The sequence below is a fragment of the Sphingobacterium sp. GW821-FHT03E03 genome, from assembly GCF_059420745.1.
Window position 1 is genome coordinate 288,358 of the sequence record NZ_JBWKUH010000002.1, and the last position, 57,671, is coordinate 346,028.

At 40.0% G+C, this 57,671-nt stretch carries 44 protein-coding genes (1 of these 44 running past the window's edge); 21 read left to right on the forward strand and 23 right to left on the reverse strand.

The features are described from left to right. The 7 genes from AC07UV_RS04535 to AC07UV_RS04565 form a co-directional block, all read right to left on the reverse strand. Positions 1–406 carry the start of a YdcF family protein gene (locus AC07UV_RS04535; protein ID WP_495182874.1) on the reverse strand. It extends 839 nt beyond the left edge of the window, so only the first 406 of its 1,245 coding nucleotides appear in the window; its start codon is at positions 404–406; the stop codon falls past the left edge of the window. Positions 407–417: 11 nt separating this feature from the next. Further along, positions 418–1,938, reverse strand: coding sequence for a RagB/SusD family nutrient uptake outer membrane protein (locus AC07UV_RS04540; RefSeq protein WP_282250427.1), 1,521 nt, complete (start codon positions 1,936–1,938; stop codon positions 418–420). A gap of 75 nt (positions 1,939–2,013) precedes the next feature. Next, the gene (locus AC07UV_RS04545; RefSeq protein ID WP_495182875.1) at positions 2,014–5,268 is read right to left on the reverse strand and encodes a SusC/RagA family TonB-linked outer membrane protein; all 3,255 of its coding nucleotides are present in this window, start codon (positions 5,266–5,268) and stop codon (positions 2,014–2,016) included. A gap of 138 nt (positions 5,269–5,406) precedes the next feature. Then, complete coding sequence (locus AC07UV_RS04550; RefSeq protein ID WP_495182876.1) at positions 5,407–5,724, reverse strand: hypothetical protein; 318 nt, start codon at positions 5,722–5,724, stop codon at positions 5,407–5,409. 69 nt (positions 5,725–5,793) lie between these two features. Beyond that, the gene (locus AC07UV_RS04555; protein ID WP_495182877.1) at positions 5,794–6,465 is read right to left on the reverse strand and encodes a hypothetical protein; all 672 of its coding nucleotides are present in this window, start codon (positions 6,463–6,465) and stop codon (positions 5,794–5,796) included. Positions 6,466–6,484: 19 nt separating this feature from the next. Beyond that, positions 6,485–9,904: a DEAD/DEAH box helicase gene (locus tag AC07UV_RS04560; protein ID WP_495182878.1), complete on the reverse strand. Its 3,420-nt coding sequence runs from the start codon at positions 9,902–9,904 to the stop codon at positions 6,485–6,487. A 79-nt stretch (positions 9,905–9,983) separates the two neighbouring features. Then, positions 9,984–11,720, reverse strand: a complete 1,737-nt coding sequence (locus AC07UV_RS04565) for a hypothetical protein (RefSeq protein ID WP_495182879.1) — start codon at positions 11,718–11,720, stop codon at positions 9,984–9,986. 787 nt (positions 11,721–12,507) lie between these two features. On the opposite strand from AC07UV_RS04565, the gene AC07UV_RS04570 reads away from it, so the two are divergent. Both AC07UV_RS04570 and AC07UV_RS04575 read left to right on the forward strand, forming a co-directional pair. Beyond that, entirely contained in the window at positions 12,508–13,581 is a 1,074-nt protein-coding gene (locus AC07UV_RS04570; RefSeq protein ID WP_495182880.1) for a S41 family peptidase, read from the forward strand. Between the two features lie 38 nt (positions 13,582–13,619). Continuing rightward, the gene (locus AC07UV_RS04575; RefSeq protein WP_495182881.1) at positions 13,620–14,711 is read left to right on the forward strand and encodes a DKNYY domain-containing protein; all 1,092 of its coding nucleotides are present in this window, start codon (positions 13,620–13,622) and stop codon (positions 14,709–14,711) included. A gap of 37 nt (positions 14,712–14,748) precedes the next feature. Here AC07UV_RS04575 and AC07UV_RS04580 read toward each other — a convergent pair whose 3' ends face one another. Then, positions 14,749–14,889 carry a DeoR family transcriptional regulator gene (locus AC07UV_RS04580; RefSeq protein WP_282250435.1) on the reverse strand — a complete coding sequence of 47 codons (141 nt, stop codon included), beginning with the start codon at positions 14,887–14,889 and terminating at the stop codon, positions 14,749–14,751. Positions 14,890–15,160: 271 nt separating this feature from the next. Here AC07UV_RS04580 and AC07UV_RS04585 point away from each other — a divergent pair, with 271 nt between their 5' ends. Further along, a complete protein-coding gene (locus AC07UV_RS04585) occupies positions 15,161–16,624 on the forward strand; it encodes a hypothetical protein (RefSeq protein WP_282250436.1) in 1,464 nt (487 codons plus the stop codon). Between the two features lie 99 nt (positions 16,625–16,723). On the opposite strand, the gene AC07UV_RS04590 is transcribed toward AC07UV_RS04585, so the two are convergent. From AC07UV_RS04590 to AC07UV_RS04600, 3 genes are all read right to left on the reverse strand, one after another. Continuing rightward, complete coding sequence (locus AC07UV_RS04590) at positions 16,724–18,616, reverse strand: alkaline phosphatase (RefSeq protein ID WP_495182882.1); 1,893 nt, start codon at positions 18,614–18,616, stop codon at positions 16,724–16,726. Next, positions 18,610–20,166: a RagB/SusD family nutrient uptake outer membrane protein gene (locus tag AC07UV_RS04595; protein ID WP_495182883.1), complete on the reverse strand. Its 1,557-nt coding sequence runs from the start codon at positions 20,164–20,166 to the stop codon at positions 18,610–18,612. The genes AC07UV_RS04590 and AC07UV_RS04595 overlap by 7 nt, the downstream gene beginning before the upstream one ends. Positions 20,167–20,265: 99 nt before the next feature. Beyond that, entirely contained in the window at positions 20,266–23,352 is a 3,087-nt protein-coding gene (locus AC07UV_RS04600; RefSeq protein WP_495182884.1) for a SusC/RagA family TonB-linked outer membrane protein, read from the reverse strand. A 272-nt stretch (positions 23,353–23,624) separates the two neighbouring features. Between AC07UV_RS04600 and AC07UV_RS04605 the strand changes: the two genes are divergently transcribed. The 3 genes from AC07UV_RS04605 (at position 23,625) to AC07UV_RS04615 (ending at position 28,070) form a co-directional block, all read left to right on the forward strand. Then, positions 23,625–25,418 carry an alpha-L-fucosidase gene (locus AC07UV_RS04605; RefSeq protein ID WP_495182885.1) on the forward strand — a complete coding sequence of 598 codons (1,794 nt, stop codon included), beginning with the start codon at positions 23,625–23,627 and terminating at the stop codon, positions 25,416–25,418. A gap of 370 nt (positions 25,419–25,788) precedes the next feature. Next, on the forward strand, positions 25,789–27,663 hold the full coding sequence (locus tag AC07UV_RS04610; protein ID WP_495182886.1) for a sensor histidine kinase: 1,875 nt from the start codon (positions 25,789–25,791) through the stop codon (positions 27,661–27,663). Beyond that, positions 27,663–28,070 carry a response regulator gene (locus AC07UV_RS04615; protein WP_495182887.1) on the forward strand — a complete coding sequence of 136 codons (408 nt, stop codon included), beginning with the start codon at positions 27,663–27,665 and terminating at the stop codon, positions 28,068–28,070. Before AC07UV_RS04610 ends, AC07UV_RS04615 begins: the two co-directional genes overlap by 1 nt. Before the next feature lie 154 nt (positions 28,071–28,224). On the opposite strand, the gene AC07UV_RS04620 is transcribed toward AC07UV_RS04615, so the two are convergent. Continuing rightward, positions 28,225–30,000 (reverse strand): aminopeptidase P family protein, encoded by a 1,776-nt coding sequence (locus tag AC07UV_RS04620; protein WP_495182888.1) that lies wholly within the window; start codon positions 29,998–30,000, stop codon positions 28,225–28,227. Positions 30,001–30,315: 315 nt separating this feature from the next. Between AC07UV_RS04620 and dacB the strand changes: the two genes are divergently transcribed. From dacB to AC07UV_RS04645, 5 genes are all read left to right on the forward strand, one after another. Next, positions 30,316–31,740, forward strand: a complete 1,425-nt coding sequence (dacB, locus tag AC07UV_RS04625; protein WP_495182889.1) for a D-alanyl-D-alanine carboxypeptidase/D-alanyl-D-alanine endopeptidase — start codon at positions 30,316–30,318, stop codon at positions 31,738–31,740. Between the two features lie 93 nt (positions 31,741–31,833). Next, positions 31,834–34,116, forward strand: coding sequence for an NADP-dependent malic enzyme (locus AC07UV_RS04630; protein WP_282250445.1), 2,283 nt, complete (start codon positions 31,834–31,836; stop codon positions 34,114–34,116). A gap of 33 nt (positions 34,117–34,149) precedes the next feature. Then, entirely contained in the window at positions 34,150–34,731 is a 582-nt protein-coding gene (gene ruvA / locus AC07UV_RS04635) for a Holliday junction branch migration protein RuvA (RefSeq protein ID WP_282250446.1), read from the forward strand. Positions 34,732–35,394: 663 nt separating this feature from the next. After that, positions 35,395–37,251: a beta-N-acetylhexosaminidase gene (locus tag AC07UV_RS04640; protein ID WP_495182890.1), complete on the forward strand. Its 1,857-nt coding sequence runs from the start codon at positions 35,395–35,397 to the stop codon at positions 37,249–37,251. Between the two features lie 108 nt (positions 37,252–37,359). Next, a complete protein-coding gene (locus AC07UV_RS04645) occupies positions 37,360–37,836 on the forward strand; it encodes a GAF domain-containing protein (RefSeq protein WP_282250448.1) in 477 nt (158 codons plus the stop codon). A 169-nt stretch (positions 37,837–38,005) separates the two neighbouring features. On the opposite strand, the gene AC07UV_RS04650 is transcribed toward AC07UV_RS04645, so the two are convergent. The 11 genes from AC07UV_RS04650 to AC07UV_RS04700 all read right to left on the reverse strand — a co-directional run bounded on the left by AC07UV_RS04650 (position 38,006) and on the right by AC07UV_RS04700 (position 47,919). Further along, positions 38,006–38,908, reverse strand: a complete 903-nt coding sequence (locus AC07UV_RS04650) for a WD40 repeat domain-containing protein (RefSeq protein WP_282250449.1) — start codon at positions 38,906–38,908, stop codon at positions 38,006–38,008. A gap of 430 nt (positions 38,909–39,338) precedes the next feature. Next, positions 39,339–39,923: a bifunctional phosphoribosyl-AMP cyclohydrolase/phosphoribosyl-ATP diphosphatase HisIE gene (gene hisIE / locus AC07UV_RS04655; protein ID WP_282250450.1), complete on the reverse strand. Its 585-nt coding sequence runs from the start codon at positions 39,921–39,923 to the stop codon at positions 39,339–39,341. A 122-nt stretch (positions 39,924–40,045) separates the two neighbouring features. Next, positions 40,046–40,798, reverse strand: coding sequence for an imidazole glycerol phosphate synthase subunit HisF (gene hisF / locus AC07UV_RS04660; protein ID WP_495182891.1), 753 nt, complete (start codon positions 40,796–40,798; stop codon positions 40,046–40,048). Between the two features lies 1 nt (position 40,799). Then, positions 40,800–41,552, reverse strand: a complete 753-nt coding sequence (locus AC07UV_RS04665; protein ID WP_223583775.1) for a 1-(5-phosphoribosyl)-5-[(5-phosphoribosylamino)methylideneamino]imidazole-4-carboxamide isomerase — start codon at positions 41,550–41,552, stop codon at positions 40,800–40,802. 12 nt (positions 41,553–41,564) lie between these two features. Next, on the reverse strand, positions 41,565–42,164 hold the full coding sequence (gene hisH, locus AC07UV_RS04670; RefSeq protein WP_495182892.1) for an imidazole glycerol phosphate synthase subunit HisH: 600 nt from the start codon (positions 42,162–42,164) through the stop codon (positions 41,565–41,567). Positions 42,165–42,327: 163 nt separating this feature from the next. Continuing rightward, positions 42,328–43,467, reverse strand: a complete 1,140-nt coding sequence (gene hisB, locus AC07UV_RS04675) for a bifunctional histidinol-phosphatase/imidazoleglycerol-phosphate dehydratase HisB (RefSeq protein WP_282250453.1) — start codon at positions 43,465–43,467, stop codon at positions 42,328–42,330. A gap of 4 nt (positions 43,468–43,471) precedes the next feature. Continuing rightward, positions 43,472–44,530 carry a histidinol-phosphate transaminase gene (gene hisC, locus AC07UV_RS04680; RefSeq protein WP_495182893.1) on the reverse strand — a complete coding sequence of 353 codons (1,059 nt, stop codon included), beginning with the start codon at positions 44,528–44,530 and terminating at the stop codon, positions 43,472–43,474. A gap of 110 nt (positions 44,531–44,640) precedes the next feature. Beyond that, positions 44,641–45,552: a ribonuclease Z gene (locus AC07UV_RS04685; protein ID WP_282250455.1), complete on the reverse strand. Its 912-nt coding sequence runs from the start codon at positions 45,550–45,552 to the stop codon at positions 44,641–44,643. 1 nt (position 45,553) lies between these two features. Beyond that, positions 45,554–45,934 carry an STAS domain-containing protein gene (locus AC07UV_RS04690; RefSeq protein WP_104385068.1) on the reverse strand — a complete coding sequence of 127 codons (381 nt, stop codon included), beginning with the start codon at positions 45,932–45,934 and terminating at the stop codon, positions 45,554–45,556. 33 nt (positions 45,935–45,967) lie between these two features. Then, positions 45,968–46,918: a phosphoribosylaminoimidazolesuccinocarboxamide synthase gene (locus AC07UV_RS04695; RefSeq protein WP_495182894.1), complete on the reverse strand. Its 951-nt coding sequence runs from the start codon at positions 46,916–46,918 to the stop codon at positions 45,968–45,970. A 35-nt stretch (positions 46,919–46,953) separates the two neighbouring features. After that, the gene (locus AC07UV_RS04700; protein ID WP_223583768.1) at positions 46,954–47,919 is read right to left on the reverse strand and encodes a PhoH family protein; all 966 of its coding nucleotides are present in this window, start codon (positions 47,917–47,919) and stop codon (positions 46,954–46,956) included. 422 nt (positions 47,920–48,341) lie between these two features. Here AC07UV_RS04700 and AC07UV_RS04705 point away from each other — a divergent pair, with 422 nt between their 5' ends. The 10 genes from AC07UV_RS04705 to lptC all read left to right on the forward strand — a co-directional run bounded on the left by AC07UV_RS04705 (position 48,342) and on the right by lptC (position 57,500). Beyond that, positions 48,342–49,130: an SAM hydrolase/SAM-dependent halogenase family protein gene (locus AC07UV_RS04705; RefSeq protein ID WP_120261416.1), complete on the forward strand. Its 789-nt coding sequence runs from the start codon at positions 48,342–48,344 to the stop codon at positions 49,128–49,130. 176 nt (positions 49,131–49,306) lie between these two features. Beyond that, positions 49,307–49,858: a hypothetical protein gene (locus tag AC07UV_RS04710; RefSeq protein ID WP_495182895.1), complete on the forward strand. Its 552-nt coding sequence runs from the start codon at positions 49,307–49,309 to the stop codon at positions 49,856–49,858. Positions 49,859–50,030: 172 nt separating this feature from the next. Next, on the forward strand, positions 50,031–51,866 hold the full coding sequence (locus AC07UV_RS04715; protein ID WP_495182896.1) for an ABC transporter ATP-binding protein: 1,836 nt from the start codon (positions 50,031–50,033) through the stop codon (positions 51,864–51,866). Positions 51,867–51,969: 103 nt separating this feature from the next. Next, the gene (locus tag AC07UV_RS04720) at positions 51,970–52,365 is read left to right on the forward strand and encodes a hypothetical protein (RefSeq protein ID WP_282250459.1); all 396 of its coding nucleotides are present in this window, start codon (positions 51,970–51,972) and stop codon (positions 52,363–52,365) included. A gap of 77 nt (positions 52,366–52,442) precedes the next feature. Then, the gene (locus AC07UV_RS04725; RefSeq protein WP_282250460.1) at positions 52,443–53,102 is read left to right on the forward strand and encodes a heme exporter protein CcmB; all 660 of its coding nucleotides are present in this window, start codon (positions 52,443–52,445) and stop codon (positions 53,100–53,102) included. Positions 53,103–53,138: 36 nt separating this feature from the next. Beyond that, positions 53,139–53,801 (forward strand): cytochrome c biogenesis protein CcsA, encoded by a 663-nt coding sequence (gene ccsA / locus AC07UV_RS04730; protein ID WP_495182897.1) that lies wholly within the window; start codon positions 53,139–53,141, stop codon positions 53,799–53,801. A gap of 352 nt (positions 53,802–54,153) precedes the next feature. Further along, positions 54,154–54,363 carry a CcmD family protein gene (locus AC07UV_RS04735; RefSeq protein ID WP_495182898.1) on the forward strand — a complete coding sequence of 70 codons (210 nt, stop codon included), beginning with the start codon at positions 54,154–54,156 and terminating at the stop codon, positions 54,361–54,363. A 77-nt stretch (positions 54,364–54,440) separates the two neighbouring features. Continuing rightward, positions 54,441–55,367 carry a DUF6427 family protein gene (locus AC07UV_RS04740; RefSeq protein ID WP_495182899.1) on the forward strand — a complete coding sequence of 309 codons (927 nt, stop codon included), beginning with the start codon at positions 54,441–54,443 and terminating at the stop codon, positions 55,365–55,367. A gap of 176 nt (positions 55,368–55,543) precedes the next feature. Next, positions 55,544–56,872: a BamG family beta-barrel-assembly machinery protein gene (gene bamG / locus AC07UV_RS04745; RefSeq protein ID WP_282250464.1), complete on the forward strand. Its 1,329-nt coding sequence runs from the start codon at positions 55,544–55,546 to the stop codon at positions 56,870–56,872. A gap of 4 nt (positions 56,873–56,876) precedes the next feature. Then, positions 56,877–57,500 carry an LPS export ABC transporter periplasmic protein LptC gene (lptC, locus tag AC07UV_RS04750; protein ID WP_282250465.1) on the forward strand — a complete coding sequence of 208 codons (624 nt, stop codon included), beginning with the start codon at positions 56,877–56,879 and terminating at the stop codon, positions 57,498–57,500. The last annotated feature ends 171 nt before the right edge of the window (positions 57,501–57,671 follow it).

Genomic DNA, 57,671 nt, shown 5'->3' on the forward strand with positions numbered 1-57,671 from the left:
CGTTTTCACCCCTCGGTATACCATATGTCTTTGATGGCATCAAAGCTGATTCAACCAGTTTCTCCAATTTCCTGTTTCCCTGGGTCTGGCCGGCTATTTGTTCAGCCAAGAGTTCGATCTCCGAATCTTTCCATTTAAAAGCTTCCAAAAAACAGCTGAGATCCGTGCAATGATCACTGCGCTTGAAACGGTCAAATCGCTGGTTCAACAATGCCGAAACAGCCTGGGACGCACAAAGCTGCTGTGTTAAGGCGGAATCCTTTAGCAACAGATAACTCGCGTAATAATTCTTGCGGATTACCCAGTCCTGCGGACCGGCAGGATTGGGTTGGAGCTGGCCTTTGGAAATATGCATTCCACATATTCCCAAAGTCAACAAAATGATCTTTTTAATGATACCTGTCATATCCTACTCTATCAATAACCAGGATTTTGATACATCCGCTGTGGATCCAATTTATATTCATCGAAAGGAATTGGATAGTACCGATCCTTTGTGGATATATTGGAGATTTTAGCATTCCCATAATCCGCCTGGTTTTTAGTTTTAAAGTACGTCACCAATTCCTGCGGATTATAGTTCCGGATTAAGTCAAACCAACGTTGATTTTCGAAAGCCAGCTCCACACGGCGCTCGTGTAAGATCGCCTCCTTTAATGTCGGGTATTTTGTACGGTAGTCATTGTTTAACATTGAGGCTGCATAAGAAGACAGGCCAGCACGTTCGCGCACCTGATCCAATAGCGCAATAGCCTCAGCTTCTTTACCCAGATGGTATTTTGTTTCAGCCAATAATAACATCACATCAGCATAACGGATCAAAATCCAGTCATTTCCGCCCCAGCCTGCACTGCCTGCTTTCACGCTATTATCCCTAAATTTAGTCACAAACCAATCGTTGACTTGAGGGTCTTTTGCAAATTTGACCGAAAAATCCTTTCTTAAATCACCTTCTTCATAGTCTTTGATTAGGTCCAATTTAACAACCTCGCCCCCCCCAGTTGCTTTGTTTTGCGAATTAATAAATTCACCTTTTGCCTGATAATTCCTTGCAATACTCGAACTGTAGTTCTGATCCCCCTGTAGGTACTGAATTTGAAAAACCAATTCTTTACATTGCATTTTCATCCCGACATCAAATACTTGGGTATATGGTATTTCTTTCAATTGACCGAAAGTCCGCATGCCATAGGATGCGCTAAGATATTGCTCAGCCTTTGCAAAGTTTTCAGCACTTCCTGAAGCCTGAGTAGCACCCAAAGTCAAATATACCTGCCCTAAAATAGCATTCACTGCAGCTTTCGATGTCCGCCCCACGGCATATTCCGCCTGTGTATTCGGCAAATCACTGGAAAGGGCGTCGGTAAGATCCTGAATGATCTGCTGATAAATGACCGATTCCTTTTGACGAAATGCGAGTTCATTTGCCTGTTCTTTGCTGGTTACCTGAACGGTTGACATGGGAATATCGCCGAATTTACGTACCATATGGAAAAGCAGTAATGCACGTACAAATTTTGTTTCGGCCATATACCGCTGTTTCAGCGCTTCGCTTGAGAAAGAGACTTCATCGATATGTGTGAGGATTACATTGCAACGACTAATGCCTGCAAACATTGCCGCCCAGTGTGTTTTTAAATAGGTATTGCTTGGCAGCAGTGAAAAGTCATTGAACTGAAAGGGCTCCCCTGCATTGGACTGATTATCATTACGTCCGGTATTATCGGATCGTTCTTCGTTGTATAGTGTACTGCCCTCGCCTATTGTACTCCCTGAGCGTAGGGTTTGATATAAGCCATTGACAGCTAAAAGCACGTCATTCTCCGACTTAAAATAGTCTTCGATCTGGATGGCGTTTGGATCTTTTTGATTTAAGAAATCTTTGCTACATGAAGACAGGGCAAAAAGCACTAGCGGTAATAAATATCTTTTTTTCATTGAAGTATTTTTTAGTCGTGTAGCCGTTCGATATTTTGCGATTGAAAAATCATAACAGCGTTATAAATATGAATATTAGAAAGTTACTTTTACACCGAGATTATAGGATCTGACCAGTGGGTACAGTCCATAATCGACACCCGGAGTCAGGTTTCCCCGTTGGTTATAATCCGGTTCAGGATTATAGCCTTTGTATTTGGAGATCGTAAAAGGATTGTCCACCGTTGCATACACCCGTATTCCGGATAAACTCAATTTTTCAGCGATGTTTTTTGGCATATTATACCCCAGGGCAATATTGGTCATACGTAAAAAGGAACCATCCTGTAGGTAGAAATCTGACAGACGCGTACTGTTACTTTGTGTACCACCGCGGGAAGCACGGTATACCTTGCCGTTACCTGGGTTTTGTGCCGATCGGTAACGTTGTGCAACATCTGCATACTGGTTGCCAGACCCCTCCATGTTATAGAGGTAATAATCATAGCCATCCAGTACTTTATTGCCTTGTGAACCATTGAAAGATGCGCGTAAATCAAATTCTTTGTAGCGCGTACTCAACGCAAAACCGTAGGTAAAATTCGGATGCGGATTACCGATCACCCGTTTGTCGGCGTCGTTGACGATACCGTTTCCATCGACGTCCTCAAAATAAAGGTCACCGGGTTGCAGCGGCGTAGATGAAGCTGCTGATGGCGCTACTGTTTTATAATTGTCCTCCGTTGCCACGCCAAGAACTTTAAAGCCATAGAACATACCGATTGGGCTTCCTTCCTGTGTGATATGGGTCAGATAGGAACGTTCGGCACCATTGGTTAAGATCGTTGACGATCCACCCAAATCCAAGACTTTATTGCGGTTGACGTTAATATTTCCACTGATGCCCAATTCAAATTCACTTTTACGGATCAATGTCGCGTCCACCTGTAAGTCAACGCCTTTGTTTTGCACTTTGGAATTTGGCAAATTGGTCAATATTGTCGTTGATCCGGATACCGCAGAAATCGGTTGGTCAAACAATAAATTAAAAGAACGGCTCAGATAAAAATTCGCCATTACATTCAAATGCCCTTTCAGGAGTCCAAGGTCCAACCCTGCATTATATTGAGAAGTTGTTTCCCAGCTCAAATTAGGATCGTATAGATCACCAGCAGTATATCCTGTATTCACTTTATCCCCCAATATCACACCCGCCGGGGAATTAAACACAGATACAGATCGATACTCTTTTATATTATTGTTACCGCTACGACCCCAGCTTGCCCGCAATTTCAGCGTAGACTGCTGTCCTAACCAATCCGTGTAAAAGTCCTCTTTGGAAATTGTCCAGCCTCCAGAAATGGAAGGGAAAGTTCCCCATTTATTATTCGGGCCAAAGCGCGAAGAACCGTCCGTACGTATGGAAGCTGAAATGAAATATTTAGAATCGAAGCTATAATTTACGCGACTAAAGTACGATTGAAGTGTTGTAACACGTTTGAAAGTATCATCCTTTAATAGCTGAAAATTAGTGGGGTCAGCACCTTTATCGGTGATTTCACCAATAGCATTGCTATTAAATCCATTAGCTCTTACACCTTGATAATCAAAATCAGTCCGTTGTGCAGAGTAACCCAATAATGCAGAAATCTGGTGTTTCTCACCAAAAGTCTTATTATAATTTAATGTCGTTTCCAAGAGCTTATCCACCTCATTTTTGGTTTTGGCATCCGCATAGGCAGCTATGATTGCTTCTGGAGAATAAGGTCTATAATTTCCGTTAGAAATACTTGTTGGCCGGAAATAATCGTATTTTTCGTCATAGGTAGACAATCCACCGTTCACTTTCAGATTCAGTCCATCAATAATCGCAAAATCTGCGAAAGCATTATACAGCCCTTTTTTTCCTCGCCGATTGTTTTTGATCTGAGTCACATAAGCCAATGGGTTTTCGGGATTCTGAATACCATAATTATTTGCTGAAAGATCGGCCATCAGGTATTGTGCATAAGAACCATCCTCGTTATATACGGGCAATGTAGGCAGATAGATTAAGGCTGCCATCGAAGGACTGCGGTCATACCGACCAGTTGTCACTTCGTTGTTGTCATTGTAAGTAAAGGAAACATTGGCCCCGACGGTGAGTCTTTTACTGACTTTACTGTCAATATTAGCTCGAAAGTTAAATACTTTTTGATCTGTACCTAACATGATACCTTGTTGGTTTTGATACGAACCACTTAGAAAGTAGCGGTTCTTTTCATTGCCGCCATAAGTGGAGAGATTATGGCGTTGGAAAGGCGCATTCCGGTAAAGGGCATCCTGCCAATCGGTATCGTATTTTGATTTTTTAGCGGTACCCGTTGCAAAATCATAATATTCTTCAGGAATAGTTATCGACCCTGCGTTGCCGGGAGAATTCAATACGCGGGTTTTGTTATCATCAAGACGTCTTGCATCCGACCATGCAATGTTGGTTTTTGCCAGAAGGTCTTTATAAGAATTATTACGGCCATCAATCAAAAGGTCGATAAACTGTTCGGCATTCAAAACATCAATTTTCTTAGAGAGCTGACCAAAACCACCCAGCACTTCATAATCGACATTGTTTTTACCCTCTTTACCGCGTTTGGTGGTAATCAGCACAACGCCGCCAGCTGCCCGCGATCCATAGATGGCAGCGGATGCCGCATCCTTGAGGATATCAATGGATTCGATATCATTGGGATTAATATTTAAATTATTTCCGGCGGGGTATCCATCGATAACATAGAGAGGGTCCGAACCAGCGTTGATAGACCCCATACCACGCACACGGATTTTTGTTCCATCATAAGGAGCGCCACTAGTTTGCATTACCTGTACGCCGGCTACTTTACCAACTAAAGCCTGGGATAGTTTTGGTGCACTGAGGTTTAGTTCTTCTGCTTTGACGCTAGCGATAGCCCCGGTAACATCGGATTTCCTGATTTTCTGATAACCGATAGAAATCGTTACTTCTTCAAGCGTGTTTTCATTGGTCTGTAGGACAAAGAGCTGCCCATTGGATTGTGCAATAGGTTGGACAAGATTGCTAAATCCGACATAGGAGATACCAAGTCTATCACCGATCTCCGCATCGATCTGAAAATTTCCTTTTTCATCGGATTGAACAGACTTTTTACTCTTCAGATTTTGGATCGTCGCCCCCGAAACTGCGTTGCCCTGCGCATCGACCACACGGCCTCTAACAGGATTTTGTACCAGTAGAAATTGCGAATTGGTGAGTGTGAGAGGTCTGGCTTGAACAGCTGGTGAGCTTGCTGCAATGGCACATAACAACCAAAAGACATTGTTGGCTTTAATTTTCATAAGTAGTGCATTTGATTTATGGGTACAAGGTTACAAATGCAATATGAAGGTAGTATCAATAAAAGGTTAATAGTTTTTAACTAAACCGAGTTAGCAAACAATATTGGCTTAACAAAAGGATAACAATAATGAAAGCACTTAGCTCCTCTTCTTAGCAAAGCGCGCGCGAAGCAACAACCGCAACAGCATATACACAACGACAGCAAAAAGGATATTACCGATCAGTTTGAGTGGTTCAAAATTTTCGAAACTGGCATATTCATCGCTTTCGACATTGTAGCCTGTCCCGCTTGAATAAAATTCCCAAGGAAATCCTATTGTTAATTTGCCATCCACAGGTAGATCATTCTGATAAGAAATGACAGTCAAAACGACAAAAATAAAAATCGTACCAGCCCCCCCTTTTAGGATGGCTGGTAATATTAATCTTCTATTGCCAGGAATCATTGTATACATTGGGATAAATATAATGATTGTTTTTTTTACTAAACGCCAGCCATTTAATAAATACTGCTTGTGGCTAGCTTACTGAAAATCAACCAAGAAGAAAGAATAGCTATTTTCGATATTTCTGACAACGAGTTTGTTTTGTTGAATAAAGCTATACAGGACATTTTTGAGATGTCGAGGGAAAATCTGTAAATGAACAAGACCAGTACGCTCGACCTGCCGAAATATCTGCAACGCTGTGGCACCATTTTCAAAGTAATTATTCTCCAGTAATGCTTCCAGTTTTTGTCGGACATGGAGCATGGCATCCGATTCAAGTTGAAGATCTTTCTCAGCTTTCCATTCTTCAAATTGTAATTCTGGCGCAGGAGGCTTTTTTTTACCCGTTAAAAAGGTCCAAGGCACTTCAATGGAATAACTCCATTTCACCTCATCCTCTTCGATTTTAATACGTACCAGACGCTCTTGAGAAACTTCATATTCTTCTCGATGGAATTCCATCCCTTCGATCCATAAGCTTGCATATATCCGATCAAGAAGGGGCGATTCTTGTGTTAAAAAATTTCGGACCTGAAACATTTTCTCAAAATCGAGATAGGCATGATCGGGCTTGCCCAGTAAGAATGAAAGCTCTTCGGGTCGCCACTCTTTTTCTATCCGCCGCTTGAGATAGGTATACCAAAGTTGGAAATCATGTGAATACATCATTCCGGAGCAGGAAGTTTTTATTGTAGATTCGGTATTCATAAATTAAGTTTATAATTGGTTACTCAAATAATTTAAGCAGTTCTTCTTTGCTAATAGACTTCATTAGGTTGGCTTCATCCAAAATCACTCCTTCAGCCACTCGTTTTTTACTTTCTTGAAGTTCCAAAATCCCTTCTTCGACAGAATCCCGGCAAACAATCTTATAAGCCATCACATGTTTATCTTGACCAATGCGATAACAACGATCTATTGCCTGAGCTTCAGCCGCTGGATTCCACCAAGGATCCAAAATGTAAACGTAGTCCGCAGCAGTAAGATTTAAACCCGTTCCACCAGCTTTTAGGCTGATCAGAAAAACACGGCATGCATCTTCATTTTGAAATGTTTCAACCGCTGATTGCCGTTGCTCCTGGTTCATCCTACCATCGAGATAGGTGTACCCTATATTGTACTTTTCGATCCGTTGACCGACGAGTTTGAGCATAGAAGTATAGGATGAAAAAAGAAGAATCTTATGATTGGGAGCTACTTCTTCCATGATTTCATCAATAAAATCCAATTTGATAGATTCATTGGCTAAACCGTCATCTTTCATTAATACGGGTGAATTACACAGCTGTCTTAATTTCTGTAATGCCTCTATGGCCAAGAATTTGGATTTTGAAGAGTCTTCTCGGTTTAAATTCTCTTCAATTTCCTCTCGATATTTTTTACGATAGTTATCATAGATTCTCCGTTGTCCGTCTTGCATATCCAAATACAGAATAGTCTCCGTTTTATCTGGTAAATCTATTGCGACCTGCTTTTTGGTTCTCCTCAGAATAAATGGAGCAATCATCTTTTGCAAATTCATGAGTGGCGTATCGACTTCCTCCCCCTCTCCCATAGACTTAAACATTTTATTAAAATTTCTGTAATTCCCAAAAAAGCCGGGATTAACCATAGTCATTTGTGCATAGATGTCCTGAATACCATTTTCAATTGGCGTGCCCGTCATCGCAATTCGAAATAACGCTTTAATGGAGAAAAGGTATTCGAACCGTTTAGAATTTCGATTTTTTACCATCTGAGATTCATCCAAAATCATATAACTGAATGATTGAGATTGAAGAAAGGAAAAGTCTGTCATCGCTGTCCCATAGGTTGTCAGCACAATTGATGCTTTTGCTAATGTCTCTTGGTCCTTTCTTTTCATACCATGATAAACATAATAACTTCGTTCCGGAGCAAATTTTTCAATTTCATTTTGCCAATTGAATAGCAATGAATTAGGAACAATAACAATGGAAGGGTCTGCGTCTGGATTATTTTGATAATAGTATTCCAATAAAGTAATTACTTGTAATGTTTTTCCAAGTCCCATATCATCCGCCAGAATACCACCCCATTGAAATTCTTGGAGGAATCCCATCCAACTAAAACCAACCCTCTGATAGGGTCGCAACGTTGCTTTGACAGTATCCGGAACATCTAATAAAGGAATTTCGGTCATATTGGCTAATTTATCTCGCCGTTCTCTTGTACTATCATTAATAATCTTGGGATCTATTTTTTCTAATTGTGTTTGAAAAGAGATCAATTGAGCTGAAGTCAAAATAATGTATGGATCTTCTACACGTGCCTGAGCAAATAAGGGGATAAAAAGGGATTTCAAAGAATCGCTGATATAGATATGGTCTCCATTATTGATCTTGAACCAATTTTTCCTTTCAAATAAATACTGCTCAAACTGACTCGGTTCTAATACTAATTTCCCCAGTTTAAATTTTATGTTGATATATAATAAATTTGATTGAGACTTCAGTTCCACCACTTCCCATTTTAAAGAGAAAGGATAGTAACTAGATCCTTTAACTAATCCCGTAAGTTTAAGCGTTATCTGATGATCTTGACATGCCTTTCGAAGATTATTTATCCAATTTGTTCGGGAAATTAGGGATGTTCGCAGCTCCCAAGTATGAGCGGAAACCTGTTCTTCAAAAGATTCGTGTTGATTTTTGATAAAATTGCTAAAGATGAGTTCCTCTTCTACATTTCGCTCTTGAACGCAAATTTCATTATCATCATAAGTTAAAATAGTTGTGCTTGGCATCTCAACAATGGGCAGGCTAACTGTCCCAAAATCTATGGATGCTTTCAAGAGCAGTAGATCATCCTGAAGCGATACCTCTAATATTTTCGTCTCCTCAATTGTCTTTTTAATTGCGGCATGATCTTTAAGCGTTTCATTTTTATAAGCTATCGGGAGGTGCTGAGCTATTGGACACAATAGCTCTTCGTAAAATTTAGGAATGTCTTGGCGCAACACAAAAATTTTGAATGCGGAATGTCTAAATTGATTCAGCAATTTTCCGACTTGCATATCGTCAATAAAAAGTACATTTTTGGAACCTAATTCCACAAAGAAACTATGCACATCGCTCAAAAACTTGATTTTCTTTAACAAATTACCTTTATAATAGGCCAGTAGCTCCATCAATAAACCTTTTTGATTCTCCACTACTTGAATCTTAAGCTTAAAGTCGCCATTCGCAATTTTCAATTTATATGATTGATTGAAAGCAGAGCTATATCGGAATTGGTAGTGTTTTAGACCGAAATTATTCGTATGGGAATAGAAAAAGGTCACTTCATCATGACACAATTGATTTGAAATGAGATCCCTCCATAAATCCATTATTTGATAATCCCGTTCATTTTGTTCAACGCTTGAAAGTTCATTTGGTCTGATCATGTTAAATGCAGAAGCTCCTAGCTGCAACAACTTCTTTGCGACTGCATCAAGCATCATTTCATGGCATGTAAGACGTCCGGGATGCGGCATGTCATCTTTTAATAGATAGCTTTCTTTAAAAACATCTTTTTTCTTTTCTCCACTTAAAAATGGAAGAAAAAAAGGTAGTTGATCAATCGTATTATTAATCGGAATTGCAACAATAAATTTGCCTTCCGATTTACAAATTGAAGGCTCGATTGAAGATATTTTATTACTAGCCGCGTGACATAATTCCGATGGCGCATGAAAACCATAAATGCTCCCATATTCGGCTGCCGCTTTGATTTCAATTTTCGTTATTCTCTTATGTTCATCCTTAATAGATAGACCAAATAGTTCTCGTTGGTCAGGATGGGGTAAAAACCATTTTGGATCGTATAAATGAGAAAAATAATATTTATTCCCACCTAATTTTTCACGCAATAAACCATAGACATGTTCACATAATGTCGCGTCCATTTTCCCACATGAACAATTTATTTTCAAATGATCGGCGGTCAACGTGATCAGGACACGAATATTTCCCTTACACAAACTCTCGAACACATACCTATTATTAAACACACTCTCTTCTAGAATTATCTTAAAATCCCAAGTTAATCTTGCAGATTTTTCGTTAAAAAATCTTTTCAGATAGACGATAGACAGAGATTTTTCTTGTTTATTTTGCCATGGTATCGTTACATCTATTTCATTTTTCATTGGTTTATGTTTAGTTATAATGGTTTAATTTTATAAGTCTACCATACCTAGATGAGCATCTAGCCTTTTATTGTGAGCTTCAATTTATTTTAATTCCCGATTTCATTTCCATATACCTTAAGCTCTGCTCGCACAGATCAGCAAAAAAGGCTATAATCCGACTAGCGTTGGATTTAAAGTACTCCATTTCCAGCTGGTCCAATTCAGGAGGCAGCTCATATACCCGCCCTTTCATATCTTTTAATAGCTCCTGGTACAATAGGGCTTCAGAAGGTTCATTTGAGGTAAAAAAATCGCTTACTTTTTTATCACAGATACAGCTCCATTCCACCAACTCCTCCAACGTTGCATTCATTGGCGTGTAACCGATCCGTAGGTAGAGGTAGCTATGTATTCCGATCAGGATCAACTGATTTAACAACAGCACCGCCAATTGCTTGCTCGAAGGGCGAGCATCAGAAAATATGGCCAGCATATCGTGCATGAGCTTTGCATTACGTATCCAGACATTTGTCGTTTTAAATAGGGTGTCGGGCCAATTTACAGGAGTTAGCGAATAGGTTGGCTTATAGCCCGGATTGCGGTAAAGGACAACAGAGTCATTCCAGATCGTTTGCGAAAAGCGACTTCCTATATTTAATTTCGCTGCGATAAAGCTGCTGCTTAAAAATGAAATAACTGCTGTCGCCCGACCAAAAGAAACTTTACGGAAGTAACATTGTCCAACCCATTTTTTTATAACAACCAAGTAAATGCTGACGCTTCCAACATCTTTTAGGGGATAGTCGAATAACCCCTTTCCATGAGTTTTACTCACATAATAATTGAGCAACATCATCTGTTCAGCCTGATTGTCCCTGCGAATCTGATAGAGAAGCTGCTGTATATCCGACTGATACTGTTCAGGCCAGGGGAATGCGTGAAAAGTAGATGCAGCGACCAGCGTTTCCTGTTGTGTTATTTTAACTTTTTCTTCTTTCGCCAGTTTAGTCTTTGCTAGCTCAGCTTGGATGGCAGCTTCAGTCGCTATATTCTTTTCGTATTCGGCCTGCAATTCCTGCATAAAGTAACGGAAGAGTTTTTCTATCGCCGTTTGCATAACTGCACAATGATCGTATAACTGTGAGGCTGCTATGGCAGAAATCTCCAGATCTTTATTTTGATTGACAGCATTAAAGGAAGTATCCAATAAGCGGAAGCGCTCTTTCTCTTCATCGCCTTCACCCATAAATACTTTTTTAAACATCGAGAAGTGCGTGTCAAGGCTTCTTATTCTACTGTCCAGACTGTGTACATTATTTCCTTTGGCTTCCACCATCACTTGCAGCAATCTTAAATGGCTTTCCATACTCTGATGAACCATATATAATGCACGGAGATAGTTTGCCGTATCGGCAAATGTCTGTGCCGCCTGTAAAAATTCCGCGGAAGCAGCCTGCACTTTTTGGTAATGCTTATCAGAGAGATCCAGTATACCCCTTATCTCTTTCGGTTTACTCATTGCGGTATTGTTCTCACCAGAACTAAAAATCTCATGCTTGGCTAAAGCCGCATAACAATAGAATAAACTTCCCATCTTGATCTTGTTTTTCAGTTCAGGGGTAAAAATCAATTCAAATGAAATACGTTCCTGATCCAACAGACATAATTCCACAATAGGTTTTAATATCTTATGCGAAAGTCCACTCACGGGTTTAAGCGTTAAAACTAAGTGCTGATATTCTTGATCCAAAAACTGATATTTAACGAGATAAACCCGATCGAGATCCATACGTTGAGCTAAACGGTCTATGATCAATTGATTATTAATTTCCATAATAATGACTTAATGAATATAAAATTCTACAACATATAGCCTACTGAACAACAAATGGTTAAAACCTATTATTGTAAAAAAAACAATAGCTATATTGGAAAAAAAACAGAAGTGACTACCAAGGTGATTAAATAGAAAATCAACAGGTAAAATGCATTCGCGTTTACACCTTGGTTTATTTTAGGAAAGGTCGGCAATCAACATAAAAAATCGTATCGAAATTTCAAATGTACTTGTGAAATATAGCTAATCTGTTTGCCGACAAAGAGACAGATAAGATACTGGTGCATCATGTTATTCAAGAAAACACCATTACAATACAAATATATAGATTATATATACAAATGTAATAATTAAAAATATCTTATACAAATGTTTTTTAGAATAACATAGTTTCTCTATGAATAGCATACGTCTCTTTCACTATAGGTTCCTATCGCTCCTTTAGGGCGTATTTAGCCCCGCTCAAAATATGGTATCATCCCTAATGAGATACTTGATCTTTACTTAGCCAGTACAACAGGGCTGCTTTATCCGATTTTGTTGTTCCCTTTTTTTCTATTCCTGCGAATAGGATAATATTTATTAAATTATTGTTATGTTTAAGGGTAGATTGCGAGAACGGGAATTGAAGATCATCAGGTTTTGCAATTTATCATAAACGAATCATAAATAGCCATAAGCGAATCGTAAACCTCTATCGAATGCGATGTTAATGTATCATATTTTTATAGCAAATTAAAATAGTACCATTATATAAGAAGTATAGCGTCTAACAAACCGACAAATGACCTTAAAACAAATACTTTTATTCTTTTGTATTTCATTTCTGATCTATCCGATATTCGGTCAGACCAACTGCAACTGTTCACAGGCACTCAAACAATTAATCAGTAAAATCGAAACAGAATATCCGGGCTTTCCGGAAAAGGTAAAACGTCACAACGATTTATACCAAGCCAAAAAGAGTATTCTGAATAAAAAAAGTCTCAACGCAAAAAACGAAGCATGCACAGCTCTTTTGCAGGAGTATCTCGATTTTTTTCAGGATGAGCACATTGTTTTAAGATCATTGACTGCAACACAGAAAAAAGTCCCCGAACCTACGGTGAATCCGGCTGAGCTTGAAGAAGAAGTGATGGCCAAGGCAATTAATCCTGAGGTTTTCTATATTAAGATCGGCAGTTTTGCTTATGAAAATATCGCTCCGGTAAAGGATTTAATAGCAAAACATAAGGAACAGATTGAGCATAGTAAGGGACTGATTATCGATATCCGAAATAATGGTGGTGGAACGGATGATGTATACCAACCCATTTTACCTTATGTCCTGACAAATCCGATACGGATTATGAGTGTTGAATTTTTTGCTACCCATACCCTAGTCAATGGCCTCCGTGATTATGCCCTTAAGAATATAAAACAGGGGCTGGACTCCATTGCGGAAGCGAAAAAGATCGAGAACGATCTAAAAGAATACAAAGATAATATCGGAAAATTTGCACTCTATGGTGATAAAAAAGTACTTATCGATACGATAGCACTCAATAAGAAAAGCCCGACCCAAGTTATTATTCTAGCCAACAGAAATGTGGCCAGTTCAGGTGAAAATTTCTTATTCAGCTGTCGTCAAAGCAAAAAAGTAAAGATTATGGGCACGCCTAGTATGGGTGCACTGGATTATGGATCCATACGGGAGTTTAAATTTGGCTGCGATAATTATCAACTGTTTTTGCCAACCTACAGGTCGGCACGACTACCGCAATACCCCATTGACAATATTGGCGTACAGCCAGATATCTATTTGGATGAATCCGTCCCTGATTGGATTGATTTTGCTGTCCATTATATCCAGGAGTAGGAATACATCATCAGGGAGCAAATCATAGAAAGGAGAGTATGAAAAATATTTTTAAAATGGGAATTATCAGCACATGCATTGGCTTGTTCTTCTCCTGCAAAGAGCAGGTCAGCCCTTTGTCTGAAGACTATTATAAAAAAAGTGGAGCGATCTATTTTATCCCCGGAGGTAATGGTTTTGAACGCGGTTCAAGAAAGACGGAAGCAGATGTAAATAGTTTTTCTGTGATCAAAGGCGTCTATGCACGTGATAAATACAATATCTATTTTATGGGTTGTCCACAACAATTCGTTGATGCAAATACCTTTCGATTGAAAGGAAAGATTCCCATCGATCAGTCTCACGTATTCGATTTCAATGGCTCTCCATCAGCTACAGGAGCATGTAGCAAACAACAGCTTACCGTCGTGACAGGTGCGGATCCCGAAACGTATATTACCTTATATGATACAATCCCATCCCTATCTAAAGATAAATCACATTATTTCTACAATGCCCAACCATTAGCTGTTGACTACGCTTCATTTAAAATTTTAAATGAAAATTTTGTAAAAGACCAAAATAGGCTTTATGTGGTCACTCAGAAAAGTATCAATCCGCTCAATTACACAACGGATAAGATTGATGTACTTAACAATGAATACATCATTTTGGATGGTAAAAAATTACTTTATTACCAGCCATATCAGGGTATCGGTGTACTTGAAACGACTTTGCCTTCGACCAATAAAATTAAATTACTTGATAGAAAAACGGTAATCATTGATCAATTAGTGCTCATTGAAGGAAAGAAATTTGAATTCGCTGATGTTGATGCCGACAGTTTTAAAATATTGGAAGGAATTGGTGGAAACTCTTTTTGGTCCAGAGACAAAAATCATATTTATTATAATGAACAGCTCCTGACAGAGGCAGACCCAAAAACTTTTGAAGTTCTTAGGCGCGCTGTCGCCAAAGATGCCAGACATATTTTCGTCGGTGATAAAATCTTTGAAGGCCCCGATGTCAAAAGTTTCAGAAGTGTAGATAAAGCAGAAGTAAACCACGATTTTGAAGATGATCTGGGCAACAAGTACTGGTACCGACCCAAGGAGGGAGATGCAGAACTTGTTCCGGTAAAGAAGAAATAATGATATAGTTTAAATCTATTATTTTAGAACCGGTCGTCTAACTAAGTATAAGTTTATAATGTACTGATCTTCCAAACCCAATTTGTTCTAATATACCTTGCTCCTGCAGGTATTGTAGATCCCTTGTTGCAGTAGCTTTTGAGGTCCTCGCAATAGACATATACTTTTTTGCGGTCACACGCTTATGCCAATTTCAAATTCTAATCGGCTCATCGAAAAAATAACACACAGTCAAAAGGCCCCAACTTCCTAATATTACAATTGATCAAGTCGCTTCATAATCACTGAATTCGGCTATTTTTCCAAAGGCTATTTTCGTCTACTTTAGCCTCAGGATCACAGCATTTTGCATGAATCCTATCATAAAGCGTTGCATTGGCACAATGAGCATATACGAAACTTTTTGTTGCTCCTTTAACAGTGAACGCTTTCAATTAAAAAGAAAAAAGATGATCAAATCAGTATTAGTAGGTTTAATAACTATTCTTTGTATGACAGCCTGTGCACAAGAGTCCACCATAAATCCATCCTTGGAATCTATCCATTGGATTCCGATGCAGACCAAGGACAAACAATTCGTCTATGTGGACAGTTCGCTCCAGCAGCAGCTGACACAAAAATTCTACGGGGCCGAACCCTTTACCCCAACTGGTTACGCTATCGTCTCCAATGAGAAGAACCAGCAGGCTTTAATTAATTCAAAGGGAGATTTTATAGAACATTATTCTGATACCGATCTTGGGCTACAACCACTAGGTCAGGTGACGCTACTCATGAAACGTCGGGAGCATGAGAAAAAACTGCCTTTCTGGAACTGGAACTGGAATATCATGGGTGGTGGTGTAAAAAAAACAGCACCCTATGTTAAGGTAGAAATCCGTGTGCTTGAAACCGATCAGATCCTGTTGGACAAAGATATTCCCTATGACGAAAACGAATACAATTCGGATGCATACCATTTGGATGATAAACATTTTGTCCTAAATGGGAACCTTTATGAACTAAAAAATCAGTATCTAAAAAAGCTTAGTACAAAAATTGATATGATTTTGGAAAATGGCCGATATATTCCTCCTGCTGAAAATCGTTTTGAAATCTACGATATTCAACATAAGCAGCCTATTTTTTCCAATCTAGTCGGTGTGGATAAAATAGATTTGCTCTGGAACGGCCAGCCCTTACAATTGGATTCCATCAATCAGGATCGCTATAAACCAACAGTGCCCAAATTGTTAAAAGACAACAACACAGGTGCCATCTATGTTTTCCCGCAATATGAGAAAGCTTTGCCAAAACAAATCAAACAGGCTACCACCGAACAGATCGCTTTTCTGAAAGAAGTTTCTCTCGTATATTCTGTCAACAATTCGCCTTACTTTATTCTGGGAAGATTTAATTATGACCACGAGGTATGGGCTTATGACTGGCTGTATCTTGACAAGGATGGTAATTTATTGGATGAGATCAACGTCAAGGATTTCTTTATTTTGGATCAGGTAGGTTATCTGGTCTGGCCGGATAAGCATATGTTATTTACAAAGAACGCCCTTGAAAAAGATTGGAAAACGGGAAAAATAAATTATGTTTATCAAACAGAAGCATTATATCTTATCAACGTCAAAAAAGGTGAACAGGATCCAACGATGGGCCTCTGGAATGCTAAGACCAAAACATGGGATCTAGCGCCAAATTTTCAGCATATTGATATCTTGAATGGCCGACGACAGATCTTTGCCTTACAGATGCAAAAAGACGGTCCTTTTACCTTGTACAATAATAAAACAAAACAGCAGATCGGTACAAAAAACTACGATACGATCAACCCAAGTGGTCTGGTGCGGGTAAAAGGCAAAGGAAATGAAGATAATTATTATCACATAGACATCTATACCGGAAAAGAGTACAAGGAGTAATCTCATGTGCATGAGCAGAAGTACTTAAGGTATCAAAAAAAAGCCCCGTTGTGATTTGACACACAAACGGGGTGAAAAGTGTAAAGGAAATTAAAACTTTTACTTCACAGCTTCCAGTAGTTTATGGAAAATAGCTGTATTATCGTATACCCCCCGAAATAAGAACGAGCGGGCTCCATAAGCAAATACTGGAACGAACGCATTCGTATGATCGTTGCTGCTAAAATTAACCATCACACGTCCTGATTTACGGTCAGAATCCAGCAATGTAAGTCCGCCGGTTTCATGATCTGCAGTTACAACAACCAGCATCTCTGGATCCTGATCGGCCAACTTTAGGGCTTCTTCGACAGTTTTGTCAAGATCCAATGTTTCCATGACCGAATATTTGAGGTCATTCGCATGGCCAGCATAGTCAATCTGCGCAGACTCTGCCATCAGAAAGAATGGTTTATCATCGCGGGACAGAAACTTTATGCCATCCAGCATGGATTGTTTTAAAATCGTTGATCGACCATCTTTCACAGGCTTAAGAAGTTCGTCCGACAGGAAGACAATCTGCTTACCACTGGATTGATCGATCTGATCTTTTACAATCGAAACACCAGCGTATCCTTTCCAGTCACTTCTCTTCTGCAACCAGCCGGGTTTTCCGCCCAAAATAAAATCCACTGTGGAATGTTGGAACTGTCCTAAAATGGATTCGCTCTCATTCCGCTCCTGCTGATGGGCATAGAATACTGCGGGAGTGGCGTCTGTCACATCACCGATGCTGATCACTCCTGTTTTCCATCCCTGATCGGCCAGCACTGCAGCTACGCTGGGCAATGGCTTACCGTTTGAATCGACAGCAATTGCGCGGTTATTTACTTTCCGCCCTACAGCGATGGCTGAACCTCCGGCAGCGGAGTCGGTATTGTCCGAATTCAATGCCTCGGTCTGTGAAAGTCCGACTGTTTTGATCTGTGTCATATTGAGCGCGCCACCATTGGCCAATGTCGCTGCTTTTACAGCGGCCAGCCCCATTCCGTCCCCAATCAAAAGCAGAATCCGCTTCACCTTACGGTCCTGACCGTCATATTGAAAACTCGGTGTATAGATCGCCTGTGGTTTTGCCGATTGGAAAGATGACCGTTCACGCTGATCAAGAAATAATTCTAAGGTCTTGGGATGATCGGTATTGATCCAGTACACGCCGAGATTAATAAGCTGCTGCCAGGCATTGGGACTGTCGTGTGTTCCGTAAAAACGAAAACGGAGTCCCAGTGAATCTGCCTTGGCGACCGCCTTTTTGATGGCCGGAATATTTTCGGGTAATCCCTTACCGTTCCAGTCCGTATAATCCTTTAGATCCGCACTGATCAATCCGGTCTGCGCCAGGCTTGCTGCATCGTAGCCCCAATTGACTTCACCATCAAAAAACAGCCATTTGGGATAATCCTTAAATCCATCTGGCTTAGGTCTCCCGCCTGTTACGATTACTTTAACCCCATTGGTATTTTTAAGCGGATTGAACAGATCTCCATATTGTTCAAGCGCTTTGACAAGAATTGGCAATACCTGTTTATAGTTTTCTTTGACGTCGATAAGCAACTGTAGCTTTTTTGCTTTGTCAGCAAAGGCTGTTCCGCCATTTTTGCGGTATAGCTTAGCCACAGGATCCAGATAAAGTGCATTGAGCGTATTCTCCGTTTTGATTTCCTTTGCATCATGCGCAACCATCAATTTACCATTGCGCAGAAAAATATCCGCTTCAATGGATTGCATTCCCGCATAATAAGCTGTGTAGAAAGGCTGACTCTGCCAATAATCGTTATGACTATGTCCAGCATAGTTGATCACCCCCGCCTGTCCTTTTTCACGGTTGAACATCAGCTGCTCAAATTTCTCATTGAGTGTTTGTGCGGAAGACCCTAAAGGTCCTCCACACAAGCCAGCGATTAGCAATAAGCCTCCCAGTTTATTTCGGGAGACTTTTAGAACTTTTACCATCCTTGATTCTGTTTAATCAGACCTGCACTATTATCCACTTCCCTACGTGGCACCGCCCACACGTGGTGAGTTTTTGGATCAAATTTACGACCCGCAAACTCAACCGGCATGCCTGAACCATTCTTCATCGCATAGGTATGAAGCGGCTTGGCATAAGTTGCCTCAGCATCGCCCCAGCGCACTAAATCTCGGTGACGGTCTGAAAACTCACCAGCTAATTCATTACGGCGTTCGCGTTTCAGATCAGTCAATGTCATCCCTGTCTTTTCGAGAAGGTTGGCACGTTTACGGATCATATTAAGCTCTTTATCTCCAGCACCGCTACCATTAAGCATAATCGAAGCTTCCGCTTTAATTAACAATATCTCTGCAAAACGGATCAAAGGCACATTTAGATCTGTAGCCATATGATTTCCATTGGGACTCACATGCCCAGTTTTTACTGGATCAGTGTGCGAGAAAGGCTCCATATATTTGTTGAACTGCATGTCACAGGTTGCTGAACTTGCCGGTTCGAATATCCGCTCCTTGCCAAAGAAAACAAATTTATCGCCCGGTTTTAGAATAGTTACTTCACGACGTTCATCACCCGCTTCATAAGAATCATAAAGTTCCTTTGTCGGCATATAATACCCCCAGCCATTGTAAAATCCCCAGGCACCATTGGTCAGCATAACACCGGGTAAAATCGATCCCCAACCATCCGTTCCTGCAGCTGTACTTGTGACAGACCAGATATATTCAGGGCCCCAGTTATTTGCCGCTTTAAAGACATCTTTAAAAGTAGGTGCAAGCCCGCGTTTACCTTGATTGATCACCATATCGGCATAAAGGATCGCATTTTTATAATCCTTCTTATACAAGTACATTTTGGAAAGCACAGCCCATGCCGCTACCTTATGCGCACGGCCATAATCCGCTTCTTCCAATTCATTGAAAAAAGGCAGCTGATCAGCAGCCTCTTTCAGCAACTTTTCAATATGACGATAATTTTCTTCGATATTGGCCGCTCTTGGTGTAGCCTTTTCGTTGTCCATATTTTCAACGGTAACAATAGGCACACCAGCCCGTTCATCCGCATAATTCGCAGCCAACTGAAAGTACATATAGCCCGCATTAAAATTAGCTTCACCCAGGATACGTTTCTTTAACGCTTCATCCATAGCGATCGAAGGAACATAACGCAAGATATCATTGGCCTGTTTGATAATGGCGTAGCGCATTTGCCATTGTGATTCTGTATAGCCGCCACCGATGTAATTGCCGTTAAACGTACGGATATTCTCTGCCTGCGCATTGTTCCTCCCGGTGACCATATCGTCACTGGCATTTAGGAACCAAGCAAATCCACGTCCATAGAAATCTTCTTCATCATAGAGGTAATAGAGCCCATTGGCCCCTTTTATGGCATCTTCTTTTGTTTTCCAAAAACTTGCCTTTGAAGGAGCTCCCTCTGGCAGGATATCCAATTTGTTGGTACAAGATTGAAAAGACATTCCCACGCTTCCTAAAAGCAGGGCAAAACATATATTTCGAGTTATTTTTTTCATTGGAGTATTTTTTAAATATTCACAGGACAATCAAGTTTAGTCATTCGGTTCACCGATTTGAAAAACCTATATCATCCTTCATTTTATCCAAATTTGAGATTAAAAAGTGACAGCTGCTCCCAACATAAATGTACGCGACTGCGGATAACGGCCCGCATCCACACCATAATTGTTCATTCCTACCTCAGGATCCATTCCTGTGTATTTCGTTACCGTGAACAGATTGGTTGCCGAAGCAAAGAATCGTAATTTCTGCAACTTATATTTTTGAGTCAGCTCCTTTGGCAGCGTATACCCTACAACAAGGTTTTTTAAACGTAGATACGATCCATTTTCCACATAGAAATCCGATACATTGGAGAAGTTACCATTCGGATCTTTTACGGATACACGCGGTATATTTGAATTTGGATTGCTCTCTGAATACGCATTCTTAATTTCTTCAAACATATTGTAAGGTTGTCCAGAAGCCGCATTTAAACCTGTATATTTCAAGGTATTGAACAACTTATTCCCTTGTACACCCTGGAAAAAGATATTGACATCAAAGTTCTTGTAACTACCATTGAAGGTTACACCGTAGTTAAAATCCGGATAGGCACTTCCTAAAAACACACGGTCTTTGTCATCGATTTTACCATCACCATTTTGGTCGACAAATTTCATATCCCCAGCTTGGGCGTTAGGTTGTATTTTTGTTCCAGTACTGCCTTTATACTGCTCAGCCTCCTGATTGGATCTAAATAGACCCGCAGTTTCCAATCCATAATACGAATACAGTGGCTGCCCCGGCTCCGTCAACAAAGGTTTCAGTATGCCGCGATAGTCAACCTGCGAGGTTATTTTTGGAAATTCGTCAATTAAATAATCTACATTATTGGAGATCTTATTGACTGAAGCTGAAATATCATATTGAAAAGCTGCATCTGATTTACTGCTATAGGTCACAGCAAGTTCAATTCCTTTGTCCGTAACACGTCCACCATTGACAGTTTTGGTTTGCAAACCAGTTGTCCCTGCCAATGCGATGTCCATCAACATCCGATCTGTCCGCTTAACGAAATAATCCGCATTCAGAGTCAAACGATTATTTAATACACCAATATCTAAACCAATATTCGTCTGCTTCGACTGCGCCCATGTCAATATAGGATTGCCCATGATTTTTTCAACGTATCCAGGCATTAACGTTGGTATTTTACCAACCCAATTGTCTACACGCTGTAATAAAGGACTTACAGCCGTAGAAGTCAACGAACCCAGATTACCTAAAATACCATAACTTCCTCTTAATTTCAAGGTATTAATTACTTCGGAATCCGAAAGAAATGCCTCACGATGGATTGCCCAAGCTCCAGAAATAGAACCGTAATTTTGGAACCTGTTATCTTTTGCCACCAATGAAGTACCATCGCGACGACCAATCAAGGTCAACATATAACGATTGTCGTAGTTGTAGTTTGCACGTAAGAGGTAAGAAATTAAAGCTTGCTCAAGCTTACCATCTTCGATAGGTTTAATTCGTCCAGCATTGACTAAGTAACGGTAGTTTTTGGCTTCATCATCGAAATTTTCACCCACCACATTACTATAGTTTTCCGTAGTCTTTTGATACATATATCCTGCTAGGGCGTCGAAATGGTGTAGACCACAATCTTTTTCGTAGGTCAATGTCTGCTCAGTCAAGATATCTGTCAGACGATTGGTATTAACGGCGAGGGAATTGGACATATTGGGTTTTCCAATTTCCGGAATACGTGCCGTAAATTCCTTGAAATCGGTGAATTGCTTCGTATAAGCAAAATTTGATTTAAATTTCAATCCAGGAAGCAATTTAAGCTCAATATAGGGATTAATCAATAGGTTATGTACGGGGTTATTGACATCCAATCGACTTAGGTAAGCTACCGGATTAATTACATCACCATAGGTACCCGGGCCATGATCCGACGGTAGTCCTGAAAACTTACCTACGGCATCATATACGGATATATTTCTTGGGTAGTGAATGGCAGATAATACAGCCCCCGTATAGCCGGAACTTGTATTGGCGCCCTGCCCGTTGGTAAAGGAGTAGGAAATATTCTCGCCCAATTTCAACCAAGGCGTCACCTGTGTCTGTGAATTTACACGGAAATTGTACCGTTTAGAATACGTATTGATCAATATACCTTCGGCATTTCGGTAGTTGAAGCCTGTGTAGAAAGAAGACTTCTCATTACCTGCACTTGCTGATAGATTATAATCCTGTACACGCGCCGTACGGAAAATTTCGTCTATCCAATCGGTACGGGTGATCTGCCCATCCGGATATTTGCTTGCATCAAAAGCTGGGTCACGTGCGACACCCGCATTGTCCGCCGCCTGATTGGAGATCATAGCACGGTCTGCTGCATTCAGCGCTTTGATCAAGTTGTGCGCCTTCTGTACTCCATATTTAGCTTCAAAATCAATTTTCAATTCACCACTCTTGCCACCTTTTGTTGTGATCAAGATAACACCACCGGAAGCACGCGCTCCATAGACGGCGGCTGCGGCATCTTTCAGCACACTGATATCTTGAATATCATTTGGATTGAGCTCTGGGGCTCTTGCCTGGAGTACACCATCAACAACGTATAAAGGCTGCTCACCATTGATACCGCCCATACCGCGGATATTGATACTCGGTTTAGACGTCGGATCCCCGCCCTCAGCTGTTACTGTAACACCCGGTGTCTTTCCTTGAAGCACTTCCCCTATCCCTGCCATTGAACGGCTGTTTGTACCTTTCAAATCTGTTGTAGCAACAGCACCAGAGACTGTACTCTTTCGTTGCGTACCATAACCAACCACCACTACTTCCTCCAGTTGACTGGCATCTTCGGTCAGGGTAACTGACAGGCTATTACCTGTCACCTGTTGATCCAATGGCTTGTACCCTACAAAACTAAAGCGAAAGGTTTCGCCTTGTTTGGCGGACAATTGAAATTGCCCCCTTGCATCAGTTACTGTTGTTTTTCCTGATTGAACGTTTTTAACGGTTACTCCTGCAACAGGCACGCCATTGGTCGCGACAACTGTCCCTTTAATTTGGTCCTGAAAGACACTGCTTCCGATGATGGAAGAAAAAGGCTTTTTTACGGGGAATGCTTGTCCCTGATAGGCAATCCCAAGCGCCAGTGGTAGAATTAGAAATTTATTCATATGATTGATAATGTGTGGCGAAAGTAGAAATTACGGGTTATCATAATTTTAATATCGTGTTAACAAAATGTAAACCCGCCTCCAGTTTATTTAATCGGTATATTTTTTTTGGTTTTCATAAAAATATAAATTTTTTTTATGTCTTCAAATGTATGTACATAATAAAAATTCGATTTAGCAGGTTATTTTTCAAACCTTGCCCTATTCCAAAAGAATTGGATAGAGCATTCTGTTTTTTTACTTATCTTGTAATCCAAACAACAACAACCTTTATGATACCACAACTCAAAAGAATCGCGATTCTATGTTTATTACTGGTCAGCGCTTCCATACGACTTTTTGCTCAGGACAATGGAAAGGCGTATTGGTTTAAAGATGCTCGTTTTGGCATGTTTATCCACTGGGGCTTATATAGCGCTGCTGAAGGTATGTGGAAAGGTGAACCTCTACGGTATATGAATAATTATGCGGAATGGTTACGCTACCGCAACCGTGTATCGAAAGAAGAATATGGCAGTTTGGCCAAACGCTTTGACTGGAACAAGATAGATCCGGAAAAATGGGTGCTCCTCGCAAAAGAGGCCGGAATGAAATATATGATCATCACGACCAAACATCATGATGGTGTGGCACTATGGGATACCAAAGTCGGAACCTATAGCTTACCTAAACTGAGTGGCTCAAACCGCGATGTGATCAAAGAAATCGCAGCTGCCTGTAAAAAACATGGCATGAAACTCGGCTTCTACTACTCACACTGGATTGATTGGGAACATCCTTATGGCTGGAATCATCAGCAAGAGCTGTCCGGACATGTAACTGATGCCCAATACAACCAGTATTGGCAAGAGAAAGTAATACCGCAGCTTCGTGAACTTATGAGCAACTACGGCGATATTTCATTGATATGGTTTGATATGTGGATCCCTTATCAAAAATCCATCATCAAAAAAGAACAGTTACTTCAGGTCGTAAAATTGATCCGCGAGCTACAACCGAACTGCCTGATCAATTCACGCCTAGGTCTTCCGACAGATGCCGAAAATGTAGATTTCGAAACCCTTGGTGACAATCAATTTGGCAGCAACTATATTGCCCACCCTTGGGAGACACCAGGTACCATTGCCCACTCTTGGGGATATAATGGTCAGGAAAACGAGTGGAAATCAACAAGCCAGATCTTTCAATCATTGATTTCAAACGTCAGCCTCAATGGCGGATTTACCCTAAATATTGGTCCTAGGGCCGATGGAACCGTTCCTTACGAAAGTGTAAGCCGCTTACATGATGTAGGATCCTGGTTAAATACCTATGGCAAAAGCATCTATGGTGCCACTGGTCTTTCTTTAAAAAACAACCATTTTGACTGGGGTTACCTGACCACAAAAACCGAACAAAACAAAACGGTTGTCTATGCGCATGTATTTAACTGGCCTTTGGATCACAAACTTCGTATTACAGGTATCAAATCCAAACCGTCCAATATAGCAATGATGAAAGGTAGCAGTTTGACTCCCCTGAACTATGAGCAGAAACTTAGCTCGATCCATATTGACCTACCTGTAGATCAACCGGATCATTATGTTTCGGAAGTAAAATTGACCTTTGATGGTCCCTTGGAACTGAACAAAAATACTGTCCCTGAATCCACTTTTGGTGGTTTTTCTCTAAAATCGACCAACAGCCTCAACAATGAACTGAAAATCGTACGTTATAATGGGAAGAATCCGACCCATGCTGTCATTACAGGAAATACGAAGATCGACTGGGAAGTAACGGTTACAGAGGCCGGAACATATACGATAGATTTCTCTGCTCACAATCCCAATAAAGAAAATATCCCCTTCGAAATTGGCATTGCTAGCCAACAACTGAACGGAAGTTTTGAACCGACTAACAAAATGGTTGTCGAACCAAATGAAAACAACTACACCGAAGAATTTATAGAAAAACGTATCGGAACATTAAAATTTGATAAACCTGGTAAATATATCCTAACGTACAAAAGTCAACAGCAGCTTCCACTCTGGTTTAATTGGCTGTGGCTGGAAAAAACAAAAAATTGAGCTGTTTAGATTAAATAACTATTTAAAAAAGGGCTTATGATGTATTTATTGCCTTCATAAGTCCTTTTTCACTAATTGAAAACTGTGTTATATTCTTTTTCAATGAAGCCTCAATCAACAGTTTAAATCCATATTTTCAAATCATTTTTGATTGGATTAATTTTACAAAGGACTTATTTAAAATCCTCCAAAACCTTTTGTTCTTTTCCGCGTTACACATAATATCCTACCCAGCAACTCGTTATGCAAAAATTACCTATTTTAATATTTTTTTATTATTTTATGGTAAAAGTTACCAATTTTGTAAATCGAGACCAGACTAGTCTCATATCTTATAAATGAGTAAATTAATCCTAAACATTGTTGGATAATGCATCTGCAACGGGACTCTTTATCTACACCTTCCGCTCAAACGCAACGTTCGGAGTTAGAAGGATTGATTACAACTTCGGAAGATGGAACCATTTTACATCTTAACTCACGCGCATGTGAACTTTTAGCCTTAGACGATAATGAGTCCAAGGGCAAAAAGCTCCATGAATTAATCACATTCTATTCATCCGAGGATGCATCCGCTCTCAGCGCGGAACACTCCCCCTTCCAAATCGCTCTTAACAACAATCAAGTCCATCAGGAAACAATCTTGGGAATCGCAATAGAAGACTCCTTTAGGTGGTTTGTATTTCATATTATTCCATTCACCGAAGAAAATAAGAGCCGCCTGCTGCTATCTTTCATAGATGTCTCCAAGCTTGTCAATCAGAATCAGGCATTAAAAGATAAACAACATCAGCTTCAACTACTGGTTGCCTCACTCAATGATATTGTTTTTGAAGTCTCCGATATGGGGGTATTTAAAAACTATTGGACAAACGATCCGAGCCTGCTATTTTATCCACCAGAGGAATTTCTGAATAAAAGTCTGATCGAACTTTTCCCGGCAGACTTAGCCATACCGACAATCCAACTGATCCAAAACTCATTAAAGCTTGACCGTGAGTTTAAAATGGAGTTCCAGTCTCCCTCCGAACAGCATAAAGACAGGTGGTATAGTTTACAGATAAAGCCCATTCACCGAACGCAAAACCGGGTCGCCTTGGTAGTTTCAGATATTACTAAACAGATTGAATCAACAGAAAAAATAAGATTTAACGAACATAAATTCAATCAGGCATTCCATTTCTCGGGTTTGGGTATTGCATTGACAAACCTCGATGGCTATTGTATTGAATCTAATCATACATTGACAAAAATACTTGGCTATACGCAGGAAGAAATGTCAACGATAAAATTCTCTTACAACACACACCCAGATGATGTTGAACGTGATATTGAACTCCATAGGAAGCTTATTCAGGGTGAAATTGAGAGCTTCACCATACAGAGGCGCTACCGGCATAAACTAGGGCATTTTGTATGGTGTTCAGTCACCATTGCAGCAGTTTTTGACAATGCCAATATGCCATTGTTTCTGATTGTTCAGGTCCAAGATATTTCCGAATCGAAGAAAAATATCGAGATATTAAAGCGACAGAAAATAGAATCTGATTTAGTTAAAATTGATCTTGAAACCAAAGTCAGACAATTGGAGGAATTTGCAAATATCCTTGCTCATAATCTAAAGGGGCCCCTGAGCAATATGCCAATGCTCATCGATGAACTCAAAATTTCGAAAGATGAAAAGGTGAAGGCTGATTTTTTAGATCTTTTAAAAATTAGCAGTGAACAACTCACCGAGACTTTACACGACTTGGGCGAGATCCTTGAATTGCGCTCAAATAAATCGCTTGTATTCGAAAATTGCTATTTCAACGATGTATATCTGAAAGTAAAACAACAGTATATTGAAGAAATACAATTGAAGAATGCAACGATTTCAGTAGAATTCAATGTAAAACATATTCATTACCCCAAAATCTATCTGGAGAGCATTCTAAGCAATCTCATCAGCAATTCCCTCCGGTTTACAGCCCCTGACAAAGCTCCACATATTGAAATTAGTACTTCCATGGTGGAGGATGGCACATTGCTAACTGTCAGGGACAATGGACTGGGCATCAATCTACCAAAATACAAATCTCAGCTTTTCATGTTCAAGAAAGTTTTCCATCGTGGTTTTGAAAGTAAGGGTATCGGATTATTTCTCACACGCTATCAGGTGGAGTCACTGGGGGGTAAAATAGATGTACAAAGTCAACCGAACGAAGGCAGTGTCTTTTCAGTCAAATTTTTAGAAAGAACGTAATGAATCAGGAAAACAAAAGAAAAATCATCCTCATAGACGACAACGCGATATTACGCACTATTTTTGGCTATATGCTTCAGGGATTTTCGGATTACCCTATTGAATTTTACCTATTTAAAAATGCATTGGATGCATTGGATTTTTTGGACACACATGATATCAGTGCATCTTTGGGGCAACCGATATTATTTGTTGATATCAATATGCCTTTTATGACAGGTTGGGAGCTAATGGACGTTTTAGAAGATAAAAGCGATTTTATTAATCAAACCAAGATTTTCATTATCAGCTCTTCCACGAGTAAAAGTGATCAGGAACAACTGGAAAATTATCCTTTTATAAGTGACTTTATCTTGAAACCTTTTGGTAAGGAGTTGTTATATGAAATTTTGAGACAGAGCTGTTAAAAGATTATCAGAAGCATTGGATTCCAAGCGTTTAACACAGAACATTATTAACTTGCCCGAATATACTATCAAACCCTTAATATGAGCAACTCATCTTCGTTGAATCAAAAAATAGGAACCTGTATCTTGTAGGTTCCTATTTTTATTTACATTATTAGATCGCCTTACATTTTTCGGCAAGCCAATTCTTTTCTTCACTTGAAAGATGCGTTGATAACCGATCAAATACCCATTGATTATAGTTATTCAACCATAAAAGATGTCTTTTTTCCAACAGGGATTTTTCAATCAAGTCTGTCGCAATATAACATATTGTCAATGTCTCAAAATCCAAGAAATCACCGAATTCCGACGAACCCGCTTTTCGAGTCAACACCAAATTCTCGATACGAATACCGTGCTTGCCAACACGATATAGACCAGGTTCAATGGAGGTAATCATACCCGGTTCAACAGCAACATCTATCGCCGCAGCATTAAATGTCTGCGGTCCTTCATGTACATTTAAGAAAAATCCAACGCCATGACCTGTGCCATGACCATAATTGCGCAAGGTCTCCCACAATGGGCGGCGGGTAATAGCATCGATTTGATATCCACGGGTGCCTACAGGAAAAATTGCCTGCGACCCCTCTATTGTGCCTTTCAGCACCAAGGTATAATCTTCTTTTTCCTCTTGGGTAAGTCCACCAAGAGAAACAACGCGTGTAATATCTGTTGTTCCTGTTTTGTATTGACCACCAGAGTCCACCAACAACAAGCCCTTTGGGCGTAATGTATAATTGGATTTCTCATTCGCTGAATAATGTGGCAATGCACCATGATCTAGGTAGCCTGCAATTGTCGTGAAAGAAACATCAACAAATCCCTCTTGACTCTCACGAAATCCACGTAATTTATCTGCAATGGAAAGTTCAGACAGCTCTTCGCTGGTAACGTTCTCTTCCAACCATTTAAAAAAACGGGTAAGCGCCACACCGTCTTTTACAAAAGTATGCCTGTTATTTTCAACTTCTATCGTATTCTTAATTGCTTTTAAAGTCGTAGAAGGGTTTATCTTTTCTACTATTTTAACGTTTTCAGGAACGCTATCAAACATTGCAAAGCAGGTACGCTTTGGGTCGATTAAGATAGCTTTTGCCTGCAATGTCTCGATCGTCTGATAGATATCGTCATATGCAGCGATTTCAACGCCATAGCTTGCTAATTCAGCAACTGTTTCGGCGTTCAACTTTGACGGTTCAATGTAGAGTGTCGCGGTATCAGTTGTGATCAATACAAACCCCAAAACAACCGGATTGCAAGGCACATCCTGGCCACGGATATTAAGTAGCCAAGCAAGATCATCTAAAGAAGATATTAAATGTGCATCGGTCCGATTTTTCTTCATTTCAGTCCGTACAGCTTCAATCTTCGCTATGGTAGATTGTCCTGTTGTACTTTCAGGCAACAAGTAGGCCTGCGCTTTTGGCAACTCTGGTCTACCTGCCCATAAATCAGCTAGTAAATCTACATGACCATCCACCTGAATATCCAGGGGCTCCAACACGCCTTTGACAGATTGAGCTACCAAAAGCGACGCCAGATTTCCATCAAAAGCAACTTTCGCTCCTGCATGCAATTTCTCTCCTAACCAATCCGCATACTCCGCCGCTGCCTGGACTTTCAGTTTAACCAATTCAAAACCGGTTCCTTCCAATTGCTCCACTGCCTGGACAAAATAACGGGAATCTGTCCAAAGACCCGCAAAATCTTGTGTGATAGCCAAGGTACCTGCAGATCCTGTAAACCCTGATGCCCAAGCAATACATTTGTAACGTTCTGGTAAATATTCACTGATATGAGGATCTGATGATGGGATAATATATCCATCGATTCCTTGAATCTTCATAGCCTCACGAATAGCAGCTAATTTTTCGATATGCTTCATGTCGTCTATACAATTTTATGCAAGTTAGGATTTTTTAGGGTCGAATGCCTAACTTTAAGCCAAATAAAACAAACGAATCAACGCGTACGTGCATACATTAAAGTTATATGCACATCGCACTAAATATAGAATATCAAATAACAGGACAGCATAAGGTCCGACGAAATTACATGTTAATGAAACCATCATGATTTATTCAAACCGAGTGAAACGAGTTCATGAATGCAATTAAAAAACAAATTATGAATGAATAATCACATAGGGGAATGAGTAAATCTGATAGCTTCATCGCAAATGAAAAACAAATTTAAACGGATGAAAAAATTTGCACTATATTCCATTGCACTATCGACCTATGCACTTACCGGCATGACGAGTTCTTTAGTTGCACAGGATATCCGAGCCAAAATCCAAGATGCATTCAATCAATTTCAAAATCAGGAAAACGTAAAAAACGGCATTAGTTCTTTAACGGTATTTGACGGAAAGACAGGACAGTCTATCTATGCTGTCAATGAAAATATCGGGCTAGCTACAGCTTCCACCATGAAAGTGATTACTGCGGCTACAGCATTGGATTTTCTGGGTAAGAATTATCAATTTAAAACAACCTTATACTATACTGGTACCATAGATGAAACCGGTGTCCTAAATGGCAACATCGTTGTAACAGGGACGGGTGACCCTACCTTGGGCAGCGACCGCTACCCGGAAACCAAAGCAGCTATCGTGCTGAATAAATGGATCGCAGCTATTCAAAACGCTGGGATACGAAGTATCAATGGAGCAGTTATTGCCGATGATCGCCTCTATAACGGCAATCAACTCCCTGGGGGATGGATCTGGACAGATATGGGTAATTATTATGGCGCAGGCATTTCATCACTCAACTGGCATGAAAATGCTTTTGGAATTGATTTTAGTCCGGCGGCAAAAGTTGGGGCAAAAGCTGAAATCGTCAATTACACGGTTCAGGTTCCCTATCTGCAGATTATCAATGAAACCACAACAGGCAGAGCAGGCAGTGGGGACAATGTCTATGCCTATGCAGCGCCTTATTCTACCAAGATATTTGTCCGCGGTACTTATGCTCAGGATTTAAAGAAAACCATCGAGCTCGCTTCTCCCGACCCTGCATATGATTTGGCTTTTCAACTGAATGAAGGTCTCAACAAACAGGGCATCCTTGCAATCCAACCTCCCGCAACAGGTGCGAAGATGGATTCAATAGACGTATCCCAGAAACAAACACTGGATGTGCACCTGTCCCCTACCATGGATAAAATTGTCTATTGGTTTAACCAAAAAAGCATCAACCTCTATGGGGAAGCCCTATTAAAAGCTATTGCCTATACCACTGCTGGAAAAACGGGAACGGATGATGGGGCCAATTACATACAGAAGTATTGGAACGCCAAATTAGGGATCAAGCCAAGCGAACTCAAAAGTATGGACGGCTCGGGGCTCTCACCACAAAATAGAGTCACCACGCTCGCCATGAACAAAATCATGCAATATGCACAAAAGCAAAATTGGTATCCTGTATTCTACGAAAGTCTACCGACCTACAATGACATGAAGATGAAGAGTGGAACAATCGGCGGCGTACTGGGGTATACGGGCGTTCATACCAATAAAAATGGACAATCCTTTACCTATACACTATTGGTCAATAATTATTCGGGATCGGGGTCCAATATGCGCAAGCAAATGTTTAAATTGCTGGACATTTTAAAATAACATATTATTGTCTATTTATAATAAGATATTGGCAAATATTTCCAAATATCAAAAAGAATGATAGATTTGTAGCCTTAAATTAATAAAATCGTAATGAGTAACACTAATCGTAAACAGGCAGCGTTAAATTACCACTCAATGGGTAGACCTGGAAAAATAGCTGTTGTTCCGACAAAACCAACAAATTCGCAAAGAGACTTATCATTAGCATATTCTCCTGGCGTAGCGGAGCCATGTTTGGCTATTGCCGAGAATAAAGAAGATGCTTATAAATATACCGCAAAAGGGAACCTTGTTGCTGTTATCAGTAACGGTACAGCTGTCTTGGGCCTAGGTGATATCGGCGCTCAAGCAGGTAAACCTGTCATGGAAGGAAAAGGTTTATTGTTCAAAATTTTTGCTGACATCGATGTATTTGACATCGAAGTGGACACCAAAAATGTTGACGAGTTCGTGAAAATAGTAAAAGCATTGGAACCAACTTTCGGAGGTATCAACCTGGAAGATATCAAGGCTCCTGAATGTTTTGAAATTGAGCGTCGCCTGAAAGAGGAAATGACGATTCCCGTTATGCACGATGATCAACACGGTACAGCGATCATTTCAGGTGCAGCCTTGATCAATGCCTGTGAAATTATCGGAAAAGATATCTCCAAAGTAAAAATCGTCGTTAATGGTGCTGGTGCTGCTGCGATGTCCTGTACAGCAATGTATATTTCTGTAGGCGCAAGCAAAGAAAACATTGTGATGCTAGACAGTAAAGGTGTTATCCGTACAGATAGAGAAAATCTGGATAGCATGAAAGCACAATACGCTACTGATCGCGATATCCACACCCTAACAGATGCCGTAAAAGACTCCGATGTATTTATCGGGTTATCAGCTGCGGATGTCATGTCAGCAGAGATGTTGTTATCCATGGCTCCTAATCCTATTGTTTTGGCGATGGCCAACCCAAATCCGGAGATTGCTTACGATTTAGCGATGGCTACCCGTAGTGATATTATCATGGGTACTGGCCGTTCGGATTATCCAAATCAGGTGAACAATGTATTGGGTTTCCCTTACATTTTCCGTGGTGCTTTGGATGTACGCGCAACAGCAATTAATGAGGAAATGAAAATTGCAGCTGTACGCGCTATTGCTGATCTGGCAAAACAACCAGTTCCAGAAGAAGTCAATCAAGCTTACAATACAAGCAACTTAAAATTCTCTGAAGAATATATCATTCCCAAACCTACCGATCCACGTTTGATCACAGAGGTTTCTATGGCTGTGGCAAAAGCAGCAATCGAATCTGGTGTAGCGAAAACAGCAATCGAAGATTGGGATAAATACCGCGATGCATTGCGTAAACGTCTGGGTAAAGATGATGCGATCATGCGCAACTTAACAATGGCAGCTAAAAGAGATCCAAAACGCGTTGTCTTTGCTGAAGCAGATAATTACAAAACATTACGTGCCGCTCAAATCGTAAAAGAAGAAGGTATTGCAATCCCGATCCTATTAGGTAAGAAAGAGAAAATCCAACGTTTGATCCAAGAGTATGCTTTTGAATTGGATGGTGTAGAAATTATTGATCCAGTTGCTGAGGTTGATGGTGAAACAGAGCGTTCAAAAAAATTCATCGAGCACCTTTATAACAAAAGACAACGCAGAGGGATCTCTCGTTACGACGCGCGCAAACTGATGTTTGACCGCAACTATTTTGGTGCTTCTTTAGTTGAGTTTGGTGAGGCAGATACATTGATTTCTGGTATGACCAAAAATTATGCAAACACCATTCGTCCTGCATTGCACGTTATCGGTGCTAAACCGGGCAGCCGTGTAGCAGGTATGTATATGATGTTAACCAAAAAAGGTCCTATTTTCATGGGTGATACCACCGTGAATGAGGATCCTACAGCACAAGAGCTAGCTGATATCACATTGCTTTTGGACAAAGCTGTTAAACGCATGAATATCCAACCGCGCATTGCTTTATTGTCGTACTCTAATTTTGGTTCCAGTGAAGGAAAAACACCTACCAAAGTAAGAGCAGCGGCGCAGATTATTCACGACCAACATCCTGACATTATTGCTGATGGTGATCTACAAGCTAACTTCGCCTTAAATAGCGATATGTTGACTGACAATTTCCCGTTCAGTTGTTTAAACGGGCAATCAGCAAATACACTTGTTTTCCCTAACCTGGAATCAGGTAATATTGCCTATAAATTATTGCAAGAAGTCGGTGAAGCGGAAGCTGTAGGTCCTATTCTTTTGGGTATGAACAAACCTATCCATGTACTACAATTGGATAGCTCTGTACGTGAAATCGTCAACATGGTGACTATTGCTGTAGTTGATGTTCAAGCTCATCTTAAAAATTTATAGAATCGCTTAAAATCTTCCTATATTCGTATTACTATGTACGAATATTTCAATGGAAAATTAGCATATAAAGCCCCCACTCATGTTGTTATCGACGTGAGTGGGATTGGCTACTATGTTCACATCTCTCTTTATACCTTTTCCCAAATCAAGGATCAGGAAAACTGCAAATTATTTATTTCACTGCAAGTCAGGGAGGATTCCCACACACTTTATGGCTTTGCCACAGAAGGCGAAAAGAAGCTGTTCGAGAATCTGATTTCAGTTTCAGGCATCGGCCCCAATACGGGTCGAATGATACTCTCATCCAATACACCTGATGAAATACAGTCTGCCATTGTCAATGGTCAGGTTGCTTTAATCCAGAAAATTAAAGGAATCGGTCCTAAAACAGCACAACGTCTGATCCTAGAACTTCAGGATAAACTGAAAAAACAAGGTGTGGAAACGCTCTCAACATCAATTCAATCGCAATCCATACCAGACGAAGCTTTGTCTGCACTGGTTATGCTAGGTTTCAACAAAGTGGCGGCTGAAAAGGTATTGAATACCATTTTAAAAACAGAAAGCAACCTTTCTGTGGAGGATATGATCAAATTAGCGCTAAAGAGGTTATAAAATGGGTATCATCGCTTGTTGATCCGCTGACGAACATTCGGTTTACAGATACTTCGACTGGACATATACAGAACAAAACATATAGCTCATACAAAAAAAGGAACTTTCAGGTTCCTTTTTTATTTTCTTAATAGCAATCTTAATTCGAATCCCGCAAAGCGATGCTGTGTTTCGAACTGCGAACATGTAGGTAACAATTTATGAATTGAAAGTAGGCTAACAGGGACTTCATAGGGACCTTATCCGGACCTCATTCGGACTTCATTCGGATAGACACGAATAAAGTCCGTTTTATTCCCCGCTAAGATAAGTGTTAAAAGCACTGAAAATATGAAGAAGAATCAAACTTGCCCTCTCCTTAACATGAACCTATTTGCTCCGATAATTAAGTGATCTGTTTATATATAGAATCGTGAGATGATAGCAATTGAAATAAAGTTTATTGGATTACAAATACAGTTATGGGTTTAATAATTATCGTACATCCCTAAGAGATAACACAAACGATTGCTCTAACACAAATAAACACATAATCAATTAGTTACAAAAATACATAAGCACCTCCCCTCACGTTGCTACAGCCTATTTGTTACAATCCGGCTTTGCTAAAACGTATTTATTCCCTTATTTTTAGGGCTTCGTATTTCAGTTATAATCTCACACATGAAAAAACTATTTTCACTTGCGCTCGCTTTAAGTTTAGGAGCAGCAGCATTTGCGCAAGAAAAGAAAGACATCACATTGAATATTGTGCCTTTACCGCAACATGTTCAGATCAAAAACGGGTCATTTAAAGTCAACACAAACACTAAAATTGCATTTGACAGCGATGAGGATAAAAAAGTTGCCACTTTATTCCAGGATTTTCTAAAAAGTAACTATAACCTCAACCTATCTTTAGTCAAGTCACCGGGTAAGAATAGCATCTATTTTTCGTCAAAAAATGCAAAATCCGCAAACACGGAAGCATACGAACTTAACAGCACCTCGGATCAAATTACGGTCAGTGGAAAAGCATCAGGTCTGTTTTATGGCATGCAATCGCTGATTCAGTTACTACCTGTCGACAAAAAAGCAAGCATCGAAATTCCACAGGCATCGATTCAGGATGAGCCCCGTTTTGCTTACCGCGGGCTGCATCTGGATGTTTCCCGTCACTTTTTTCCTGTAGAATTTGTTAAGAAGTACATTGATATTTTGGCTGCTTACAAATTGAATACTTTTCACTGGCACCTGACGGATGATCAAGGATGGCGCATTGAAATTAAATCACACCCGAAACTAACGCAGATCGGGGGCTATCGCAATCAAACGCTTTTAGGTAATTATAAAACCGATGGCGACTATGATAACACGCCTTATGGTGGTTTCTACACCCAGGACCAGATCAAAGAAGTGGTGGCTTACGCCAAAGCCAAGTATGTTACCGTCATCCCTGAAATCGAGATGCCTGGTCATGCTTTGGAAGCACTTTCAGCTTACCCAGAGCTCGGTTGTGGTGATAAACCGGGACCGTACACCGCAGCACAGACCTGGGGGGTATTTGATGATGTATTCTGTGCCGGAAAAGAAGAAACATTTAAGCTATTGGAAGATGTCATCGACGAGGTGATCCCATTATTCCCTAGCGAATATATTCATATCGGTGGCGATGAATGTCCTAAAACAAGATGGAAGACATGTCCGCATTGTCAAAAAAGAATCAAGGATAACAATCTCAAAGATGAGCACGAATTACAAAGCTATTTTATTCAACGTATGGAAAAATACATTAATAGCAAAGGTAAACGTATCATTGGATGGGATGAGATCTTAGAGGGCGGTTTAGCACCAAATGCGACTGTTATGAGCTGGAGAGGTGACCAAGGAGCTATCGATGCTGCAAACCAAGGCCATGACGTCATCATCACGGCAAATAGCTATGGTCTATACTTTGATCACAAACAAGGTGCTGATCAAAATAGGGAGCCCTTGAGTATCGGAGGTCTTTCAACATTGGCTAAGGTATACTCTTCTGATCCTATGCCTAGCAAAATCTCTGAAAACAACAAAAAACATGTCTTGGGTGTTCAAGCAAATATCTGGACGGAATATATCGGCTCTTCCAATAAAGTAGAGTTTACCATCTTACCACGTGTGTTGGCCCTATCTGAGATTGCCTGGACTCAACCGGAAAAGAAAAACTGGAAGAATTTCTCCGAGCAACGTGCGGCACATCAACTGGCAAAGCTAGATCAGACAAATACATTCTACCGCGTACCTGAGGCTTATGGTATCTCTGATACAACGGTATACGCTTCAGAATATACGATCCGTGGTTTGAAACCATCGGTGGAAGGTGCCAAAATCTATTATACCCTAGATAACTACGACCCTTCGGAATTAGATCTAGAGTATACAGGTCCGGTTAAAGTGACTGTTCCAAATAGTAAAGAACGAGTATTCAAAGCGGTCGTTATTACACCCTCTGGAAAAAGAAGCAATTACATCCGGGTAAACATTATCAATACAAAGAAATAAAATAATATACCCCATGCGAAAGCGCTAATATTCTGTTAACTTTGAGCAGATATTAGCGCTTTTTTATTAGCGTGCAGTATCACTTCAAGAATTTAAAAAAGAATTTTTATGGCTGAGGATTTACGAATTGCCAAGGGCAGCAAAGAGGAACAATATCAGAATTTACTTCCGCAGATAGGTGGATTGTTACAGGGAGAAAATAATCAGGTTGCAAATCTTGCCAATATTGCAGCAGCATTAAAGGAGCAGTTTAATTTCTTTTGGGTGGGTTTTTATCTTGTAGACAATGCTGAAGAGCTTGTGCTCGGTCCCTTCCAAGGTCCTGTCGCCTGTACGCGTATAAAAAAAGGACGGGGTGTATGCGGTGGAGCTTGGGCACAGGAAAAAACACTTATTGTACCCGATGTGGAGCTGTTCCCTGGACATATTGCCTGTAGCTCTCTTTCACGCTCTGAAATCGTATTGCCCGTATATCGTCAGGGGGAAATTATAGGTGTTCTCGATGTGGATAGCAGTGAACTGGACAGCTTTGATGAAATTGACGGAAAATACCTTACCCAAATCTTGCAGTTATTGGACAATTAGTGTCTAGATAACGATAAAAATATGTCTATCGTTCAAACATACAACTTCAAAGGTCAGCGTTAGTCCCTGTTAACAAAAAAACAATAATGCGACAAAGTTCTAACGTCCCAAATTGGACACTATTTCCTCATTTTCTATGGGAGCTTCATCAGATTATTTTTCGAATATTTTACTGTTGAAATTCCCATATCTTGACTAATTTATCATCACTAACGCTAAAGAAATAGCGACCATCGTCAGACCAGACACCCGCATTGACAGATAGATGATGACCATCTTGCATTTTGTCACGGCTCATGTTCTTCAACAAAGCAAAATCCGCGTTAGACCAAAATTTCAATGACTTGTCTCTGCTTACCGTGGCGAATAATGGTTCAACTGGATGTGGATAGATTCCATATACAGTAAACAAGTGTGGGACAAATGAAAAGTTATTACTCAACTGACTGACATCCGAAATAATGAGCTGTGCATCACGGCCACCGCTTAATAGTCTATTTTGAAGAAAAGCCAACGAGGTTGTGGGCAGGCTATGGAGCTGCAAACGCTCAATGACATGAAAGTCTTCACTATCCAGTAAATATACCCAGCCATCTTTATCGCCTAATGCAATTCTGTTTGATTTTTCATCGACAGCAATACTCCGAACTGTTGTTTGGGATAGCTGTAGCTCATAAATACCTTTATATGTAGCGAGGTCGATCACATAGAGTCTTCCCTCTTCCCCTACAGCCAGAAGCTCATTTTTTTGCTTGACAAACGCAAGAGCAAAGATGGCTTTTTTACCCAATTGTAAACTCGCGACAAGTTTTTGTTCTTGTACATCCACAAAAAGTAATTTCCCCTCACGTAATGCAATCGCTAAGATAGCCGTTCCTGGGATCAGTTTTAAAGCATATACAGAGGAAGTCACAGCACAGAGGATACGTTTAAAGCTATTTTTTTCGATATCCCATTCAACCACGCCCTTGTCATTACCACCTGTAAAGAATGTATTCGGATCGTATCCTTTTTCTACGCAAAAAATTGGATTTTGATGTCCAGGTAATGTCGCTCTTAATTTAATATCCATAGTTATATCTTCAAGCTCTCCAGATGACATTCGGAGAGGCCATTCTTGCTCCAATCTTTTTCCAACCGGCCATCCGCTTTTTCGTTTACTTGTTTATTACTTCGTTTCACTGACGCACAATAAAAGCGCAGAAAATAATAAAACTTTCATGCTTCCACACAAGCACCAACAGCTGTGAAAACAGCCGGAAAGTTCCTTCTGGCCAACAAACCTAACATAACGAACTCATTGATGTCCTAATAAAAAAAATAAGAATCAATAAAAACAGACACCTTCAGAAAAAAAGAAGTGCAGTATATCCACAAATATACTGCACTTCCAAGACTATTTTGTCATATTACCTTAAAGCCTCGTCCCCATCCCTAGATCCAATCTAATTTATCCAAAAATGTTTGGGATCGATAACAGAAACTTTCTTTGAAAAACAGCGCTATTGATGTCTGCTTTCAAGATTTTTAGCGATTGTTTCCAACGAAAAGCCCTTTTCACGCAACAATACGATCAAATGGAACAATAAATCGGAAGTCTCATTGATAAAGTCAGTCTCGGTTTCCGTTAATGCCGCGATCACGGTTTCTACCGCTTCTTCACCTACCTTTTGGGCGATTTTATTAATTCCTCTGGAGCGCAGACGATTGACATAGGATTCGTCAGAAGGATTTTCGTAGCGATGATTTACAATACGTTCCAGTTCCAAAATAAAATTCTGATTGAAGTCCGTATTGAAACAACTCCGACTTCCTGTATGACAAGTAGGTCCCATAGGATCGGCCTTGATCAATACGGTATCTTTATCGCAGTCTATATGAATACTCTTTACATTTAAAAAGTTACCACTCTCCTCTCCTTTAGTCCAGAGACGATTTTTGCTACGAGAGAAAAAAGTCACGCGCTTTTCCGTCTGTGTCTTTTGCCAAGCCTCTTCGTTCATATAGCCCAGCATCAACACCTCTAGTGTTTGGGCATCCTGCACGATCACTGGAACAAGTCCGTCACTTTTTGCGAAATCTAACATTGTATTAGTATCTAGTATTTAGTATTGAGTAATTAGATTTTACTCACGTAAGCCATCAGCTTACTTAATATTATCCTTACTCCTTTATCCTCACTCTTTATTCCCTGATCCTTGCTCCAAAACTACCTTACGACTATACCATTATGCCGTAAGGTCTGTTTAAGATCTGGAATCAATATTTCCCCATAGTGGAATACGGAAGCAGCTAAGGCAGCATCCACATTGGCCTGTTGGAAGACATCGACAAAATGTTGTTGATTTCCAGCGCCACCCGATGCAATTAACGGTATATGAATGCGATCGTTTACAGCTTTTAAGAATCCGTTATCAAACCCATTCTTCGTACCATCGTGATCCATTGATGTCAGGAGAATTTCCCCAGCACCGCGTTCCTGTGCTTCCAATATCCAATCCAAGGTATTGATCTCCGTCTTGATACGTCCACCACTCAAGTGAACAAAATCTTGACCTTCAATTGACCTTGTATCTACTGCAACCACAACAAACTGGGCACCGAAAGCAGCAGCCATTTGATTGATCAGTTCAGGGTTGCGCACAGCCGCAGAGTTGATGGATATCTTATCTGCCCCAGCATTTAACAGGATATCGGCATCTTTTATTTCATTGATACCACCACCTATCGTAAAAGGAATATTCACCTGACGAGCTACTGCTTTGACAAGATCTATTGTCGTCTTGCGCCCTTCATGTGTAGCCGCGATATCTAAAAAAACAAGCTCATCCGCTCCTTGTTGGGAGTATTCGTAGGCTAATTCAACAGGGTCACCGGCGTCGCGCAAGTCTACAAAATTGACTCCTTTTACTGTACGTCCATCTTTAACATCCAAGCAAGGAATTATCCGTTTTGCCAGCATGTTAAAATCTGATTAATGATTTAAGGTTCCAATCTTTGACTTCATCGATGGAGATTCTATTCTCATAGATTGCTTTTCCTACAACCACTGATTCTACTCCGCCCAGTTCCTGAAGTTTTTGAATATCGTCCATCGAGCTAATACCACCAGAAGCAATCAGCTTAATGATTGGTGAATGGCTCAACAGTTTTTGATATAATTCTACACCTGCACCGCCCAATTTACCATCTTTGCTAATATCGGTACATAGAAACCTAAAGAAACCCAAAACCAAGCATTTATCAATATACTCAATCAATTTAATCGGTGAACTCTCTAACCAACCTGAGTATTTGATCACTTCATCCAATACGTCAATTGCAATCACAATATGATCCGCATATTTCACTTTCCCCTCATTTAAAGTCGCTAGTTCCTCTAAAAAAGAAGGATTCGTAATTGCTTGTGTACCCACAATAACACGGTACACACCAGCATCCACCAATTCCTTTACTTTTTCAATGCTCCTTACCCCACCACCATATTGGATTTTCATATCTGTCTTCTGAATAATATCGAACAAATATGCTTGGTTACTAAAATCACCTTTGGCGCCATTCAGGTCTATGATATGAACCAATTCAGTACCATTCGCACGATAGTTTTCTATCTGCGCCTCCAAACTAATATCATAAGTCGTAACGTCGTTGTAGTTACCCTCTCTTAAACGGACAACTTTTTTGTCCAAAACGTCAATTGCTGGAATGATATACATAATCGAATATTTTTAGTCTATTTGAATAGTTGAAAAATTGAGCAGCAACTGCTCACCTGCTTTCCCCGACTTCTCCGGGTGAAATTGTACACCAAAGAAATTATCTCTGGAAATGGCTGCTGAAAATGGTAACCCATAGTCGCATTTTGCGGCTGTAAACGTCGTATCATATTCAATATAATACGAATGCACAAAATAAAAATAAGTCTGATCTTCAATATTCGCAAATAAAGGATTATTTGCTTGCACTGAAACGCTATTCCAGCCCATATGAGGCACTTTGCCCGCTACTCCGGCATCAAAATGTAACGTCTTCAACGGGAATAACTCCAACATCCCGGCATCACCTTCTTCTGAATATTCAGTCAAAAGCTGCATGCCGACACAGATACCCAAAACAGGTTTACGCAGTTCTTTAATATAGGGTACTAATCCCGACTCGCGCAATTTATTCATGGCTGCTCCGGCATGTCCTACTCCTGGAATAATAATACGATCGTAAAGATCGATCTCATCCGCAGTATTGATCATACCATAGGTCAGCCCTACCCGATCTAGTGCAGCAGTCAGGGAAAAGATATTCCCAGCGCCATAGTTAATAATTCCTATCATTTTTTTAGTATTGAGTATGGAGTATTGAGACTTTAGTTACGTTAGCCGCTGGCTTACCTACTTCATCTTTTTCTTTTTAGCCCAAACTTTTTTATCTTCTTACCCTATAAGGGCAATATCTTAGTTTTATAGCTGCGTCACAAAGACAACTATAAAGTAAAAACTACAAAACACCTTTTGTACTTGGTAGTTGCATATGATCCGCATCTCGTCGTACTGCTTTCTTAATAGATTTAGCAAAAGCTTTAAAGATTGCTTCGATCTTATGGTGCTCGTTATCCCCCTCAGCTTTGATATTTAGATTTGATTTGGAGGCATCAGAAAATGATTTAAAGAAATGGAAGAACATCTCTGTCGGCATGTCACCTATTTTCTCACGTTTAAATTCAGCATCCCATACAATCCAATTACGTCCACCAAAATCCAGTGCGACCTGTGCCAAGCAATCATCCATTGGTAAGGTGTAAGAGTAGCGTTCAATACCACGCTTGTCTCCCAATACCTTCAAGAACACCTCTCCCAAAGCAATCCCTGTATCTTCGATAGTATGGTGCTCATCTATATGAAGATCGCCTTTAGCTTTGATCGTTAAGTCCAATGCACCATGTCGGGCTATTTGATCCAACATATGATCAAAGAAGGGCAATCCTGTTTCGATTTCCGATTTACCGGAGCCATCCAAGTTCAATTGAATAAAAATATCCGTTTCATTCGTCTTACGATGATGTTCGGCAGTGCGCGTTCCCAATTTCAGAAATTCATAAACTGTTTTCCAGTCCATTGTCTCCAAAGCTACGACTGCAGGGTCAATGTCCACATTTTCCAATGCGCCCAATTGATCATTCGCACGCAACCAGATAGCCTTTGCACCAAGATTTTGAGCAAGCTTAACATCATTTACGCGGTCACCAATAACAAACGACTGACTTAAATCATATTTTGAAGCGTCAAAATATTCACCGAGCATGCCAATACCGGGTTTACGTGTATCTGCATTTTCGTGTGGGAAAGTCTTGTCAATATGTTCCTTGGCAAATACTACACCTTCTGCCGCAAACGTATCTAGCACAAAATGATGGACAGGCCAGAAGTTTTCTTCCGGATGGGAAGATGTCCCTAGACCATCTTGGTTGGAAACCAAGATCAATTCAAAATCCAGTTCCTTCGCGATACGTGGCAGGTACTGTAAAGCACCCGGATAGAATTTTAATTTTGCAAAAGAATCAATCTGCTCATCTTCTGGTTCCAAAATTAATGTTCCGTCACGGTCTATAAACAGTACACGTTTTAAGTTATCAGGCATAGTATTATTTATTGATTTGATTAAGTTTTTCTAATAAAGTTCTGTTCTCTGCAGGTGTCCCGACTGTGATCCGCAAGCAGCCTTCGCAAAGCTCCACTTTAGACCGATCTCTGACGATGATCCCATACTGAACTAGATAATCGTAGACTTCTCTCGGCTGTTCCATCTTGACCAAGATAAAATTGGCATCAGAAGGAGTAATATATTGTACATAGTCCAGTTCGAGTAGTTCGCGTACCAGTTTCTCACGTTCCGAAACAGTCTCTTTGATCCAGTCATTGACTTGATCCACATTATTCAAGGCCTCCAGCACGATATCTTGTGTTGCTTGATTAATGTTATAGGGTGGTTTAATTTTATTATAAACTGCTATAATTTCTTTACTTGCAAATGCCATGCCCAACCGCAGCGCCGCAAGCCCCCATGCTTTAGATAAAGTCTGCAATACCACCAAGTTTGGATATTCGGCCAGTTCCTGTGTAAATGACTTCACGGCGGAAAAATTGATATAAGCTTCATCGACAACAACAAGCCCCTGGAAATTATTCAATACCGTTTCTATATCCTGACGACGGATAGAGTTTCCTGTTGGATTATTCGGTGAACAGATAAAAATCAGCTTGGTATGTGCATCTATCGCATTAGCGATACCGTCCAAATCCAATTGATATTCTGCTGTTAGGTTTACTTTCTTGAAGGCAACATCGTTGATATTCGCAGACACTTCATACATACCATAGGTAGGTGGAACTAAAATTACATTGTCCACACCAGGTGTACAAAATGCACGGTATAAAATATCAATAGCTTCATCGCTTCCATTACCCAAAAAGATATTTTCTGCAGGTACTCCTTTTATGTTTGAAAGTTTTGCTTTGACTTGATGTTGGAGAGGGTCTGGGTATCGGTTGTAATCATGGTTTAGTGGGGATCCAAAAGGATTTTCATTAGCATCAATCAATATGGATGCCTCCCCTTTAAATTCATCTCTAGCGGACGAATAAGGTACGAGCTTCTTGATATTTTCCCGTAATAGGTTGTTTAAGTTGAATGGATTATCCATTATAAAAAAATTAGAGCCGTAAACTTAGATAAATTGTTTATCAAAAGCAATATAATAAGCAATTTAAAAAGCATTTGATGGTAGAAATGTGGTATAAAACGCACAAAAAACTAAACTAAAAACCATTTTCCTTCGATAGAAAGTTCGGTATTTGGGAATGCCGTTCGTGCCTCTTCCAATAAAGGGTTCAAATCCCGGTATCGGGCTGAATAATGTCCCAGCAATAATTTCTTTGCATGGGTTTCTTTTGCGATCTCCCCAGCCTCCAATGCTGTTGTATGGAAAGTCTCCTTGGCCCTGTCTACCATATCATGCAGGAATGTAGACTCATGATACATAAGATCAGCATGCTGAACATAGGGCAGATAGTCAGCAGTACGTACCGTGTCCGAACAATATACGTAACTTCTGGATTTAGGCGCGGGTAAGCTCAATTGGTCTGCTGGATAAACATTACCATTTTCATCCACGTAATCCATCCCTTTCTTTATGGTAGGATAATAGACTGTGGGAATATTGAGTGTCTGAACCACATCACCGAGTAGGGTGCGGGCTCTTGGTCCTTCATCGAAGCGAAAACCGGTACAGGCAATACGATGTGTTAAAGGGAATGTGCTTATTTTCATCGTTCGATTTTCAAAAATAACACCGGGCTCGTCGGGTGAAATCGGATGAAAAATAAGATTATAACGTAAGACTGTCTCAGAATGTAGAAATTGTATATCCAAAATCTCTTTTAAGGCAGCAGGGCCATATAGATGAAGATCACTTTTGCGTCCGACAAGGTGCATCGAAGAGAGCAGCCCAACCAAACCTAAGTAGTGATCTCCATGTAAGTGGCTAATAAAAATATGTCCTAAGCGATTGCTTTTAATTCCATATCGGCTGAGTTGCATTTGCGTACCCTCACCACAGTCGATCAAAAACAATTGTTCATTAAAGTTCAACACTTGGCTAGTCGGATGACGATCAAACATCGGTGTCGCGGAACTATTTCCTAATATTAGAACTTCAAACTTCATATTAATCCTCAATTGTCCCCCGATATTCAGATTCCAATTCGTGTGCAAAGATTAAATCTTCAGCGACCTTTAGTGATGGAGCAATCTTTATCGATTTATCCAAGTGCGACACACGAACCATATCCATTAATTTAGGACAAAGATTGACTAAAATAAATACGCCGCCAACAGATTGACATAAACGATGTGCCAGTATCCCCAAACGAATACCCACTTCATCCGTCTTTTGTACGTGAATCATATCCAAAACAATATTGCGTTGACCAATCGTATTGCGCAACAAAAACTCCCCCTTCAATTTAGCTGCATTATCGGCATCTATCACTTCAACATGAGGCTCTATGACAATATAACGATCGTGTTTATCAATAGTGTACTTCATAATTCTATTTCATTAGTTTGAGGATACAATGTACTAATAATTTAGCTCTTTTAAGGCTTTTGCCACATTTCTTTCCACACGTTCAAGTACATTTTCCTGATCAGGATAGACAAATTTTTCTCCAACAATATGTTCGTATAGCTCAATATAGCGTTCGGAAATTGAAGCAATAATATCATCTGTCATCTCGGGAACCACTTGCCCATCCTTACCTTGAAAACCATTATCGATCAACCACTTCCGGACAAACTCTTTTGACAATTGCTTTTGTGCCTCACCATTTTCCTGACGTTCCTGATATCCATCTGCATAGAAATAACGGGAAGAATCCGGCGTATGGATCTCATCAATCAAAACGATTTTGCCATCTTTTTTACCAAATTCATATTTGGTATCCACTAAGATCAATCCTCTTTGTGCTGCAATTTCAGTTCCGCGTTGAAACAATGCTTTGGTATACTTCTCCAATTGCATATAATCCTCTTCACTTACAATACCTTTTTTCAAAATATCTGCGCGAGAAATGTCCTCATCGTGACCTACAGCTGCTTTCGTCGTCGGGGTAATAATTGGCTCTGGTAATTTATCATTCTCTTTTAGTCCTTCAGGAAGAGATTCGCCACAGACTTCACGTTTACCAGCGGCATATTCGCGCCAAGCATGCCCAGATAAATAGCCACGGATTACCATTTCTACTTTAAACGGCTCACACATTTGACCAATAGTCACACTAGGATCTGGTACGGATACAACCCAATTGGGGATAATATCAGCTGTCGCTTTCAAAAATTTAGCTGCAATCTGATTTAACACCTGCCCTTTATAAGGGATAGGGCGAGGAAGTACCACATCAAATGCTGAAATACGGTCAGAAGCCACCATCGCCAAGTAGGTATCGGCAATCGTATACACATCACGTACCTTTCCTCTGTAAAAAGCCGTCTGATTTTCGAAATTGAAATTTGTTTCTTTTATAGCGTTCATGTTCAAAGTAAAATTCTTATGTCAGTAGTTATTGATTAAATATCGCCATATGCTTCCAAAATACGTCGCACCAATTTATGACGAACCACATCGCCGCCACTCAGGTGAATAATATCAATACCTTCAATATTTTCCAGCAAACGGATCGATGTCGAAAGTCCGGATTGATTCTTTTTGGGGAGATCGACCTGCGTCATATCACCTGTAACAATAAATTTTGCGGTGGGTCCCATACGAGTCAAAAACATCTTCAACTGCATATCCGTTGCATTTTGGGCTTCATCTAAAATAACGAAACAGTTATCAAGGGTACGCCCCCGCATAAATGCCAATGGTGCAACCTCGATGGTACGGTTTTCTAAATATCCTTTTAGTTTTTCTGCGGGGATCATATCGTCAAGCGCATCATAAAGTGGCCTCAAATAAGGATCGACCTTTTCTTTCAGGTCCCCGGGTAGAAAACCCAAGTTTTCTCCAGCTTCTACAGCCGGCCTGGTCAAGATGATCCGTTTGATTTCCTTATTGCGAAGCGCTCTTACCGCTAATGCAACAGCCGTATAGGTTTTTCCTGTTCCCGCTGGGCCAATGGCAAATAAGATGTCATTTTTTGAAATACTATCAACCATCCGTCTTTGGTTAGGCGTCCGGGCCCGAACAATCACACCATTAGGTCCGTAAACAATGGGTTCAGAACCAAATGCCGCATTCTTGGCCGCAATCTCCTTTTCCTGCTGCGCGGCTGAGCCTGCGCTCGCCCCTAGGAGATTTTCAAAATCCAACAAGGTAATGTTGTTGAATTTCTCTAGATGCGCCATAACTTCCTTAAACGATTGCTCAAATAGTTCCAATTCCTTCGCATCTCCCAACACTTTCATTTCACTTCCACGAGCTACAATCCGCAGTTTTGGGAATTGTTTCTTCAAATAATCAAAGTGCTCATTGTCTGCTCCCCATAATATGGGTAAATTCAGACCATCTAATGCAATTAGTAATTCGTTCAAATTTTATCCTATTTTAGAAATAATTAGATTGTAGCTACTACGCAATAGCTCTTATACGTAATACTATTCAAAATTAACGTATTCTAATGAGAAAATACGCCATCCCACAGAGATTTTTGCAAAAAGAAAACCAAATTATTTTTTTTGCGTTTCATACATAAGTTTCGCTTTTAAACGTGAATCTTCAAGGTACACAAATCAATTCTTTACAGTAGAAATAGAAGCTATGTTTGTGTATATCAATTGAAAAAAGATATATTCAAAATAAGTTCTTCAATTAGCTTTACAAATCAGCTGATAAATAGTAATTTTGTCCTCTATTTGAATAGATTTTCAGGAACAGAATATGCAAAAGACAGGAGATCTATTTCTATTCATTCAAAAAGGGAATTTGACAGCAATTCGGTCTACTTTAGATTATAATGGCAGTAATTACGTTAACGACAGATCTAGGACATAAAGATTTTTATCAAGCTGCGCTAAAAGGGAGCCTTTTAACGCAGTTGTCTGATGTTAACATTGTCGATATCACCCACGAGATCCCAGCATTCAATATTCCACGCGCAGCTTTTGTACTTGGCAATGCGTATCATTATTTCCCAAAAGGAACGGTACATATCATCGGCATCAACACCCTCTTTCATGAAGAATCCAAATACATCGGCATGAAATACAGGGATCATTATTTTGTTGGTGCAGACAATGGCATTTTCAGCTTACTGTTAAATGGAAATGAACCACAGGAATTGTACGAACTCAATTTGATGCAGGACCTGAGATACCTCCATTTTCCCCTTGCTGATATTCTTTCGAAATCGGCCTGCCATATTGCAAAAGGAGGCAAACTGAAAGATGTCGGCACCCCCATGCATCAACTGATCGAAAAAGTCACGTTACAACCGATCTTTGACAAAGACATGATCCGCGGCAATGTCATTTATGTAGACGCCTTTGGCAATGCCATTACCAATATTTCCAAAGACCTGTTCAATAAAGTCCAAAAGGGACGAAATTTTATCTTGTATTTCAAACGCAACGAAACAATCACCAATCTTTCCTGGCATTATAACGAAGTTGGTGAGGGCGAAAAATTGTGTCTTTTTGGTATTAGTAATTACTTAGAAATTGCCATCAACAAAGGAAATGCAAGCCAACTCTTGGGGCTTCACGACGACGATTCCAACGTCATTCGTATAGAATTTAAAGATTAATTTCATAAATTCATTCCTAGAAATAGTTTATTCATTTCAATCTGTCCCTAAAATGCGTAACGGGCTTTTGGCAGTTTAACACTTGATTTAGCGGAGTTGCCAATCCTGCTTTGCAGTTTGACAAATTGAGGCGATTTCAGCAACGTTAATTTCAGATTGATTGGTCAAATTTAGGTATGAAATCTTTAAAACACACAGTACTATCTTTTCTTCTATTGTTTAGCATTGGCCTTTTAAATGCGCAAGAAAATGCAGATTCCAGCGCTTTTGAGGTACAACGTAAACGTGTCAACAGCCTACTCGATGCTCGGCAACAAAAGTTTGGCGCCTACGACACCAGCCTTACCCAGAAAACAGGCCTTTTTGGCCTATTCAAATCCAAAGGTGATATGCAAAAAAGCATCGATATCCTGAAGGATGTCGTGATCACGGACAACAACATTTTTTTGGAGACGCAGCAGCTGTTAAAAATAAAAGATTTCGAAAAGGACAAATTTCGACAGATGGCGACCGAATATGATAAACAGATCTCCGCTTATATGGGCACGATCAACAAGCTTCAAAATGAGAATGAGCGACTGCGGACAGAATTGGACAAAACAGCGGGAAAGGGTCTGGCCGGTAATTTATGGCTTTACATCGCTTTGCTTGTCATTATTATTCTAGCAGTCTTATTGTATCGTAGCCATACCCAAAAATCGACGCTCAGCGGCAAGAATTCAGGCTAGTCCTTTTGGATCTCCCCCATCAATCGGTGACATGTACCAATAAAACAGGTCAAAATATAACTTTAGTTGATTAAAATAGGTAAAAAGCTAAAAAATTGACCAAAGTATGATAGCAAAATATTTTTAATCTCTTTACATTTGTCCTCGCAACAAAACATTGAAGTAGCGGATTATGGCAAGAGGTTTCAATAGTGGTAATAAACAAGAAGAAGATCTACCAAAACCAAAGTTAAATAAGGAGCTCCTATTACGGGCTTCGAAAATAATGACCTATTTAAGGCCTTATCGGGTTAAGTTTGGAATTGGAATGTTATTTCTGGCATTATCCAGTCTTTCAATGCTGACTTTCCCCGCACTACTGGGTGCCATGATTGATGCTGCTCAAGGAAAGCAAAAATATAGCTGGTTAACTTCTGAAGTTTATTACATTGGCGGGATCGCTTTTGTTATTCTATCGTTCACCTCGGTTGTTTCATTTTTCCGTATCCGTATTTTTGTCGAGATCGCAGAACGTGCTTTGGCGAAAATCCGTAAAGACACCTATCATAAGCTCATCACCTTGCCAATTGAATTTTTCGCCAACCGTCGTGTTGGGGAATTAAACAGCAGATTGTCCGCAGATCTATCCCAGATCCAGGACACCCTGACGACCACATTGGCTGAAATTTTAAGACAATTGATCAGTCTTTGTTTTGGTGTATTTCTGTTGGTCTGGGTATCACCCAAATTGGCCTTGATGAATCTATGCATACTACCTGTTATTGTGGTTGCAGCTATTATTTTCGGGAAATTCATCCGCGAATTATCGAGACAGGCTCAGGATAAGATGGCGGAATCAAATAGTATTGTTCAGGAAACATTATTGGGGATTAGCAATGTAAAAGCTTTTGTGAACGAATACTTTGAATTCAACCGCTATAGTAATCAGATGGATTCTGTTGTCAAATTAGCCGTTAAAGGAGCAACCTTTCGGGGTGCCTTTGCTTCCTTTATCATATTCTGTATTTTCGGAGCTGTTATAGCCGTCATCTGGTATGGTGCAGCATTAGTATCTATCCACGAGATGTCTGTTGGTGATCTAACGACTTATATCCTGTATTCTATGTTTGTCGCCGGATCAATGGGTAGTTTCCCAGAATTATACGCAAACATACAGCGCTCACTAGGAGCCAGCGAAAGGATCCTAGAAATTCTTGATGAACCACAGGAAGATATCAAGGTTGAACCGAGCTGTAAAGATATCCGTAAAAAGATGAGTGGAGATCTCCGCTTCAATCATGTGGCATTTGCCTATCCTAGCCGACCGGATAACGAAATTCTCAAAGACATTAACTTTACAGCCAATGCCGGCGATAAAATTGCCATAGTAGGCCCTAGTGGAACCGGAAAATCAACCATTGCATCTTTAATATTGCAATTTTATACAAACAATAAAGGTGAGGTACTGTATGATGGCAAGCCCGCCTCAGACTTTGACCTCTGTGATATACGGAACCAGGTAGCCATTGTACCACAGGACGTTTTATTATTTGGCGGAACTATCCGCGAGAATATCGCTTATGGTAAATTAGATGCCACCGAAACCGAAATAACTGAGGCCGCCCAACGTGCCAATGCACATCAATTTATATTAGGTTTTCCCGAAGGTTATGACACCATCGTCGGAGAACGCGGTGTGAAACTTTCTGGTGGACAACGTCAACGCATCGCCATCGCCCGTGCACTACTCAAAGATCCAGCTATTTTGATCTTAGATGAAGCAACATCCTCTTTAGATTCAGAATCTGAACGTCAAGTTCAAGATGCCCTAGAAGAATTAATGCGTGGCCGTACTTCCGTTATCATTGCGCACAGACTTTCTACAATCGTCGATGCGGACAAAATCATCGTGGTCGAAAACGGGGTTGTTTCGGAGAGCGGAACACATTTCGAGTTGCTACAAAAAGAAAGTGGTCTCTATAGACACCTGTACACCTTGCAATCCAAACAGCAAAAGGTAGATATGTAAAATTTTGTTAATTATTGATTCTTTTTAAACAAATTGTTCCAGAGATTGTTCATTTGGTATCATACTTGATTATCATTTGAATACACAATAAAATAGAAGAATTATGAAAAATAAAAATGGATTAGTGGCATTTGCTTTGGTAGGATTAGCTGCGGGAGCTGCTGCATGGTATCTTTTAGGAACCGATGACGGGAAAAAACAATTAGATCGTGCAAATGATGGCATCAAAAGCTTAACTAAGTCATTGAAGGATCTTTCGAGAAAAGAAGCTAGAAAAGCACAAAAGTTAGCAAACAGAGCTTCTGCTGAGTTGGACAACTTAAAATCAAAAGCTCAAGCTGCATTCAGTAAAGCTTCAGATGATGCTGATGCATTGAAAAACAAAGCAAAAGAAGCCGGTAGAGAGGCTTTGGACCACGCAAACAATGCCGCACAGAATTTAGCAAGTAAAATCGACAACACAACCGATGCTGCTAAATCAAAAATTTCTAATGCATAAGTAAAAAAAACATTTTTTTAAGAATTGATGGTTTAACCACCTCCTGTGGTTAAAATACATTTGTATCTTTGCGGGATATGACTTTACTGCAACAGGTAAAAACTTTGATTCTTAAAGACATTATTCTGGAATGGCGATCAAAATATGCCATCAACGGAATCCTACTATATGTCGTATCTACTGTATTTGTTTGTTATCAGGCATTCAAATCAGTAGATACTACAGTTTGGAATGCATTGTTTTGGATTATCATGTTATTCGCTTCAATCAATGCAATAAACAAGAGTTTTGTTCAAGAAAATCCCAACCGACAGCTCTATTACTATTCACTAGTTGACCCAAGGGCGATTATTCTCGCCAAAGTTATTTACAATATGTTATTGATGACCATCTTGGCAACCATTGCTTATTTTGTCTATTCAATCATATTCAAAAACCCACTTGGGGATCCTACATTATATTTTATTTCAGTCATTCTGGGTAGTATAAGTTTTGCCAGTGTATTTACCATGATTTCTGGCATAAGTTCCAAAGCAGGAAACAACAGTACGCTCATGGCTATTTTGAGTTTTCCGGCTATCATCCCCTTATTGATCGTATTGATCAAGCTCTCCCGCAATGCCATAGAAGGCCTGGAAAGGGCGGCAAGTACAAGAGAAATAATTGTATTACTCGCAATTAATGTAATCACGATCACTATTTCTTTATTGTTATTTCCGTACCTTTGGCGAGATTAAATTTTAGAATTGAAAACACATTAAATTCAATTTACCATGAGAAAAAAATGGTGGAAAATATTAGCGGTCCTGATTATCTGCACAGTCATTATCAATGGTCTTCTAGGCCCTGTTCCCCGCCTATTTATCCTTCACGAAAGTATCAGAAACGTCTATTTCCACGTCCCGATGTGGTCGGCAATGATCGTGATGTACCTGATTTCTGTTATTTATAGCATCAAATACCTCAATACAGGAAAACAAGAATACGACCTTATGGCTATTGAAGCGGTCAACACGGGTATTACTTTTTGTTTTTTTGGCTTGGCAACAGGAATGTTGTGGGCAAATATTACCTGGGGTGAGCCTTGGCCAAATGACCCCAAATTAAATGGTTCGGCAATAGCGACTTTAATGTATCTGGCCTACCTCGTACTCCGCAATGCGCTTGAAGAAGAGCAAAAAAGAGCGAAAATATCTGCCATCTACAATATCTTTGCATTTCCGATCATTATTGTGCTGCTCTATATTCTGCCAAAGATGACAGACTCTCTTCACCCCGGAAGTGGTGGTAATGCTACTTTTGGCCAGCTACAAATGAGTAACGAGCTTCGCCCGACATTTTATGCTGCAATGGTCGGATGGCCGATGATCGCTTTCTGGATCTGTTCACTCCGCTATAGAGTACGTTTATTGGAAAGAAAAGAACAGGAAAGCTAGTTGTAATCAGCAATAAGAATAAGAGGCAGGGTATTTTTCATGTCTTTGAAGAGATCCCCGGTCAACAACGAGCTTAGGCTCAATAAAAAGGGATTAAAATAGCAATCACCAAAACATTCTCCAGCATAAATTAACACTGGATTTCATGTGGTGACAACATCGATAAAAAATAGAACTCTGATAAAACCAAAGCGTAAATAATACTGGCAAACAGTGCTTTTTTATTTACGCAGGTCCTAATCAGCCATTAAAAGACAAATAAATAGGATGAAACCATCATGATTTATTCAATCACACCGAGTTGTGAATAAATCTGATAGCTTCATCACAACTGAAAAACAAATTTATACGGATGAAAAAAATAACATTGTCAATTGCATTATTAATATTATCAACGTTAAGCACATTTGCGCAGGATGACGTTGATATGGCAACGGGCTTACGTAGTGAGGGCAAAATCTATGTGGTTGTTCTCGTGATGTTGGTCATTTTTATAGGTCTAGCCTTCTTTCTTTTCTTGCTTGACCGCCGCATAACGAAACTGGAAAAAAAGAATAAATAGTCAACTGTTTATCGCATACCATGATCATAAGTCAGTTCAGAAATTATACACCAATAAATATTTTATTTTTATCCCTTGTGGGGTTTGTATTGTGCCTTGGCATATTCTTGCATCTGCCGGATAAACTTGATTCTGTAATTTTTGAACCTGCTCTTGGGAATTTACTGGGTGAAAACAATTTAATCAACCTCTCCCCGGCAACAAACGTCTTTATCACACTGATCCTGACCATTTTTCAGGCAACGATACTGAATCGGATCACAAGCCATTTCAACTTACTGGGAAAACCTAGTTTTTTGGTTGCATTGATGTATATGACATTGGCCAGTTTATTTTTACCCTTTCTGGTTCTGTCTCCCACCCTTATCTGTAACTTTATTTCGATCTGGATGTTGAGCAAATTGCTTTCTCTCTATCGCCAGACGGACGTAAAGGCGGAAATGTTCGATCTTGGGATGATTGTTGGCATAGGAAGTCTGATCTACTTTCCTTTTTTGAGCATGTTCTTCCTCCTGTGGATCGCCCTACTTATTTTTAGGCCATTCAATTGGCGTGAATGGATCACACCTCTATTGGGATTGGCGACAATCTATTTTATACTAGGCGTAATCTATTTATGGGTAGGAAAAATGGAATTGTTTTACACCATATGGTTGCCATTCACCTACAAGTTCCCAACGGCCATCCGTATCCAATTATTTGATTACCTGGTACTCGTCCCAGTGCTTTTTACACTGATCCTCTTCTTGTTGATCCTCAAAGATAATTTTTTCAAGAGTATTGTGCATATCCGAAAATCCTTTCAGTTGTTATTTTTCATGTTATGCCTAGCTGTAGCCTCCTTTTATTGGAATAAGAAATTAACTGAGGCTCACTTTTTACTCTGTGCTCCACCGATTGCAATTTATATGGCCTATTACTTCACCTACGCCAAAAAGAAATGGTTTTTTGAAGTCGTGTATGCAATCATCACATTAACCATAATCTACTTTCAATTTTTCTAAACATTTGTACAACAAGCCTTTAACCTTTTTTAACAAAATCGGCTTAACAAGCTCACAAAAATTGAATAGTTTTGTATGCGAATAAAAGCAAAGAACATTTAATTACACGAGTCAAAAAACTCAAAGATTTCACAAAAACTAAATAAACATTAGTTTCTCAATTTTATAGGTTGACCATGCAGAAACGCTTTATAAGCTCTCTAAGAAATAAATCACTCCAACTGTTGTTAGCAGGTGGAATTTTAGCTAGTTCTACTACCGCATTTGCCCAAAAAACGACATCCGCTTCACCTTATTCTCAATTGGGGATAGGTCAGATACGTGAAGATTTATTACCTCAGTATAGAGCGATGGGTGGTATCAGTACGGCTATCCGTACATTAGATGGCATCTATTACAATACCAACCCGAGCAATCCAGCATCTTACTCCGCTGCGCGACTTAGTGTATTTGACGCAGGGCTGTATGGCAACTACACGCAATTAAAATCAACAACCAGATCTGCGAATACTGCTGATTTTGCATTTAGCCATATTACCATGACTTTTCCAATGCAAAAGTTTGGTGGTATAAGTTTGGGACTACTGCCGTTTTCGGATGTAGGCTATCGTACGAACTCACAGGAAAGCATTAATTCGGAAACCTTCAACAAGGTTTTTACGGGTGAAGGTGGCCTCACAAAAGCTTATGCAGGTTGGGGTGTGCGTGTTTATAAAGGATTGAGCATCGGTGCGAATATGTCATACCTATTTGGTACATTAAATGACTATAGCCGTGTTGAATTTCCTTTATCCTCTGGAGCTTTGAATCCGCAACGTCAAAATAAACGTGAAATCCAAGGTATTATCTTTGATTATGGTTTACAATACGAACAGCCTATAGGAAAAGAGTATGCCTTGACCTTTGGCTATTCGGGATCGCTGAATAACGATATAAAAGAGCGAACAACAATATTCGACACAAGGACTCAACCATCATCAGATCCAGACAATCAAAATATTCCAATAGATACAACCTATATGTCTGAGCGCACCAGCAGACATTTGACACTTCCATTAAAACACAATATAGGTGTTACCCTTGCACGAAATGGAAAATGGTTGGTTGGGGCAGATTTCAAATATGCAGATTGGTCAAGATTTCAGGTCAGAAATGGTGAGGGCGAGCTACGCAAAAATTATGGCGTATCAGTTGGTGGTCAGTTGACACCTGATAGATCTTCGCTCAACTATCTGAACCACGTAGATTATCGTCTTGGTTTTAGATACAACAAAACCCAGTATTTTCTAGCTGGTCAAGATATCAATGATATGGCCATAACGGTGGGTGTGGGCTTACCATTAGCCAGAACGCAATATTCAAGTGCTTTCTCGAAGATCAATTTCTCAGCAGAATTCGGCCAAATGGGTAAAGTAGCCAATGGTCTGTTACGTGAACGTTATATCAACTTTAATATTGGCTTTACGCTAAATGACCGTTGGTTTAGAAGAAATCAATTTGACTAAGATAATGGTACGCAAAGTATCTGCACTATCCATATTACAAAATATATCGCCCCTGGTAATTCAATTTTTGCTAGGGGCGCTCTTATTGACTTCCTGTGAGCCAGATCTAAAGGAAGTCGACCGAATCGCCAACTTAAAAAAAGAAGAAGCTGTAGACATATCACGCCATGTCGATGTCATCTATAGTGATTCAACCCGGGTTAAAGCTAACCTTACCGCACCCGAAATGCGGATCAAACACGATAGCACAGAAGTCTATGAGTTTCCAAAAAGCATAAAAATCATCTTCTATGATGAGAAACTAAAGGAAACCCAACGCATCACCTCTGACTATGCAATCAGGAAAGAAAAAGAGAAAATAACAGTCTTTACCAAAAATGTTATTGTCACCATGGCTGATGGATCTATTCTAAAAACGGAGGAAATCGTTTATGATGAAGGTGCAAAAGACCCCAATAAGACTTTTTACAATAATCTCCCTGTCACGGCATTCTTTAAAGACCAACGGGGTAACCTTTCGGGATCATCTTTTACTTCTGACAAGGATTTGCTTCATGCCAATATACAGAATGCCACTGGTGTTGTCATCATCAAGGATAACAGTCTATTTCCATCCATAGGTAGATAGAGAGCGTATGTTATTTACTAGCCTAAAGATATGTACCTGCAAGTAGATCCTGTAAGCAACTCTGTCACAGATTTCTTAAAGGATATTACAGTCACCTGATCAAGACCATCTCCAATAAAAAATAGCGCAATACAAATACTTTTCAAATTTGTTTTATTACATTCAGGAAAA

Excerpts from the sequence above, each read along its gene's own strand:
- AC07UV_RS04585 (WP_282250436.1), top strand. The coding sequence starts at position 15,161 with ATGATCAAATCAGTATTAGTAGGTTTAATAACTATTCTTTGTATGACA.
- AC07UV_RS04550 (WP_495182876.1), bottom strand. The coding sequence starts at position 5,724 with ATGTATACAATGATTCCTGGCAATAGAAGATTAATATTACCAGCCATC.
- AC07UV_RS04575 (WP_495182881.1), top strand. The coding sequence starts at position 13,620 with ATGAAAAATATTTTTAAAATGGGAATTATCAGCACATGCATTGGCTTG.
- lptC (WP_282250465.1), top strand. The coding sequence starts at position 56,877 with ATGGTACGCAAAGTATCTGCACTATCCATATTACAAAATATATCGCCC.
- ccsA (WP_495182897.1), top strand. The coding sequence starts at position 53,139 with ATGAGAAAAAAATGGTGGAAAATATTAGCGGTCCTGATTATCTGCACA.
- AC07UV_RS04710 (WP_495182895.1), top strand. The coding sequence starts at position 49,307 with ATGAAATCTTTAAAACACACAGTACTATCTTTTCTTCTATTGTTTAGC.
- AC07UV_RS04540 (WP_282250427.1), bottom strand. The coding sequence starts at position 1,938 with ATGAAAAAAAGATATTTATTACCGCTAGTGCTTTTTGCCCTGTCTTCA.
- AC07UV_RS04605 (WP_495182885.1), top strand. The coding sequence starts at position 23,625 with ATGATACCACAACTCAAAAGAATCGCGATTCTATGTTTATTACTGGTC.
- AC07UV_RS04565 (WP_495182879.1), bottom strand. The coding sequence starts at position 11,720 with ATGGAAATTAATAATCAATTGATCATAGACCGTTTAGCTCAACGTATG.
- hisH (WP_495182892.1), bottom strand. The coding sequence starts at position 42,164 with ATGATAGGAATTATTAACTATGGCGCTGGGAATATCTTTTCCCTGACT.
- AC07UV_RS04600 (WP_495182884.1), bottom strand. The coding sequence starts at position 23,352 with ATGAATAAATTTCTAATTCTACCACTGGCGCTTGGGATTGCCTATCAG.
- AC07UV_RS04570 (WP_495182880.1), top strand. The coding sequence starts at position 12,508 with ATGACCTTAAAACAAATACTTTTATTCTTTTGTATTTCATTTCTGATC.
- AC07UV_RS04595 (WP_495182883.1), bottom strand. The coding sequence starts at position 20,166 with ATGAAAAAAATAACTCGAAATATATGTTTTGCCCTGCTTTTAGGAAGC.
- AC07UV_RS04640 (WP_495182890.1), top strand. The coding sequence starts at position 35,395 with ATGAAAAAACTATTTTCACTTGCGCTCGCTTTAAGTTTAGGAGCAGCA.
- AC07UV_RS04665 (WP_223583775.1), bottom strand. The coding sequence starts at position 41,552 with ATGTATATCATTCCAGCAATTGACGTTTTGGACAAAAAAGTTGTCCGT.
- AC07UV_RS04695 (WP_495182894.1), bottom strand. The coding sequence starts at position 46,918 with ATGAACGCTATAAAAGAAACAAATTTCAATTTCGAAAATCAGACGGCT.
- dacB (WP_495182889.1), top strand. The coding sequence starts at position 30,316 with ATGAAAAAATTTGCACTATATTCCATTGCACTATCGACCTATGCACTT.
- AC07UV_RS04555 (WP_495182877.1), bottom strand. The coding sequence starts at position 6,465 with ATGAATACCGAATCTACAATAAAAACTTCCTGCTCCGGAATGATGTAT.
- AC07UV_RS04560 (WP_495182878.1), bottom strand. The coding sequence starts at position 9,904 with ATGAAAAATGAAATAGATGTAACGATACCATGGCAAAATAAACAAGAA.
- hisC (WP_495182893.1), bottom strand. The coding sequence starts at position 44,530 with ATGGATAATCCATTCAACTTAAACAACCTATTACGGGAAAATATCAAG.
- AC07UV_RS04650 (WP_282250449.1), bottom strand. The coding sequence starts at position 38,908 with ATGGATATTAAATTAAGAGCGACATTACCTGGACATCAAAATCCAATT.
- ruvA (WP_282250446.1), top strand. The coding sequence starts at position 34,150 with ATGTACGAATATTTCAATGGAAAATTAGCATATAAAGCCCCCACTCAT.
- AC07UV_RS04645 (WP_282250448.1), top strand. The coding sequence starts at position 37,360 with ATGGCTGAGGATTTACGAATTGCCAAGGGCAGCAAAGAGGAACAATAT.
- AC07UV_RS04685 (WP_282250455.1), bottom strand. The coding sequence starts at position 45,552 with ATGAAGTTTGAAGTTCTAATATTAGGAAATAGTTCCGCGACACCGATG.
- AC07UV_RS04690 (WP_104385068.1), bottom strand. The coding sequence starts at position 45,934 with ATGAAGTACACTATTGATAAACACGATCGTTATATTGTCATAGAGCCT.
- AC07UV_RS04610 (WP_495182886.1), top strand. The coding sequence starts at position 25,789 with ATGCATCTGCAACGGGACTCTTTATCTACACCTTCCGCTCAAACGCAA.
- AC07UV_RS04705 (WP_120261416.1), top strand. The coding sequence starts at position 48,342 with ATGGCAGTAATTACGTTAACGACAGATCTAGGACATAAAGATTTTTAT.
- AC07UV_RS04620 (WP_495182888.1), bottom strand. The coding sequence starts at position 30,000 with ATGAAGCATATCGAAAAATTAGCTGCTATTCGTGAGGCTATGAAGATT.
- hisIE (WP_282250450.1), bottom strand. The coding sequence starts at position 39,923 with ATGTTAGATTTCGCAAAAAGTGACGGACTTGTTCCAGTGATCGTGCAG.
- AC07UV_RS04725 (WP_282250460.1), top strand. The coding sequence starts at position 52,443 with ATGACTTTACTGCAACAGGTAAAAACTTTGATTCTTAAAGACATTATT.
- AC07UV_RS04720 (WP_282250459.1), top strand. The coding sequence starts at position 51,970 with ATGAAAAATAAAAATGGATTAGTGGCATTTGCTTTGGTAGGATTAGCT.
- AC07UV_RS04735 (WP_495182898.1), top strand. The coding sequence starts at position 54,154 with ATGAAAAAAATAACATTGTCAATTGCATTATTAATATTATCAACGTTA.
- AC07UV_RS04615 (WP_495182887.1), top strand. The coding sequence starts at position 27,663 with ATGAATCAGGAAAACAAAAGAAAAATCATCCTCATAGACGACAACGCG.
- AC07UV_RS04630 (WP_282250445.1), top strand. The coding sequence starts at position 31,834 with ATGAGTAACACTAATCGTAAACAGGCAGCGTTAAATTACCACTCAATG.
- hisF (WP_495182891.1), bottom strand. The coding sequence starts at position 40,798 with ATGCTGGCAAAACGGATAATTCCTTGCTTGGATGTTAAAGATGGACGT.
- AC07UV_RS04545 (WP_495182875.1), bottom strand. The coding sequence starts at position 5,268 with ATGAAAATTAAAGCCAACAATGTCTTTTGGTTGTTATGTGCCATTGCA.
- AC07UV_RS04590 (WP_495182882.1), bottom strand. The coding sequence starts at position 18,616 with ATGGTAAAAGTTCTAAAAGTCTCCCGAAATAAACTGGGAGGCTTATTG.
- bamG (WP_282250464.1), top strand. The coding sequence starts at position 55,544 with ATGCAGAAACGCTTTATAAGCTCTCTAAGAAATAAATCACTCCAACTG.
- hisB (WP_282250453.1), bottom strand. The coding sequence starts at position 43,467 with ATGCCTGATAACTTAAAACGTGTACTGTTTATAGACCGTGACGGAACA.
- AC07UV_RS04715 (WP_495182896.1), top strand. The coding sequence starts at position 50,031 with ATGGCAAGAGGTTTCAATAGTGGTAATAAACAAGAAGAAGATCTACCA.